Here is a 57,671-nt window from a genome sequence, read left to right on the forward strand (position 1 = left end):
CGCGCGGAGGCCGCACCCTCGCCTACCGCGGCGCTGGTTTCGGCGAGGATGGCGCGCACGTCGCGTGCTGCCGCTGCGGCGCGCTCTGCCAGGCGGCGGATTTCGGTGGCGACCACCGCAAAGCCGCGCCCGGCATCGCCGGCATGCGCCGCTTCGATGCTGGCATTGATCGACAGGATATTGGTCTGGAACGCCACCGAGTCGATGACTTCGATGACCTCGCCGGCGCGCGCGGCCCGGCGCTCCACTTCGTGCATGGCCTGGCCCAGCGCGTGCGCCGCCGCCACGCCCTGCCGCGCACTGTCATCGGCACTGGCCGCCAGCGCGATCACCTGCCCCAGCTCGGCATTGACGTCGTGCAGGCTGGACGAGAGCCGTTCCACCGCCATGCGCGCGCCGTCCAGCGCTTCGGTCTGGGCTTGCGATTGGCGCACCATCTCGTCGTTTTCGGCTACCAGCGGCGGCACTTCAGCGGCGATCTGCACCGACAGCGCCACGGCCTGCCGGATCGCTTCGGCCAAATTGCCGAAGCCGGCCTGCAAACGGCGGCCCATCTCGGTTTCCGCCAACCCGGGCGGCAACAGCAGTTCGAGTTCGCAGCCGGCCAGCGCCTGCGCGGTGCGCTCAAGCACCGTGCGGTCTTCGTGCTCGGCCTGCAGGCGCGCCACCAACGGCTGCAATAGCGGCGAAATCGGCACCGGGCGGCTGCCATCGGCCAGACGGGTGGCTTCGCGCAGCAGGATTGCGGTTTCCACGTGCGGCAGCGACAGCATCCAGCCGCCGTGCGCGCGCTCGCGCACGTAGCGCACGCGCCGCGCCGGATCGTCGCCCGGTGCCGCCCAGACGCCCTCTTCGCCGACCAGATCGGTTGCGCTCAATCCCCACAGCACCGATGCCGGCGCGCCCTGCAACTCGCCGGCGGTCTTGCCCAGCACGTCCAGGCCGGCGCGGTTGCACGCCACCAGACAGGCCTCGGCCGAAAGCCGCAGCAGGGCCACCGGCGCGTCGGGAAGCTGGGCCGCCTGTATCTGCGACGGCGGGTCGGGCGATTGCATCGAGCTCATGGGGACTCCTAATCCATCGATAGCATTAGCGGCGCGCCGGGCCTGGAGTTGAGTCGCGCGCGGCACCGCGCCAGCCCGCTCAATATCCGGCGGCCTGCCCATCCTTGCGGCTTTCCGAAGCGCCGTAATACACCCCGCTGGCAGGATCGCGGGCTATCGCCTGATAGCCGCCATATGGGCCGTCGGCAAAGATCACCCGATGGCCCTTGCGCATCAAGGCACGGATGGTGTCGTAGGAGAAGCCGGTCTCCAGATTGACCTCGCCACCATCGCTCATCGCCGTGGCCTGGCCGGTCGGCTCGGTGGAGCCTTCATGCTGGATACGTGGCGCGTCGCCGGCTTCCTGCAGATTCATGTGGAAGTCCACCAGGTTCATCACGATCTGCACATGGCCCTGCGGCTGCATCGCACCGCCCATCACGCCGAAGCTCAGCCACGGCTTGCCGTCCTTGGTGACGAAGGCCGGGATGATGGTCTGGAACGGCCGCTTGCCCGGCGCGTAGCCGTTGGGGTGATCCTTCTTCAGCACGAACATCTCGCCGCGGTCCTGCAGGATGAAGCCCAGCCCCGGCGGCGCCATGCCGCTGCCCATGCCGCGGTAGTTGGACTGGATCAGTGACACCATCATGCCGTCGGCATCGGCCACGGTCATGTAGATGGTGTCGCCCTCTTCCAGTTGCTTGGGTGTGCCCGGCTGTACTTCCTTGAGCGCCTTGTCCATGGAGATCAGCGCGCGGCGCTGGGCGGCGTAGTCCTTGGACACCAGCCTGGCCAGCGGTGCGGGCTGGAAGGCCGGGTCGGCGTAGAAGCGCGCACGGTCGGCAAACGCCAGCTTCTTGGCCTCGGTGAACAGGTGCACATGCTCGGCCGAGCCGAACGGGATCTTGGAAAAATCGTAGCCTTCCAGGATGTTGAGCATCTGCAGTGCGGCGATGCCCTGGCTGTTGGGCGGCAGTTCCCAGACGTCGTAGCCGCGATAGTTGGTGCTGACCGGCTCCACCCACTCGCCTTGATGGCTGGCCATGTCTTCGTAGCTCAGGTAGCCGCCATTGGCCTTGAAGTAGGCACCGATGGTGCGCGCGATCTCGCCCTTGTAGAACGCATCGCGGCCGCCGTCGGCGATCTGCTGCAGGGTGTTGGCCAGGTTCGCGTTCTTCCACAGCTCGCCCTTGCGCGGGGCGTGGCCGTCGATGGTGAACTGCTCCTTGAAGCCGGGGTATTGCGACAGGCGCGGTACCGAACGGTCCCAGTAATAGGCAATGGTTTCAGCCACCGGATGGCCTTCGTGCGCGTAGCGGATGGCCGGCGCCAGGTTCTGCGCCATCAGCTTGCGCCCGAAGCGCTCATGCAGCGCGAACCAGCCGTCGACTGCGCCCGGCACCGAGACCGGCAGCGGGCCGGTGGGCGGAATGTCCTTCAGGCCACGACGCTGGAACTCGGCCAGGGTCAGCGACTTGGGCGAGCGGCCCGAACCGTTGTAGCCGTAAAGTTTGCTGGTCTTGGGGTCCCACACGATCGCGAACAGATCCCCGCCCACCCCGTTGCCGGTGGGCTCCATCAGGCCCAGCGCCGCATTGGCCGCGATCGCCGCGTCGACCGCCGAGCCGCCGTTCTTCATCACGTCCAGGGCGATCTGGGTCGCCAGCGGTTGCGAGGTCGCGGCCATGGTATGCGGCGCAATGACTTCCGAGCGGGTGGCGAAGGGCTGCCCGGTGATCCGGTCGGCGGCGCCGAGAGGCGGCGCGAGTAGGGCCAGGGCAGACACCAGCAAGACAGGTACGCGACGCATGATCAACAGCTCCCCATGACACGACGGATGAAGCACTCACCATACCAGCGGCCTCTGTCGCGGCGCTCGTTCGATGCCATCGCGCACGGAAAAGCCGCGCAGTTGGTGATGTCCGTTGGCGATTCCGGCGCGCGGGCGATCCGGTTTCAGCCGCAACCATGCTGCTGTCATGCGGCCTGGCGCACCGCCAGCCGTATGATTGCGGATGTTTCAGCCGCAAGGGTTGACACCCCACCGCCGGCGGTGGTTATCTCAGGCCCATGCCGCACCGCCATACCACCTCGAACGCTCCGATGTCCGCGCCCTTCGGCGTGCCGGCAGCGTCGTTTCTCGTGCTCGTACTTATTACCTCGCCAACCGGTGCGGGACGAGACTTCGTGTAGGCAACAGACACACAAGGCTTCGATCAGACCCCGCACCGGCAACGGCGCGGGGTTTCGCGTTTCAGGGATCACCAAAAGTTTCGAATGACATGAACGACATCACCACCATCGCCAGAACGTCTTCCAGCAATGCCCGCACCGGCGCTGCTGTCTGCGCCTGCATGTGCGGCGGCGTTGCTCATCCCCGCTTTGCTCAGCCGGCCAGTGTCTGCACTGCCGGCTGATCTCTTTCCACTGCCAACCCCGCAAGGACACCTTCATGAGCAACGACATCCAACCGAAAATCGCGATCATCGGCTACGGCAGCCAGGGCCGCGCGCATGCGCTGAACCTGCGCGATTCCGGCTTCGACGTCACCGTCGGCCTGCGTGCCGGTGGCCCGACCGAATCCAAGGCGCAGGCCGACGGCTTCACCGTCGTGACCCCGGCCGAAGCGGTCAAGAGCGCCGACCTGGTCGCCATCCTGACCCCGGACATGGTGCAGAAGAAGCTCTATGAAGAGGTCATCGCCCCGAACATGAAACAGGGCGCCTGCCTGTTGTTCGCGCATGGCCTGAACGTGCATTTCGACATGATCAAACCGCGCGCCGATCTGGACGTGGTGCTGGTCGCGCCCAAGGGCCCGGGCGCGCTAGTGCGTCGCGAATATGAGATCGGCCGCGGTGTGCCGTGCATCTATGCGGTGTATCAGGACACCAGCGGCAAGGCCGAGCAGTTCGCGCTGACCTATGCCGGCGGCCTGGGCGGCGCGCGCGCCAACATCATCAAGACCACCTTCAAGGAAGAGACCGAAACCGATCTGTTCGGCGAGCAGGCGGTGCTGTGCGGCGGCGCCTCGTCGCTGGTGCAGGCCGGTTTCGAAGTATTGGTGGAAGCCGGCTACCAGCCGGAAATCGCGTACTACGAAGTGCTGCACGAATTGAAGTTGATCGTGGACCTGTTCTACGAAGGCGGCATCACCCGCATGCTGGAATTCGTCTCCGAAACCGCACAATACGGCGACTATGTCAGCGGCCCGCGCGTGATCGACGCCAGCACCAAGGCGCGCATGAAGGACGTGCTGACCGACATCCAGAACGGTACCTTCACGAAGAACTGGGTGGCCGAGTACGAAGCCGGCCTGCCGAACTACAGCAAGTTCAAGCAGGCCGATCTGGAGCACCCGATCGAAGAAGTGGGCAAGAAGCTGCGCGCCAAGATGGTGTGGCTCAACGGCGAACAGCAGGCCGCCGCCGCACCTGCGAATCAACAGGCGGCGTAACGCCGCCGCCTCCCCCACCGCTTAACACCGAAGGTCCGCAACGCATGAACACCTCCGCACACAGCACGCCCCGCAACGGCGCGCGCTGGCTGACGCAGGCCCTGGAAGCCGAAGGCGTGGAAACGCTGTTCGGCTATCCGGGCGGCACCATCATGCCGTTCTACGACGCCCTGGTGGATTCCAGGCTCAAGCACATCCTGGTCCGCCACGAGCAGGGCGCCGCACTCGCCGCCAACGGCTATGCACGTGCCAGTGGCCGGGTCGGCGTGTGCGTGGCCACCTCCGGCCCGGGCGCGTCCAACCTGGTCACCGGCATTGCCGACGCCATGCTCGATTCGGTGCCGATGGTGTGCCTGACCGGCCAGGTCGCCACGCCGTTGCTGGGCACCGACGCGTTCCAGGAACTGGACGTGTTCGGCATGACCATGCCGATCGTCAAGCACAGCTTCCTGGTGCGGCGTGTGGAGGATCTTCCGGAGATGGTGCGCGAGGCATTTCGCATTGCGCGCGAGGGTCGCCCGGGCCCGGTGTTGATCGATCTGCCCAAGGACGTGCAGATTGCCGATGCGTCGCACCTGCCTGAGCACGTGCCAGCGGCCGTGTTGCCGCCGCCGGCACCGGCGGACGCGAAACTGGCCGACGCGCTGGCGGCGATCGCCGGTGCCGAGCGCCCGGTGGTGTATGGCGGTGGCGGGATCGCATTGGCCGGCGCAGTGGACGCATTCCGGCGCTTTGTCGAAGCCACCGGCATCCCGACCGCGCTCACCTTGCGCGGCCTGGGCGCGTTGCCGCATGCGCATCCGGATTACCTGGGCATGCTGGGCATGCACGGCACCCGTGCGGCCAATATGGCCATCCAGGAATGCGACCTGCTGGTGGTGGTGGGCGCACGGTTCGACGACCGTGCCACCGGCAAGCTGAGCGAGTTCGCCCCGTTCGCGCGTGTCATCCATCTGGATGCCGACGCATATGAAATCTCCAAGCTGCGCACCGCCGATATCGCGGTGCCCGGCGATGTGGCAACGAGTCTGAAAGCACTGAGTGCGGCACGTGGCAACTGCCAGGCCTGGCGCACGCGCTGTTTTGCCAACCGCGAAAAATTCGGCGCGCGCTACGACGCGCCCGGCACCGATATCTATGCGCCGGCGCTGCTGAAGCGCCTGAGCGAAGTGGCGCCGGCCGACACCATCATCGCCTGCGATGTCGGCCAGCATCAGATGTGGGTGGCCCAGCATTGCCGCTTCAACGATCCGCGTAATCACCTCACCAGCGGCGCGCTGGGCACCATGGGCTTCGGCCTGCCGGCAGCGATGGGCGCGCAGTTCGCCTGCCCCGACCGCACCGTGGTGCTGGTCTCCGGCGATGGCAGTTTCATGATGAACGTGCAGGAACTGGTGACCATCGCGCGCTGCAAGCTGCCGGTGAAGATCGTGCTGCTGGATAACAGTTCGCTGGGCATGGTGCGGCAGTGGCAGGAACTGTTCTTCGCCGAGCGCTACAGCGAGATCGATCTGTCCGACAACCCGGATTTCGCGGCCCTGGCGCAGGTGTTCGGCATCCCGGCCAAGCGCATCATCGCGCGTGGCGACGTGGATGCCGCGCTGGCCGACCTGCTGGCGCAACCGGGCCCAGGCCTGCTGCATGTGGCCATCGATGCGCGTGCCAACGTGTGGCCGCTGGTGCCGCCCAACAACGCCAACAGCACCATGCTGGACAGCAACCCCGCACACGCGACCAAGGAGACGACGCATGCGTTACCGGCTTGATCTGGTGCTGAAGTCGGCCGAAGGCGCACTGGTGCGGGTGATCGGCATGACCGAGCGCCGCGGGTTCCGCCCGTATGCCATCCAGGGTGCTGCGGCGCCGGACGATGCCGGCCGCTGGCATCTGCAACTGGACGTGGACAGCAGCCGTCCACCGGAGACGCTGCGCCTGCAACTGGAAAAGGTCTACGACTGCGAATCGGTCAGCATCACCACGTTGGAATCGGTCGAGGCCGCTGCATGAGCACCCAGGCTCCGCGCATGCAGACCTCGCGTGACCACCAGACCGCTGTCCGGAGGTGTCTTCTTCCGGATCGGCCGCGCGTGTGCCGCAATGCCTGATTCCGGCCGCCCCACCACGCAGGAGCCCGACGTAGGCGACGTGGCCGTCAGCGTGGCCGACGTGCTGGCTGCACAGGCGCGCCTGCGCAAGTACCTCTCGCCCACGCCACTGCATTACGCCGAACGCTTCGGCGTGTGGTTGAAGCTGGAAAACCTGCAGCGCACCGGTTCCTACAAGGTGCGCGGCGCATTGAATGCCTTGCTGGCCGGACTGGAGCGCGGCGACGAACGTCCGGTGATCTGCGCCTCGGCCGGCAATCACGCGCAGGGTGTCGCATGGTCGGCCTATCGGCTGGGTGTGCAGGCCATCACGGTGATGCCGCACGGCGCGCCGCAGACCAAGATCGCCGGCGTGGCGCACTGGGGCGCCACCGTGCGCCAGCATGGCAACAGTTACGACGAGGCCTTCGCCTTTGCCCGCGAGCTGGCCGACCAGAATGGCTATCGCTTCCTGTCCGCCTTCGACGACCCGGACGTGATCGCCGGCCAGGGCACGGTCGGGATCGAGCTGGCGGCGCATGCGCCGGACGTGGTGATCGTGCCGATCGGCGGTGGTGGGCTGGCCTCCGGTATTGCGTTGGCGCTCAAGTCGCAGGGCGTGCGCGTGGTCGGCGCACAGGTCGAAGGCGTGGACTCGATGGCGCGCGCCGTGCGCGGCGACCTGCGCGAAATCGCCCCCGTGCCCACGCTGGCCGATGGCGTCAAGGTCAAGATTCCCGGCTTTCTCACCCGCCGCCTGTGCTCGAGCCTGCTCGACGACGTGGTGATCGTGCGCGAGGCCGAATTACGCGAAACCCTGGTGCGCCTGGCACTGGAAGAACACGTGATTGCCGAAGGCGCCGGTGCCCTGGCCCTGGCCGCTGGTCGCCGTGTGGCAGGCAAACGCAAATGTGCGGTGGTCTCTGGCGGTAATATCGACGCAACCGTGTTGGCCACACTCTTGTCCGAGGTGCGGCCGCGTCCGCCACGCAAACCGCGTCGTCGCAACACCGAGCGGCTTCGCAACGAACGCAGCGTCAAGCCACCCAACCAACCACCCGCTCTTTCCCGCCCATCCGCAGTCGCTTCAACGCCTGTCACCGCCATCGCCGTAGAGGAGTCTTCCTGGTGAACACGAACGTATCCAACCAGACCCCGCGTATCCGAATTTTCGACACCACCCTGCGCGACGGCGAGCAATCCCCCGGCTGCAGCATGACGCCCCAGCAGAAGCTGGTCATGGCGCGCGCGCTGGACGAACTCGGCGTGGACATCATCGAAACCGGTTTCCCGGCCAGCTCGCAGTCGGACCGCGAAGCGGTGGCGATGATCAGCCGCGAGCTGCGTCGCCCGACGCTGGCCGTGTTGTCGCGCTGCCTGCAAACCGACATCGAAACCTCGGCCAAGGCGCTGGAAGCGGCTGCCAATCCGCGGCTGCATGTCTTCCTGTCGACCAGCCCGTTGCACCGTGAGCACAAGCTGCGGATGAGCCGCGAGCAGGTGCTGGAATCGGTACACAAGCACGTGACATTGGCGCGCAGCTATATCAACGATGTGGAGTTTTCTGCCGAAGACGCCACACGCACCGAGGAAGATTTCCTGATCGAGGTCACCCGCGTGGCGATCGCGGCCGGCGCCACCACGATCAACCTGCCCGACACCGTGGGCTTCACGACACCGGAAGAAATCCGCGGCATGTTCTCGCGCCTGATCGCCAGCGTCGACGCTGCCGACAACGTGATCTTCAGCGCGCACTGCCACAACGACCTGGGTCTGGCCGTGGCCAATTCGCTGGCCGCCATCGAAGGCGGCGCACGCCAGGTCGAATGCACCATCAACGGTATCGGCGAGCGTGCAGGCAACTGCGCGCTGGAAGAAATCACCATGGCACTGAAGGTGCGCGGTGCGTTCTACAACATCGATACCGACATCAATACCCCGCGCATCGTCTCCACCTCGCAGTTGCTGCAGCGCCTGGTCGGCATGCCGGTACAGCGCAACAAGGCGGTGGTGGGCGGCAACGCGTTCGCGCACGAATCGGGCATCCACCAGCACGGCATGCTGCGCCATCGCGGCACCTACGAAATCATGCGCCCGGAAGACGTGGGCTGGGAGTCGTCGCAGATGGTGCTGGGCCGCCACAGCGGCCGCGCCGCGGTGGAACAGCGCCTGCGTGCACTGGGTTACTTGCTGGAAGAAGAAGAAGTCAAGCTGGTGTTCGAGCAGTTCAAGGCGCTGTGCGAGAAGCAGCGCGTGGTCACCGACGCCGACCTGCAGGCGATGATGCAGGACGCCACCGTGCAGGAAGGCTACCGCCTGGCGTCGATGACCATCAGCGATGTGGGCAGCCGTGCGAACGCCTTGGTGGAATTGTCCGACCCGGAAGGCAACCGCGTGGCCGAGACGGCGCAGGGCAACGGGCCGGTGGATGCACTCTTCGGGGCCTTGGCTTCGGCGACCGGCGTGAAGCTGGAGCTGGACAGCTACCAGGTGCACAGCGTGGGCATCGGCGCGGATGCGCGTGGTGAAGCCAGCCTGAGCGTGCGCCACGACGGCGTGGAATACGAAGGCACCGGCACCAGCAAGGACATCATCGAAGCCAGCGCCCTGGCGTGGCTGGATGTGGCCAACCGCCTGCTGCGCCAGCGCGAGCGCGGCGTGATCGCCGGCAAGACCGCGGCGGTGGCGTAACACTGCTCATTTCGCTAGACGATGCAAACCTGACGGCCGGCGGAGTGATCTGCTGGCCGTTTTGGTTTTGGTGTTCCAACTTTCTTGCAAGTGCGTCGGGCTGCTGCGGGCGCGTGCACTCGTACCGACACAGAACAACCTCGCACACGAGATCTGCCGGTTTTGTGCGAATGCTTCGGTCTGCTGCGGGCGCTTGCACGTGTACCGGCGTGGGACACGCCGCAAGTACGTCCATGTAGGCTCCGTGGCGGCATCCATGCCGCCAAGGGTCCCGCGACGGTGGGCGGGCAAGGACCAGTGGAGATGGTCGGTGCGGATGGATCTCAACCAGGCGACCAGCGAACAGCAGGCTGGCAATGCGTTGACCTTCGCTCTTCGACAAAACCACCAACCAACTGTCTGGCGTGGTGTCCTCGCCGATTGCGGGACCGTGTGGCGGCATGGATGCCGCCACCGAGCCTCCAGGGACGGATTCACGGCGTGTCCCGACACCGGATGCGGCACCGCGCTGCCGACCAACTTCGCACCGATCAATCTTGCGCACAGCATCTAGAATTTCCATGCGAGTGCTTCGCTTGACTGATGTGATCACACATGGAGAGCCACCAAACGAAAGTGGCTATCGCCCTAAGAACGATAGCCACCAGCACAGCTACAACGCGTCGGAAGCCGGCGCTTTACAGCGCGGCCACCGCTGCATCGCCCATCGCCACGGTACCGACCTTGGTAGTGCCTTCCGACCAGATGTCGGCAGTGCGCAGGCCTTGATCGAGAACCTTGCCGACAGCCTGCTCGATGGCGTCCGCTGCAGCCGATTGCGCGAAGGTGTAGCGCAACATCATTGCCACCGACAGGATGGTGGCCAACGGATTGGCGATGCCCTTGCCTGCGATGTCCGGCGCGGAGCCATGACATGGCTCATACATGCCCTTGCTGTTGGCATCCAGTGAGGCTGACGGCAGCATGCCGATCGAGCCGGTGAGCATGGATGCCTGGTCGGACAGGATGTCGCCGAACATGTTGTCGGTCACGATCACGTCGAACTGTTTGGGCGCACGCACCAATTGCATGGCCGCGTTGTCCACGTACATGTGCGACAGCGCGATATCCGGGTAGTCCTTGGCGACTTCTTCGACCACTGCACGCCAGAGCTGGCTCGATGCCAGCACGTTGGCCTTGTCGACCGAGCACAGCTTCTTGCCGCGCAAGCGCGCCATCTCGAAGCCGGCCTTGGCGATGCGGCGGATCTCGCTTTCGCTGTACGGCAAGGTGTCGTAGGCCTGGCGCTCGCCGTTATCCAGCGTGCGCGTGCCGCGCGGCTGACCGAAATAGATGCCGCCGGTGAGCTCGCGCAGGATCAACAGATCCAGCCCGGACACCACCTCCGGCTTGAGCGTGGACGCATCGGCCAATTGCGGATACAGCAACGCCGGGCGCAGGTTGGCGAACAGGCCAAGTTGGGAGCGGATCTTGAGCAGGCCGCGCTCCGGCCGCAGCGACGGGTCGATGGTGTCCCACTGCGGGCCACCGACGGCGCCCAGCAGCACCGCATCGGCAGCGCGCGCGCGCTCCAGTGTTTCATCGGCCAGCGGGCTGCCGTACTTGTCGTAGGCCGCGCCACCCAGTTCGTCGTACACCAGGGTGAAGCCCAAGCCGTGTTGCGCATCGATGCGCGTCAGCACCTTGACCGCTTCGGCCATGATTTCCGGGCCGATACCGTCGCCGGGAAGAATCAGAATCTGCTTGCTCATGCAATCCTCGTGGAAGGGCGCTACCGCACCCGTTTTTCATTGTGCTGCGGCGTTCACGACGCAAGCATTACTGCAACGCGCCGAACAACCACGGTTGGCGTGCGCGATGACCTTGCTCGAAGCGACCGATGGCATCGGCGTCCTGCAAGGTCAGACCGATGTCGTCCAGCCCGTTGAGCAGGCAGTGCTTGCGGAAGGCATCGATGTCGAAACCGTATTCCACGCCATCGGGACGGCGCACACGTTGTGCGGCCAGATCCACGGTGAGCTGATAGCCCTCGGTGGCCAGGCATTGCTCGAACAAGGCATCCACTTCCGCTTCCGCCAGCACGATCGGCAGCAGGCCGTTCTTGAAGCTGTTGTTGAAGAAGATGTCGGCGAAGCTGGGCGCGATCACGGCGCGAAAACCGTACTCGTCCAGTGCCCACGGCGCATGCTCGCGCGAGGAGCCGCAGCCGAAGTTCTCGCGTGCCAGCAGCACGCTGGCGCCCTGATAGCGCGGGAAATTGAGCACGAACTCCGGATTGAGCGGGCGCTGGCTGTTGTCGCGGCCGGGCTCGCCGATATCCAGGTACCGCCATTCGTCGAACAGGTTCGGCCCGAAGCCGGTGCGCTTGATCGACTTGAGGAACTGCTTGGGAATGATCTGGTCGGTGTCGACGTTGGCGCGATCCAGGGGCGCGACCAGTCCGGTGTGTTGGGTGAAAGGAGTCATTGGAGTGCCGGGAATGGGGAATGGGGAGTTGGGAATAGGCAGAGCAGGAAGCGGGCTTTGGCGATTCCCTATTCCCGATTCTCGATTCCCTGCAAGCCACGCACATCGACAAAGTGTCCGCTCACCGCCGCGGCAGCGGCCATCGCCGGGCTGACCAGATGCGTGCGTCCACCGACGCCCTGGCGGCCTTCGAAGTTGCGGTTGGAGGTGGAGGCGCAATGTTCGCCGCTGCCGAGCTTGTCCGGGTTCATGGCCAGGCACATCGAGCAGCCTGGCTCGCGCCACTCGAAACCGGCGTCCAGAAACACCTTGTCCAGGCCTTCTGCTTCGGCTTGTGCCTTGACCAGGCCCGAGCCTGGCACCACCAGCGCCTGCTTGATGGTGGAAGCGACCTTGCGGCCCTTGGCCACTGCGGCGGCGGCGCGCAGGTCTTCGATGCGCGAGTTGGTGCATGAGCCGATAAACACGCGATCCAGGCGGATCTCGGTGATCGGCTGATTTGCACGCAAGCCCATGTATTTCAGCGCGCGCTCGATCGAGTCGCGCCTGGTCGGGTCCTGCTCGGCGGCCGGGTCCGGCACCTGCTGATCCACCGCCAGCACCATTTCCGGCGAGGTGCCCCAGCTGACCTGCGGCTTGATGTCGTCGGCGCGCAGTTCCACCACGGTGTCGAAGTGCGCGTCCGGATCGGAGACCAGCGTGCTCCACAACGCGACAGCCGCATCCCAATCGGCGCCCTTGGGCGCGAACGGGCGGCCCTTGACGTAGGCAATGGTTTTTTCGTCCACCGCCACCATGCCCACGCGCGCGCCGGCTTCGATGGACATGTTGCAGATGGTCATGCGCCCTTCCATCGACAGGTCGCGGATCGCGCTGCCGGCAAATTCCAGTGCATGGCCGTTGCCTCCGGCGGTGCCGATCTTGCCGATCACCGCCAGCACGATGTCCTTGGCGGTCACGCCGAACGGCAGCGTGCCTTCCACGCGCACCTGCATGTTCTTCATCTTCTTGGCGATCAGGCACTGCGTGGCCAGCACATGCTCGACCTCGGAGGTGCCGATGCCGTGCGCCAGCGCACCGAACGCGCCATGCGTGGAGGTGTGCGAATCGCCGCAGACCACGGTCATGCCCGGCAGCGTGGCGCCCTGCTCCGGGCCGACCACGTGCACGATGCCCTGGCGCGCATCGTTCATCTTGAACTCGAGGATGCCGAAGTCGTCGCAGTTCTCGTCCAGGGTCTGCACCTGCAGGCGCGAGACTTCATCGGAAATCGACTCCAGCCCACCCTGGCGCTCGGCACGTGTGGTCGGCACGTTGTGGTCGGGCGTGGCGATGTTTGCGTCGATGCGCCATGGCGTGCGCCCGGCCAGACGCAGGCCTTCAAAGGCCTGCGGCGAGGTCACCTCGTGCAGGATGTGGCGGTCGATGTAGATCAGCGAGGAGCCGTCGTCACGACGGGCGACCTCATGCAGTTCCCACAGCTTGTCGTACAGCGTCTTGGCAGTCATCGCGGCAATCCGGGTGGCGAATGGTGGGTGCGCCCACCTGGCTGAGATCGATGCTAGGAGCTTGCCTTGGATAACGCAAATTCATATTGTTTATTCAACAAATGAATTTCAGGAATGCCAGTGGATCTCGCGAGCCTCAACGCATTCGTGGCCATTGCCCAGAGCGGCAGCTTCTCGGCGGCCGGCGAGGCGCTGCACCTCACCCAACCGGCGGTGAGCAAGCGCATCGCCTTGCTGGAGGGCCAGTTGTCGGCGCGGTTGTTCGATCGCCTGGGCCGCCAGGTGGTGCTGACCGAGGCCGGGCAGGCCCTGTTGCCACGCGCGCAACGCATACTTGCCGAACTGGAGGACACCCGCCGCGTGCTCGAGCACCTCGGGGCCTCGGTTGGCGGGCGCCTGAGCCTGGCCACCAGCCACCACGTGGGCCTGCACCGCCTGCCGGCGTTGCTGCGTCGCTTCGCTGCGCAGCACCCGCAGGCCGCGCTGGACATCCAGTTTCTGGATTCGGAACTGGCATATGCGGCGGTGCTACGCGGCGAGGTCGAACTGGCTGTGACCACCCTGGCACCGGACACGCGGGCGCCGCTGCGCGCGCGGCCGATCTGGCACGACCGTCTGCAGTTCGTGGTGGCGCCCGACCATCCATTGGCCGCCCTGCGGGAGGTGACGCTGGAACACGTGGTCGCGCATCCGGCAGTGCTGCCGGACCCCGGCACATTCACCCATCGCATCGTCGCCGGGCTGTTTGCCGAGCGGGGCCTGGCGCCACACCTGCGCATGACCACCAATTATCTGGAGACGATCAAGATGCTGGTGTCGGTCGGGCTGGCCTGGAGCGTGTTGCCCGAACGCATGATCGACCATCAGATCGTCGCGCTGCCGCTGGCCGATGTGACGCTGTCGCGCGAGCTGGGCTGCGTGACGCACGGCGGGCGTACCTTGTCACGTGCGGCGCAGGCGTTTGTGGCGTTGTTGAACGCACAGGCAGACCAGACGTGATGCGGTCCCTGGAGTGCATGGTGCACGACATGCTCCGCACGCATCCGCACCCACATGCCAGCACTGCTGCGCCGCTGGTCCGCACAGTGTCACAAGGATAAAGACATTAGCTGAGCGCTCACGCATCGCACGCAAAACAGGCGCACCCAGCCACCGCTGTTCTGCGCTGCTACACCCGGCAGACAACGTAATACGCCAGCACGAGGTCAGTGGTCGACCAGCCGATCACGCCCCTGCCGCTTGGCCTGGTACAGGCGACGGTCTGCCAATGCCAGCAGTTCGCGCCGGGTCGGCGCTTCGTGGCTCATCGCCATGCCCATGCTCGCGGTGCACTGCACGCTGGTGCCGTGCGCATCCACTTCGATCGCCGCCAGGCGTTGCCGCATGCGCTCGAACAGCGCGCGTGCCTGCACCGCGTCCAGCCCGGTGGCGGCCAGAAGGAACTCTTCGCCGCCATGGCGCGCGGCGAAACACTGCGCCTGATCCTGGGCGCTCAAGGCATCGCCCAGCGCGCTCAACACCGCGTCACCGACGTCATGGCCGTACGCGTCGTTGATGTGCTTGAAGTGGTCGATGTCCATCAGCGCCAGCGCCAGTGCCGGGCCACCGCTGCGTGCAGCGTCGAACCACTGCTGCAGCACACGCTCGGCTTCGCGCCGGTTGGGCAATGCAGTGAGCACGTCATGGCTGGCGCGATATTCCAGTTGCTGCATCAGGGCTTCACGCTCCGCGCTGGCCTGCTGCAGCGCCAGATTCTTCTCGCGCAGTTCGCGTGTGCGCCGGTCGATCACGGTATTGAGCTGGCGCTGGCTTCGCCGGTAGCTGGCCGTACGCCACAGGTAAAACCCGTAAATCAGGCTGGCCAGCGCAAGGACGCCCAGCGCGATCACCTCGCCACGGCGCCACCACGGCGGGGCCAGTGCGATGACCAGACTGGATTCGCCAAGGAGCGTGGTCTGTCGCCAGTCCACTGGCAGCGACATCGCCTGCACACGGAAACGGAAGCGGCCCGGCGGCAGGTTGGTGTACACCGCCTCGGTGGCCGTGTCGGCGTCCACCCATTCCGGGTCGAAGCCTTCCAGGCGATAGCGGTAACGCACCTTGTCGGGCCCGCGGAAATTCAGCCCGGCATAGCCGATGGCGATGCGCCGCGTCTCGGCGCCAAAGCGATGCGGGCCGCTCACCGGCTGCACCATGCCATCGACCAGCAAGCGCTCGAACACGATGGGCACGCGGTGACCTTGCAAGGTGCCGACGCGCGCCGGATCGATCACGCCCAGGCCGGCGGCGGTGGGAAACAGCAATTGCCCGGACAAGGTCAGCCAACCGGCCGGTGAACTGCTGCCGTTGCCCTGGTTCCCGGGCATGCCGTCGCTGCGGTCCACCACCTCCACACTCAACTGCTCGCGGGTGCCGGCATCGATCTGGTCAAAGTCGCTGCGCGCGATGCGGAACACGCCGTGATTGCTGGACAGCCACAGGTAGCCGCGGCCATCGTCGATCACGCGGAACACCTTGTCGCGCGGCAGGCCTACGCGGTGGTCGTAGACGCGGAACTGCTCGCCATGCAGGCGCAGCAGGCCGCGGTCGCTGGCGATCCACAGATCGCCGCCGGCGTCACGCAGGAAGTCGAAGGCGTTCTGCCCAGGGAAATCCTGCTCGCCCAGCCACGCACGCGTGCTGCCACCCGGCGACAGACCGGTCATGCCGCGATCGGTCCCGATCCAGATGATGCCCTGCGCATCGCGGTACAGCGCCTGCACCGAACCGTCAGGCACCCCGTCGGCCGCGGTGTAACGGCGCGCCTTGCCATGCCGCCAGCGCACCAGTCCGCCGGTGGTGCCGATCCACAGATCCTCGCCATCGGGCAATACCGCCCGCACCGACAGCGAGGGCAACCCATCGTCCGCACCGATGCGTACCAAGACCCTGCCCTGCGCGTCCAGCCGCAGCACGCCCTGGCTGTAGGTGCCGGCCCAGACCCCGCCGTCGCCGGCATCGGCCAGCGACAGCACCGATTGCTCCAGGATCCGGCCACCTTCGGACGGCAACAGCGACACCCGGCTGATCTGATCGTTGCGCCAGCGGTCCAGGCCGACCGCACTGCCAACCCACACAGTGCCATCGCGGGTCTGCAACACGGTGCGCACGTAATCCGAGGCCAGCCCGTCGTCCTGGGTGACGCCGTGCGCGGCGCCTTCGGCAATCCGGAACAGGCCATGGGTGCTGCCGACCCAGATCAGGCCCTCGGCATCTTCCAGCAATGCCGGGCTGGCGACACCGGAGATCTGCACCTGCTCGTCGGGCACCCCGGCGCTACGATGCACCAGCAGCGTGCCGCTGGGCATGCTCATCCACAGATGCCCGGGCCGATCCAGCAACAGCGCATCCACCCGCTGGCCCTGGCGAAACCGTTGCAGTCCGCCGGCGCGGCCCCACCACCACACGCCATCGTCGCCGGCGACCAGCAGGCCACCCTGGCGATCGCTGGCCAGCCGCCGGACCGGCACGGCCTGCATGCCATGCGCCTTGCCCCAGGCTTCTGCTGCACCGCCGGTGCGCGGCAGCCGGTACAAGCCGACTTCGGTGCCCACCCACAGTTCGCCGGTGTCGTCGGCCGACAGCGCGGTGATGCGCGCGTGCGGCAACCCGGCCTGGCGGCCGACATCGACCAGGCGCCCATCCGGCTCGATCCGGTACAGCGTCTGCGGCGTGCCCACCCATAACGCGCCATCGGCACGACGCAGCAACGCGCTGACCGCCAGATGCCGCGCGGAGGCATCGCCCAATTGCTGCCACTTGCCATCCTGGTAACGGTAGACCCCGTCGAAGGCGGTCCCGAACAACATGCCGCCGGTGCTGTCGCGCAACACCACGAACACGCCCCCCAGTTCCACGCCCGGGGTGTTCTGGCGGTCGTAGACGGTGAAGTCGCGACCGTTGAACCGCGCCACGCCTTCCCAGGTGCCGAGCCAGATCAGTCCGTCCTCGCCCTGGGCTACCGCATGCACCAGGTTGTGCGGCAGGCCGTCGTCCATGTTCCAGCGCGTGACGGTGTGATAGGCGGTGTGGTCGAGCTCCTGCGCGCCAGCCAGCGGCAACCCGAGCGTCGCGCAGCACAGCACGATCCACAGCCACAGCAGCGCCGCCCGCAGCACACCTGTGCTGCGAACGCAGCCTGCATGCGTCTGCGCCCCGACCCTGTCCACGCTTCCGTCCCCTCGTCCGTGCCTGCTGGCCCGCCTGCCGGTATGCACTGACAGGCCTGCGGCAAATCTATCACCGGGGTTTTCGGCCCGCCCTAGGTGGATTCCCCACAGCTGCCGGGACCACCATGACACCGGGAGGCATTCGGCCGGGACGGTGATGGCCCATCACTATTTCAGCGGCAACGGGCGCGCGGGGTGTGGGCATCTGCCGCCCGCTTCCACGCGGTGCAGACCTGTGGGTCTGCGACGCGCGCGCTGATGCATTCAGGCCACCGAGTATAAATATAGAACCCGATGGTCTAGTATTGGCGGCATGTCCAGCTCGCCCCCCCTCAAGTCCAAGGCCAAGAGCAACGGCCCTGGGCGTCCCAAGGATCTTGGGAAACGCGCCGCCATCCTGGGCGCTGCGCGCACCATGTTCATGGAGCAAGGCTATGCCGGGGTCAGCATGGATGGGATCGCCGCACAGGCCGGCGTCTCCAAGCTGACCGTCTACAGCCATTTTGGCGACAAGGAGAGCCTGTTTTCCGAGGCGATCCGCGCGCAATGCCAGCACATGATGCCGGACGACCTGTTCGACCATGCCCCCGAGGGTGCATTGCGCGACCAGTTGATCGAGATCGCGCATGCGTTCTTCGCCATGGTCAGTACCGACTCGGCCATTTCCACCCACCGCATGATGATGGCGCCCGGCACCGGCGACGTGCATGTGCGCGAGATGTTCTGGGACGCCGGCCCCAAGCGGACCCAGCAGGCGCTGGCGGATTTCCTGTCCGCACGGGTGGCCGATGGCCAGCTGGAGATCACCGACCTGGCCCGCGCGGCGTCGCAATTCTTCTGCCTGCTCAAGGGCGAGTTGTACGCCTTGATGATGTGCGGCCTGCACGGCCAGCCCACCCGTGCGCAGGTGGACGAGCACATCGAATCCAGCGTGGACTTCTTTTTGAGGGCTTATGCACCCCGCTGACCGCCCCCGGCCTTTGGTGGCGATGACTTCCGGCACTGCGCCGGTGGTCCATGCGCGGCGATGCTAGATGCGCCAGTTGCCCCGCGCACCGGTAAAATGTCCGCCCCACCGCGTTGGATAACCGCACCATGACGATCGATTTCACCCAGGCCCGCGAAAAGATGGTCGAGCAGCAGATCCGGCCGTGGGACGTGCTGGACCTGCGCGTGCTCGACGTGCTGGCGCGCATGCCGCGCGAGGCCTTCGTGCCGGAGGCTTACAAGACCCTGGCCTATGTCGATGTGGAGATTCCGCTGTCGGCCGGCCACAAGATGATGAAGCCGGTGGTCGAAGGCCGCATGTTGCAGGCGCTGGATCTGCAGCCGGGCGAAGACGTGCTGGAAGTGGGCACCGGTAGCGGCTTTGCCACCGCCTGCCTGGCGGCGCTCGCGCGCGAGGTCGTCAGCCTGGAAATCGACCCCGCGCTGGCCAGCGCCGCGCGCGCCAATCTGGACGCAACCGGCCTGGGCAGCAATGTCCGGATCGACACCGCCGATGTGTTCGGCTGGCAGAGCGAGCGCCGTTTCGATGCCATCTGCGTGACCGGCGCAGTCGACACCCTCCCCGTCCAGTGGCTGCAGTGGTTGCGCCCGAACGGCCGGCTGTTTGTCGTGCGCGGTCACGAACCGGTGATGGAAGCGGTCCTGGTCCGTGGCGATGTCAACGCCCCGCGCATCGAATCGTTGTTCGAAACCGACCTCGCCTATCTCCAGGGCGCCGCACCCACGCCCCGATTCCAATTCTGATTCCCAAGGAAGCTTCCCCGATGATTCGCCGATCCCTCGTTCTGGCCCTGGCCGCCGCCCTGTCTCCCATGGCTGCGCACGCCACCGACCTGCTGCAGGTCTACGAAATGGCCCGCAACGGCGATCCGCAGCTGGCCGTGGCCGAGTCCACGCGCCTGGTCAATCGGGAAGGCCAGGTACAGGCGCGCGCGGCATTGTTGCCGCAGCTGGACGGCACTGCCGGATTCACCCAGGCGCATCGCGAATTGGAAGGGGTTGACGGTCGTTCGACGACCAAGCAGCGGCAGTACGCGATCCAGGGCAGCCAGACCATCTTCAACTGGGCCCAGTTCGCCAACCTGCGTGCCCAGCGCGAAATCGCCAAGGCAGCCGATTTCACGCTGGCATCGGCAAACAACGATTTGATCACCCGTACGTCGGCGGCGTACTTCCAGGTGCTGGTGGGCATCGAATCGCTCGCGGCAGCAGAGACCAACGAAGCAGCCGCCAAGAAGCAGTTCGACTACGCGGACAAGCGTCTGGAGGTTGGCCTGGCGCCGATCACCGACGTGCACGAAGCCCGTGCCCAGTACGACCAGGCGCGCGCGGACACCATCAACGCACGCAATACGCTGAAGGATTACTACCAGGCGCTGACCGAACTCACCGGCCAGCCGGTGGTGGGCTTGCGTGCGCTGCCGGAAGATTTCCGCCCGGAAGTCCCGGCGGCCTACAGCAATGTCGATCAACTGGTATCCACCGCCATTGCCGATAACCCTGCATTGAAGGCACAGCAGCTGCAGGTCAGCGCGGCCGAAGCGCAGGTCAACGCCGCGCGTGCCGGGCATTACCCGACCCTGAATCTCGGCGCCAATATCGGCCGCAGCAACAGTTGGGGTGGCCAAGGAACGGTGGATCAGGCAGCTGGCAACTTCACCACCAACGGCCGCGACATTGATACCGATTCGATCGGCGTGACCTTGTCGATCCCGATCTTCGCTGGCGGCGCAACCCAGTCGGCCGTACGCCAGGCGCTGTCACGTCGTGACATCCAGCAGGACACCTACGAGCAGCAGAAGCGCGCGCTGGACCGCAATACGCGCAACGCCTATCAAACCGTGGTTGCCGGTATCAGCGAAGTGGAAGCGCGCCGCCTGGCCGTGGTCTCCGCACAGGCGGCCTATGACGCCTCGCAGGTCGGTCTGGAAGTCGGCACCCGTACAGTGCTGGACGTGGTGCAGAACCAGCGCACGCTGTTCCAGGCACAGCTGAACTACGCGCAGTCGCGCTACACCTTCCTGCAGAACCGGCTGTTGCTGGGCCAGGCCATCGGCAAGCTCGATATCACCGATCTGCAGGACGTCAACCGTCTGTTGTCGCAGGATGCCGAGTCCAGGCTGCAGGGCAGTGGCTCGCTGCAGTAAGACGAACCACAGGTAACGCGAAAGGCGGGCCCAGGCCCGCCTTTTTTGTACGCGCCAGGCAATTGCATGTGCGCTTTTCGTGGCGGCTGCTGCAAGTACGATTAGTGCGGTAAAGCGGTCGTTACGACGCTCGATGCGATGCGTTGGATAAAACCAGGCCCGCGTCAGTCACCGTTGCACGCTCTCACTGGTGAACGCAACGACCGCTGCAATCTGGCAGCTGGCGTCGGCAGGACCGCGGCACGTGGTGCACGCAGGCACATGCGGATCAACAAGCCTCACGCAGCAGCGCCGTCGTTCACCACCGGCGGCAGATCCGGCGCAATGTGCAGCAGCGTGCGCGCGACGGCGCCCTTGCCATTGGCGACCAAGGCCAGGCCAGCGGCGGCCATTGCGTCACGCTGTGCAGGATCGCCCAACAAGCGGGCAAGGTCGTTGTACACGCACTCGGCGTCCTCGCAGATGGCCACCGCATCGGCTTCGCGCATGCGCCGCGAGATTTCGGAAAAATTATGCAGATGCGGGCCGGTAACCGCTGGCGTGCCGACTGCCGCCGGCTCCAGCAGGTTGTGGCCGCCGATCGGCTGCAGGCTGCCGCCGACGAAGGCCACCTGCGCGCAGGCATAAAAACTCATCAGCTCGCCCAGGGTATCGATGACAAACACCTTGTCGCGCGCGTGTGGCCATTGCTGGGTCTTGCGCGTGGACACGGTCCAGCCACGTTCGCGCGCCAGCGCCTCGACCTTGGGAAAGCGCTCCGGATGGCGCGGCGCCCACAGCAGCAACAGGTCGGGCCATTGCAGCAGTAGCCGCGCATGGATATCGGCCACCGCCGCCTCTTCGCCTTCGTGGGTACTGGCGGCAATCCACACCGGGCGGGTGGCCGGCACATGCGCGCGAAACTGCGCGACCAGCGCCTGCAACTGCGTCGGCGCGGCGATATCGAACTTGAGATTGCCCAATGCCACCACCTGGTCCGGACGCGCGCCAAGGGTGATGAAACGCTCCGCATCGTCCTGCGACTGTGCCGCCACGCAGGTCACCGTGCGCAGCGCGCGGCTGATCAACGGGGCCAGCACGCGATAACCGCGCAACGACCGCGCCGAGAGCCGCGCATTGAGGATGTACAACGGAATCTTGCGGTCGCGACAGCCGAACAGCATGTTCGGCCACAACTCGGTTTCCAGGATCAGCGCCAGCCGTGGCCGGAAATGCTCCAGAAACCGGCCCACGCTACCGGGCACATCGTAAGGCAGATACACATGATCGACCGCATCGCCCCACACGGCACGCACGCGCTCGGAGCCGGTGGGCGTGATGGTGGTGATGACCCAGCGGATGTCCGGCCGCTGCGCACGCAAGGCATTGACCAGTGGCGCAGCGGCGTTGACCTCGCCCACCGACACCGCGTGCACCCAGACCCGTGGACGGCCACAGGCATGCGTGTACGAGGCATAGCGCTCATTCCAGCGGTTGAAATACTCGCGCACGCGAAAGCCGCGCCACACCAGGTGGTACACCGTGACCGGCAACAACAGGTAGAGCAGCGCCGAGTACAGCCCGCGCAACAGCCATTCGATCGGGTCTTTCCGCATGCGTGCAGGATACGGGAGCGTCCGCAGGTGCGCATGTGCACGATCCCTTAGAATTGCCGCATGTCAGAAACCGCCAACGTCGCCGTCCGCCCGTCCCTGCGCAATCCCAGGCACTGGCCCATGTACCTGGGCCTGGCCGTCATGGTGCTGGCCGGGCGCCTGCCCTGGACGCTGCAACGCGCGTTGGGCCGCGGCGTGGGCTGGATCGCGATGCGCGCGGCGGGCACGCGGCGACGCGCTGCCGAGGTCAACCTCAAGCTGTGTTTCCCCGAGCAGGACGATGCCTGGCGGGCACGACTGCTGCGCGACAGCTTCGATGCGCTGGGCGTGGGCCTGTTCGAGTTCGCGCGCGCCTGGTGGGGCAGCATCGACGCCATCCGCCCGGGGGTGCAGATCGAAGGCCTGGAACATCTGCAGCGGCTACAGGAGCAGAAGCGTGGCGTGCTGCTGGTGTCCGGGCATTTCATGACGCTGGAGATGTGCGGGCGCCTGTTGTGCGACCACGTGCCGCTGGCCGGCATGTACCGCAGGCACCGCAACCCGGTGTTCGAATGGGCGGTCAAGCGCGGGCGGTTGCGCTATGCCACGCACATGTTCGCCAACGAGGACCTGCGCGCCACCATCAAGCATCTCAAGCGCGGCGGTTTTCTGTGGTACGCGCCGGACCAGGACATGCGCGGCAAGGACACCGTGTTCGTGCCGTTTTTCGGGCATCCGGCCTCCACCATCACCGCCACCCATCAGCTGGCGCGGCTGACCGGTTGCGCAGTGGTGCCCTACTTCCATCGCCGCGAAGGCGGCCGCTACCTCCTCAAGATCGCACCGCCGCTGGCAGGCATCCCGTCCGAGGACGTGATCGCCGATACCACGCAGGTCAATGCGGCGATCGAGGACATGGTGCGTGAGGCGCCGGACCAATACCTGTGGATCCATCGCCGCTTCAAGCGCCAACCGGGCGGCCGCAGCGCGTTCTACCAGTGACGCCCGCGGCCCCGCAGCGTGCTGCAGGTGCAGGTGATCGATCGGCCGGCGTCGCTAGCGCGGCGGTGCCTGCTCCGCGTCGTCGTTGAGCAGCGCACCCGCATACAGGCCCGCCAGCATCAGGCTCAGCCCGCCCCAGAAGCTGGAATAGAACGCCAGGTGGGTATTGAGCGGGAATACGGTGGCCACCAGCGCAATCATCGCCGGCCGGGCCTGCTCACGCGCGCCCACGCTGGAATAGCGCCACGCACGCCACGCCTGCGCCGCCCCGGCCAGCCACAGCAGCAGGCCGATCACCCCGGTTTCGGCCAGGATTTCCAGCACGATCTGGTGCGCATGGAAGGCCGGGCCATCGCCCCAGGCCGGTGGCTGCGACGGTGCCGGATTGCAGGCCGGATACGCCTGCCGGAACCCGCGCGCGCCGACGCCGTTGAAGGGATGCTCGCGAATCATGCACAGCGCGGCGCCCCAGATCTGGCCACGCCCGGACAACGCGTGGTCCACGCCCTGCTCGCCGTTGCCGAATGCCAGTGCCGTGCGCTGCAGACGCTCGCGTGCCTGCGGCGCCACCGCCACCACGGCCCCGCCCAGCAGCACGCCGGCCACGGCCACCACCACCAGACGGCGGCCGCCCAGCAATTGCCAGCCCGAGAGCAGCACGATCACGCCGTAGGTGATCCACGACGCGCGCGAACCCGCCAGCACCAGCACCACGCCGACGGCTGCCGCCGCGCCCGCCCAGGCCCAGCGATTGCGCCGCCCCAGCGCCAGCAGCAGAAACGGCGACAGGCTGGCCAGGGTCTGCCCGAACTTGAGATTGCACGGCCCCAGCACGCCGCTGAGGCGGTCCACCAGCGCCAGCTCCTGCGGCGTGCACAGCCCGTGACCGCTGATCAGCTGCTTGAGTTCATCCAGCGCGAAGAACAACGGGCTGCTGCCGAAGGCAGCCTGCAACAACGCATCCAGCGTCCATACCGCGCCGATCACCGCCAGGCCTGTGAAGGTCCGGCGGCGGCGCTGCGCATTGGCCACCGCAATTGCGCACAGCCACATGAAAGGCAGATAGCGCAGGTCGGTGGCCGACTTGCGCAGCGCCCGCCCGGCATCCACCGCATCCAGCGCCGACAGCATCTGCGGCAGCCAATAGGCAAAGAAGAGCACGCTGGTCAGCGCCCAGGCGGCGCCGCTGAGCAGGCCGGTGCCGCCACGGAAGCGGGCATGCGCCAGGCGGTAGGCCGCGAACAACGCGCCCAGCGACAGCACCGTTTCGGCCAGCCCGGGCGTGGGCCACAGGGCGACGAACAGGATCACCCACAGCGGCGCCCAGCGCCCGACGTCGGGCGTCAAGACAGGCGCTTGCGCGATGGGCTCAGCGGCGGAGTTCGTCATAGACCTTCAAGGTGGCCGATTGCATGGCCTGCAACGTATAGGGAAGCACCGCCGGCGGCGCGGGCGGGCGCTGCAGGAGCCCGAGCGCCCGCGCGTGCAGCGCGGCGGTATCAAAGGCCGGCACCGCGCCGGCAGGCTGCAGCTCGGTGAGCAATTCGCCAACGCCGCCATGCGCCCACCCCAGGACCGGGCGGCCCACCGCCAACGCTTCGACGACAGTGCGGCCGAAGGCCTCGGGCTTGCGCGAGAGCTGCAACACCAGATCGCTGGCGGCGTAGGCCTCGGCAATGCGCGCAGTGGGTTCGGTGAAGGCAACCGCCGCAGCCACACCCAGGCGCGCGGCCTCGGCTTCCAGCTCGCGTACATAGGCTTCGCGCCCGGGCTCGCGCGCGCCCGGCAGCCATAGCCAGGCCGGCACGCCGGACGCGCGCAGCGCGGCCAGCAGTTGCAGGCCGTCGGCATGGCCCTTCAGACGGGTGCCACGCCCGGGCAGCAGCAGCAACGATGCGTCGGCCGGCAGGCCGGGCAGCAGTGTCTGCGCCCAGGCGCGTGCGCGCCGGTCGGCCCCGAGGCGGCGCGGAAACTGCGCGATATCCACACCGCGCGGGATGATGCGCACGCGCGCCGGGTCGGTCTGCGGGTAATGCGCGCGGACGTAGTCATTCACGGTCTGCGAGACGCAGATGACCCGCTCGCCATAGGTCATGACCGCGCTGTAGCGGCTGGGCGAATTGAGCCCGTGCACGGTGGTGACAAAGCGTGGCCGGGTCGCGGCCGGCATCCCGCGTAGCGCATACCAGCCCAGCCAGGCCGGCAGGCGCGACCGCGCATGGACGATGTCGGCACCGAGCTCGGCAAACAACCGGCGCAGGCCGACCACATGCCGCAGGGTCAGCAACGACTTGCGGCCGATATCCAGGGTGAGATGCTCGCCACCGGCATCCAGCAACGGCTGCACCAGGCGCCCGCCGGCCGATACCACCACCGCACGATGCCCGGCGCGCACCAGCGCCGCGGCAATTTCCAGGGTGGAGCGCTCGACGCCGCCGGACTGCAGCGCCGGCAGCAATTGCACCACGGTCAGGCGGTGCATCCGGCCAGGATCAGTCGGCGAGCACGAACAACGCGCCGCAGTACGGGCACTTGGCTTCGCCGTTGGGTTCGTCTTCGATCGGCAGGTACACGCGCGGATGCGAGTTCCACAGCGCCATCTGCGGCGTCGGGCAGCTCAGCGGCAGGTCTGCCCGCTGCACGGTGTAGCGCGTTTCGGCATTGGCGGGCGCGGTGGCGGTCTGGCTCATGGCGGTGCAGTCGGGAAACGAAGACAGAGCGCGGATTCTAGCAGCCTGCCCGCACCCGCAGGGTGGCGCGGTGGCCGATGCTGTGCCCTACCGGCATGCGGTGTGCTCGGCGGCCCGCGGCAGGCCTGGGGTGGAAACGGCGTGTTGCCGCGGGCAGACGCGGTGCCCGGGCGCCTGAAGCGCCGCACCATGTCACCTGAGCGGCATGAGCGATGCATGGAATGATGTCGATTGACGCGCATCGATGATCTGCAGCACGACGTCGCTTGATGTGCGTACTGCCTTCTGCAGTGACGCAACGCCATGGCTGGTGACTACGCGGCCTTGCCTGCCATGCGCATCATGCGCTTCGCCTTGCGCTGCGAGATGGTCAGCCGAGTCGATCAGCGGCGTGGCAGCTTCCGCTTCGCAAGCCGCTGAGTACCAAACGCCGGTCAAGACACACGGTGACACCTGCGCGGCCCCGATCGGATCTGCCCGCGGTGCCTCCTCCACACGCGCGCCGCGCACCGGGCCAGGCAGTGCACAGCTCGCTTGCGTGCCTTGCGTGTTTTGTCCACGATCGGCCAGCACCGGCGCTGCGGCGACCACGCCGGCAGGACCTGGTTGGATCGCCACGCGCAGGTCCGAGCGCTGCAACTCGGCGCTGCGGCTCCGCGCAACACTGCGCGCCCTCGGACGCCCCCAGGAGAAATCGGCACGTGAGTCTGTCTGTCGTTGTGCGGCACTTGCCGTTGGTTGCGGCGCTGGCCGTCGCCCCGCTGCCTGCAGGGGCCGCCACCGGCTTTGCAAGCTCGTTCGAGCAGGGCCAGCCCGTGCCCGCCGCGGCAAGTGCTGGCGGGGTGCAGATTGCGCTCGGCAATGGTCCTGCCGCGCCCTCTGCGGCCAGGCCAGGTGCCGGGTACAGCGGCGCACGCGCGTTGCGCTACGACAGCAGCGGTGCCGGTGGCCGACGTGTGTTGTTTGCCACCGATCTTGCAATCGATGCGCAGACCACGCTGTCGTGGATGGTGCTGCCGGAAAGCGTCGGCAGCGATCATGTGGCATCGACGTATGTGTCGCTGGATCTGGTGTTGGACGACGGCACGCGGTTGTCCGACACCCTGGCGCGTGACCAGCATGGCGTGGCCGTGGGAGCGCGTGCGCAGGGGCTGTCGAAGACGCTGTACCCCCAGCAGTGGGCACGCAAGCAGGTGCGGCTCGGCGAGGTGGCTGGTTTGCGGGGGCGCCGCGTGCGTGCGATCGAGCTGGATCTCGCACCACCTGCTGGCGCAACCGCTGCCGGCTGGATCGACGACGTGGCCATTGCCGATGTGCCCGAGATCGCGCCGGCGCGGCCGTCGGATCGGGTGGTGACCACGCGCGGGACGCACTCCAACGGCACGTTTTCGCGTGGCAATAATTTCCCGGCAACGGCGGTGCCGCATGGCTTCAACTTCTGGACACCGGTGACCGATGCCGGGACGCTGACCTGGCTGTACCGGTGGAACGAGCACAACGATGCGGACAACCGGCCGCGCCTGCAGGCGCTGTCGCTCAGCCATCAACCCAGCCCCTGGATGGGCGACCGGCAGACCTTTCAGGTGATGCCTTCGCTCACTGCCGGGGTGCCGGAAGCCGATCGCGGCAAACGCGCGCTTGCGTTCTCGCATGCCAACGAGGTAGCGCGCCCTTACCGCTATGCGGTGCAGTTCGATAACGGCCTGCATGCCCAGATCGCACCGACCGATCATGCGGCGCTGTTCCGCTTTCGCTTCCCGGCGCGAGGCGATGCCAATCTGCTGTTCGACAACGTGGATGCACGCGGCGGGTTGCGCCTGGATGCGGCAACCCAGACGCTGGCTGGTTACACCGATGTGCGCAGCGGGCTGTCCACCGGGGCGACGCGCATGTATGTGTATGCCACCTTCGATCGCCCGTGGAAGGACAGCGGCCGCATCGACACCGGCCGGTCCACCGGTTGGATCAAGTTCGATGCCGGCAGCGCGCGGCAGGTGCAGATGCGCATCGCCACCTCGCTGATATCGCTCGACCAGGCCAGGCACAACCTGGCGCTGGAAATCGCTCCGCAGGCCAGTATCGAGCAGGTCGCCGCGCGTGCGCGCGATGCCTGGGATGCGTTGCTCGGCCGTTTCGAGGTTGCCGATGCGACGGACGATCAGGCCACCACGCTGTATTCCAACCTGTATCGGCTGCACCTGTACCCGAACTCGGCACACGAAAACGTCGGCAGCGCCGACGCGCCCGATTGGCGCTACGCCAGCCAGAACAGTTGGTCGGACGACAACATCGATGGCAGCGCGGTGCGCAGCTTTGCGCCGATCCGCGATGGCCGGGTCTACGTCAACAACGGGCTGTGGGATACCTTTCGCACCGCATGGCCGGCGTATGCGCTGTTTGCACCCGACCAGGCCGGAACATTGGTACAGGGGTTCATCGAGCAGGCGCGCGCCGGGGGATGGATTGCGCGCTGGTCTTCGCCCGGCTACGCCGACCTGATGGTGGGCACAAGCTCGGACGTGGCGTTTGCCGATGCCTGGCTCAAGGGCGTGCGCGGCTTCGACCCGGCCGAGGCGTACGCTGCGGCGCTGAAGAACGCCACCGTGGTGCCGCCGGATCGGCATGTGGGCCGCAAGGGCATGGCGCGCTCGACCTTCCGCGGCTATGCCGACACCGACACGCACGAAGGCATGTCGTGGTCGATGGAAGGCGCGCTCAACGACTTCGGTATCGCCAACATGGCCGATGCCTTGTCCAGGCAGGCAACCACCGCACACGAGCGTGAGCGCTATGCAACCGAAGCGGTGTACTTCCGTCATCGCGCGGCCGGCTATGCGGCACTGTTCGACCCCTCCGTGGGTTTCTTCCAGGGCCGCACGGCAGATGGTGAGTGGCGGGTGGATGCCGCGCATTACGACCCCCGCGTGTGGGGCCACGATTACACCGAATCCAGCGGCTGGACCTTTGCGTTCACCGCACCGCACGATGGCCAGGGACTGGCCGCGCTCTACGGTGGCCGTGATGCCCTGGCGGCAAAGCTGGACCGCTTCTTTGCCACGCCCGAAACCGGCGAAGCCGCATTTTCCGGGTCCTACGGTGGCGTGATCCACGAAATGACCGAGGCACGCGACGTGCGCATGGGCATGTATGCGCACAGCAACCAGCCGGCGCACCACATCCCGTGGATGTACCTGTATGCCGGGCAGCCGTGGAAAACACAGCAGCTGACGCGCGAGATCCTGGCGCGCCTGTACCTGGGCAGCGAGATCGGCCAGGGCTATGCGGGCGACGAAGACAACGGCGAAATGTCGGCGTGGTACCTGTTCGCATCGCTGGGGCTGTATCCGCTACGCATGGGCGCGCCGGAGTACGTGATCGGCTCGCCGCTGTTCAAGCATGCCAGCGTGCGGTTGCCCAATGGCGGGACGCTGGTAGTCAATGCACCGCAGAATTCGCCGCAGAATGTGTATGTGCAATCGCTCACGCTCAACGGTAAGCCGTGGCGCAAGACGTGGGTGACACATGCGGACATTGCCAACGGTGCGAGGCTGGACTTCGAGATGGGGCCGTCACCGTCGCGCTGGGGCAGGGAGCCGGAGGCTGCGCCACCGTCGCTGACGCCAGCCGGGCACCGCCCTGCTCCGTTGCATGACCTGCTGGGCGCCAACGCACGCGTGACGTCGGCCGATGGCCGCGCGCTGGCGGCATTGCATGACGATGATGCCGGCAGCGCGAGCGCGGTGTCGCCGGCCACGTTGCTGACGTTGAGCGATCTTGATCGCGGTGAAGCCACGCTTTACACCTTGACCAGCGGCAACGCCGCGATTGCGTCGGCCGGCTGGACGCTGGAAGCACGCACTGCAGAAGGCACGTGGCGCGTCGTCGATGCGCGCCGCGAGGAGCGTTTTCAATGGCCGCTGCAAACGCGTCCGTTCCGGATCGCGACGCCCGGTTCGTATGCGGAGTATCGGCTGCGTTGGACGGCGCCCGCGCGTGCGCAGGTGGCGGAAATCGAGTTACTGGGTGCAGTGCCGGATGGGCGCTGAGGCCTGAGGTCTTGAACGTGATCGGTTGGGATGACGACGATGCACGACGCCTAGCGCCTGTGTCGCTCTCCATCGTTTTGGGTGGTCGACGCTGAGTCGATACCAAGGGTAAGGCGGTACCCTCACCCCAACCCCTCTCCCGCGGGGAGAGGGGCTTTTGAGTCGTTGCTGCGGACTGGGCGCTGAGTTGTGGGCGCCCCGCAACACCATGTCGTACGCGAGACTTCTTGGCCGTTGTCTTGCCGACCGAGCGCTTACCACTTCAACTCAAGCAACGCTCGGTCAACCAAGTCTTTGACTCAGTCGTTGCCTTTCTCGGTTGCCGCCTTTTCCGCGTCGCGCTGCCTGCGGATCTGTGCATCCACTGCGGCGATCGCGGTCATGTTCATCACCCGGCGCGAGGTGGCGCTGGTGGTGAGGATGTGCACGGGCTTGGAGATACCCATCAGGATCGGGCCGATCGCCACGCCGTCGGTGAACACGCGCACCAGGTTGTAGGCGATGTTGGCCGCTTCCAGATTCGGCAGCACGAACAGGTTGGCGCGGCCCTTGAGCGTGCTGTTGGGCATGATCTGCTTGCGCAGCGCTTCGTCCCAGGCGGTGTCGCCCTGCATTTCGCCGTCGATGTTGAGCTCGGGCTTGCGCTTGAGCAGGGCCTCGCGCACCTGGCGCATCTTCAACGCATCGCGCGAGTCGTGGCTACCGAAGTTGGAATGCGACAGCAGCGCGATATTGGGCTCGATACCGAACAATTTGAGGCGATACGCCGCCTGCAGCGTCGCTTCGACCACTTGCTCCACGGTGGGGTCTTCCTGCACATGCGTGTCCAGGAAGAAGAACACGCCCAGCTGGTTGATCACCCCGGTCATCGCCGAGGTGGAGCTCACGCGCGGTTCCAGCGGGATCACGCTGCGTGCATAGCCCAGCTTCTTGTGGAAGCGGCCAACCACGCCGGACAGCATCGCGTCGGCTTCGCCGCGTGCCACCATCACCGCGGCGATCAGGGTCGGACGCGAGCGCATCAACTCCTTGGCGGCCGTGACGGTCACGCCGCGACGCTCGGTGAGCGCGTGGTAGTACTGCCAGTATTCGTTGAAGCGGGGGTCGTCGAGGATGTTGGTGATCTCGAAGTCCACACCGGCGGTCAGGCGCAGGCCCATGCGTTCGATGCGCGCTTCGATGACGTCCGGGCGGCCGATCAGGATCGGGAAGGCCAGGCCTTCGTCGACCACGTTCTGCACCGCGCGCAGCACCACTTCTTCTTCGCCTTCGGCATACACCACGCGCTGCTTGTCGGCGCGGGCGCGGTCGTAGACCGGCTTCATCATCAGGCTGGTGCGGTAGACGAACTGGCCCAGCTTGTCGCGATAGGCTTCCATGTCGGTGATCGGGCGCGTGGCCACACCCGAGTCCATCGCCGCCTGCGCCACGGCAGACGACAGCTCCACCAGCAGGCGCGGGTCCAGCGGACGCGGAATCAGGTATTCCGGACCGAAGCTCGGCGTTTCACCGCCATAGGCTGCGCCCAGGTCGGAGGCCTCGCGCCGCGCCATCGCCGCGATCGCCTTGACGCAGGCGATCTTCATTTCCTCGTTGATGCCGGTGGCGCCCACGTCCAGCGCGCCGCGGAACAGGTACGGGAAACACAGTACGTTGTTGATCTGGTTCGGGTAGTCCGAGCGGCCGGTGCCGATGATGCAGTCCGGGCGCACCGCCTTGGCCGCCTCCGGGGTGATCTCCGGGTTGGGGTTGGCCAGCGCGAAGATCACCGGCTGGCGGGCCATGCTGGCGACCATCTCCGGCTTGAGGATGCCGGCCGCCGACAGGCCCAGGAAGATGTCCGCGCCTTCGACGATCTCGGCCAGGGTGCGCTTGTCGGTGTCGCGCGCGTAGCGCTGCTTGTCCGGGTCCAGGTCGGTGCGTCCGGTGTGGATCACGCCGTCGCGGTCCAGCGCCAGGATGTTCTCCGGCTTCAGGCCCAGCGACACCAGCATGTTCACGCAGGAAATGCCGGCCGCGCCCATGCCGGTGGTGGCCAGCTTGACCTCTTCGATCTTCTTGCCGGTGACCACCAGCGCGTTGAGCACGGCGGCGCCGACGATGATCGCGGTGCCGTGCTGGTCGTCATGGAACACCGGGATGTTCATGCGCTCGCGCAGCTTGCGCTCGACGATGAAGCACTCCGGCGCCTTGATGTCTTCCAGGTTGATGCCGCCGAAGGTGGGCTCCAGGCTGGCGATGATGTCCACCAGCTTGTCCGGGTCGTTCTCGTTGATTTCGATATCGAACACGTCGATGCCGGCGAACTTCTGGAACAGCACGCCCTTGCCTTCCATCACCGGCTTGGACGCCAGCGGGCCGATATTGCCCAGGCCCAGCACCGCGGTGCCGTTGGTGATGACCGCCACCAGATTGCCGCGCGCGGTGAGCTCGCTGGCCTGGGTGGGTTCTTCGACGATCGCCTCGCAGGCAAAGGCCACGCCCGGCGAATACGCCAGCGACAGATCGCGCTGGGTCAGCATCGGCTTGGTCGCGGTGACCTTGATCTTGCCGGCCGGCTGCTGGCGGTGATAGTCGAGGGCGGCCTGTTTGAAGTCGTCGGTGGACATCGGCTGTGTGGGTCTCGAAGGCGCAGGAGGGCTGAATTCTACCCCCCTGCCTGAACAAGGGCCTGTCGCGCAGCTGTCAGCGCGGCAGGGAGATTCATGCTGCAGCGCGGCGTGCGGCGCAGCCGGGGTGCAGCGCAGAGCGGCTAACTCAATGTAAAACGGCCCTGTACCCCGCCGGACATGCCGACGGAGAACAGGGCCGTAGGAAGCATCAGCGCGCGCTGATCGGGGCGACGACGTCGGTCGAGCCCACCGGGGCCTGCAGCGGCGGCGAGCCGCCGTCCAGCACCAGCTTGAGCTGGTCGCGGTTCAGCGCATTTTCCCAGCGCGACACCACCACGGTGGCCACTGCGTTGCCGATGAAATTGGTCAGCGAGCGGCACTCGCTCATGAAGCGGTCCACGCCCAGGATCAGTGCCATGCCGGCCACCGGCACGTCCGGCACCACCGACAGCGTGGCGGCCAGGGTGATGAAGCCGGCGCCGGTCACGCCGGCCGCGCCCTTGGAGCTGAGCATCGCCACCGCCAGCAGGGTGATCTGCTGCCCCAGGGTCAGGTCCACGTTGGTGGCCTGGGCGATGAACAGCGCCGCCAGGGTCATGTAGATGTTGGTGCCATCCAGATTGAACGAGTAGCCGGTCGGTACCACCAGGCCCACCACCGACTTCTCGCAGCCGGCCTTTTCCATCTTTTCCATCAGCGAGGGCAGCGCCGACTCCGACGAGGAGGTCCCCAGCACCAGCAGCAGTTCGGCCTTGAGATAGCGGATCAGCTTGAGCACCGAAAAGCCGCACAGACGGCAGACGATGCCCAGGATCACCAGTACGAAGAACAGCGAGGTCAGGTAAAACGAACCCACCAGCCAGGCCAGGTTGACCAGCGATTCCACGCCGTACTTGCCGATGGTGAAGGCGATCGCCCCGAACGCGCCGATGGGGGCGGCCTTCATCAGGATGTGCACCAGGCGGAACACCGGGGCGGTCAGCGCTTCCAGGAAGCTCAGCACCGGACGGCCGCGCTCGCCCACCAGGGCCAGCGCAATGCCGAACAACACCGCCACGAACAGCACCTGCAGGATGTTGCCATCGACGAAGGCGCTGATCAGTGTCGCCGGGATGATGTCCATCAAAAAGCCGACCAGGCTCAGCTCGTGCGACTTCTGCACGTAGGTGTTGACCGCGCTCTGATCCAGCTCGGCCGGGTTGATGTTCATGCCGGCGCCGGGCTGCACCACGTGCGCCACGATCATGCCCACGATCAACGCCAGCGTGGAGAAGAACAGGAAGTAGGTCATCGCCTTGGCGAACACCCGGCCCACCGTCTTGAGATGGGTCATGCCGGCAATGCCGGTGACGATGGTCAGGAAGATCACCGGGGCGATGATCATCTTCACCAGCTTGATGAAGGCGTCGCCCAGCGGCTTGAGGCTTTCGGCGAAGGCCGGTTCGAAATGGCCGAGCAGGGCGCCGAGGACGATGGCCACCACGACCTGGAAGTACAGCTGGCGGTAGAAGGGCACGGACGCCGGCAACGGGCCGGCAGGCTTGCTGATGTGCATGGCACCACTCCGAGGGAACTGGAGGGTGCCTGAGCAGGCACCCGGTGCGGGCATTCTGGCCGCACGTCACAGCCCGGGCCGATAACCCATTGGTACTACGGATGCGCCGCAGCGCCGCGGGCGCCTGCCCGGTGCCGCGCGGCATGCGTTGCAACCCCGCGCCAGACAAGGACTTTCTGCACGACCTGCCGCGCCGGCGGGGCGCGCGTGCACACCGCGGGCACCCATCTGCAGCACTGTCCGTCGGGCGACCCTGGTCTTACACTTCAGCCGCGCCGCCGCAGGCCGTTAATTGCGTTTAACGCAGACACCGATGTTTCTGTGCAGTCGCCGTCCGGAACCTGCGCGCTTGCTGAAGCTGTTCACCGCGATCGCCATGGCAGGACGCCCGGCCCCTTTCCTAGCCGAAGACCATTCCTATGCGCCTCAACCTGCTTGTCCTGGCGTTGGCTCTCGCCATCGTCCCCGCCGCTGCCACTGCAGCCACCTCGATCGAAAACTGGCCGACCAAATACACCTTCGGTGATGGCACCGAGCTGGGTCTGACCGGCAACTACGCCTACGACGACAACAACTTCTCCGGCGACGACCGCCTGGAAGACCGCACCGACTTCCGTCGCAAGGAATTCGGCGCCACCATCAAGAAGAAGGGCGTCTACGACGCCATGGTGTACTTCGACTTCGAGGCCAAGCTGTGGCTGGACGTGTTCTACCGCTTCGAGACCAAGGCGCTGCTGGGCCAGGACTATGGCCGCGTGCGCCTGGGCTACATGAAGGTGCCGGTGGGCCTGGAAGCGGTGCAGAGCTCGCGTGCGGGTAGCTTCATGGAACTGGGCCTGCCGGTGCAGGCGGTGTTCCAGGGCCGCCGGACCGGCGTGGAATGGACGCTGGAGCGTCAGCAGTACCTGCTGCAGGCCGGCGCTTACGGCGGCAAGGACCTGCAGGGCGACAACCCGGGCACCACCCAGGCCGTGCATGCGGCGTGGACCCCGGTCAAGGCCGAAGGCGACGTGCTGCACCTGGGCATCGCCGGCTCGATCGAGAACCCGCGTGGCTTCAGCGACGGCCGCGGCGTGTCGTTCAGCCCGCGCGTACGTCTGCGCGCGCGCCCAGAAGCCGGCCTGACCGACGTGCGTCTGATCGACACCGGCACCATCCTGGATGTGGACCACGTGATCCGCAGCGGCGTGGAAGCGGTGTGGATCCATGGCCCGTTCTCGTTGCAGAGCGAAGCGCTGCGTGCCGAAGTGGCGCGTAACGCCGGCCAGCCGCACTTCATCGCCCAGGGCCAATACGTGTACGGCACCTGGTCGCTGACCGGCGAGTCGCGCAGCTATGCCGGCGGCGTGCCGGGCAACCTCAAGCCGGCGCACGACTACGGCGCGGTGGAGCTGACCGCCCGCTACAGCCGCCTGAACCTGGAAGACAACAACGTGCACGGCGGCCGCCAGCACGACACCACCATCGGCGCCAACTGGTACCTCACCAGCCACTTCAAGTTCCAGGCCAACTACAGCTGGGTGGATTCTTCGCGCAACGGCGTGCATGAGACCCCGCACGTGATGGAACTGCGCGCGCAGGTGCAGTTCTAAGCAGCGCCGGGGCGCTGCGAGGCGCCGGCCATTCGCTCCGGCGCCAACTGCAGCGGAGTCATTGCCGGGCAGCGGTTCGCCGGTGCATTGCCGGCATCGCGTAGCGCAATCGGTGTTCGACACGGCCGCATCCGCTCACGGGTGCGGCCGTTGTCGTTTGGGCGCCTGTGCATCGCGCGCTGAGGCGATGGCTGCGCGATCCGGCGGCAGCCCCCCATACTTGCCGGCATGTATGCCTCGCAACGCCGCCGCCTGTTGCTCACCCTGGTCATCGTGCTGGGCGGCATGGTCGTGGCCATGCTGGCGGCCGGGCACTTCGTCGAACAGAGCGCCCTGCGCGAGGAAAGCGCCACCGTGCGCCGGCAACTGGGCCTGTATGCGCAGGCGCTGCAGCAGCGCATCGACCGCTACCGCACCCTGCCGCAGATCCTGGCGCTGGACCCGGAGCTGCGCGCGGCCGTCTCCGGCCCGCTGTCCGCCGCGCAGGTGGATCAGCTCAACCGCAAGCTCGAACGCGCCAACAACGTCACCCGCTCGTCCACGCTGACGCTGATCGACCGCGGCGGCATTGCGCTGGCGGCCAGCAACTGGCGTGCGGCGCGCAGCAATGTCGGCGTGGATTACGCCTTCCGCCCGTATTACCAGCAGGCGCTGGCGACCGGCAGCGGCAGCTTTTACGGCATCGGCATGACCACCAGCGAGCCGGGCTATTTCCTGTCGCAGGCCATCGTCGATTCGGCTGGCCAGGTGCAGGGCGTGGTGGTGATCAAGATCGCGCTGGCCGCACTGGAGCGCGAATGGCTGCAGACGCCGGATATCGTGCTGGCCTCCGATGCCCACGGCGTGGTGTTTCTGGCCAGCCGCGCGCGCTGGCGCTACCGCATGCTGGCACCGCTGACCCCACGCGACCGCAACGAATTGCAGAGCACCCGCCAGTACGCCAACCAGGGCCTGCTGCCGCTGCGGCGCCGGCTGATCGAGCAGACCGGCAATGGCGGCGTGCTGGCCGATGTGCTCGACCCGCCGCTGGGCGCGCCGGTGTTGTGGCAGACGCAGCAGGTACCGGAAAGCGGCTGGCGCCTGCATCTGCTGCACGACACCCGCGCCAGCGCCGCCGCCGGGCGCGCCGCCGCCATTGCGGCCGCAGGCGCCTGGCTGGCGCTGGCGTTGCTGTGGTTGTTCGTGCAGCAGCGCCGCCGCCTGTCGGCACTGCGTCAGCGCAGCCGGCACGAGCTGGAAACCCTGTTGCAACAACATGCCGAAGAACTGCGCACCGCGCAGGACGGCGTAGTCGCCGCCGCGCAGCAGTCCAATGCCGGCCTGAGCCGCAGCCTGGAACATCTGCCGCAAGGCGTGGTGGTCATCGACGAGGCGCTCAATCTGGTGGCGTGGAATTCGCGCTATGTGGAGCTGTTCCGGTTCCCGCCGGAGCTGCTCAAGATCGGCCGGCCGATCGAAGACCTGTTTCGCTTCAATGCGCGTCGCGGGCTGTTGGGGCCCGGGCCGATCGAAGCGGCGATCGAGCGGCGGCTCAATCACCTGCGCAGCGGCAAGCCGCATATGCGCGAAAGCGAGAAGGAAGACGGCACGGTGCTGGAGATCCGCGGCAACCCGTTGCCCGATGGCGGATTTGTCACCAGCTACGCCGACATCACCAGCTACAAGAACGCCGCACGCGAACTGCGCTCGCTGGCCGATGCGCTGGAGCACCGCGTGGAAGAGCGCACCCGCGATCTGGCCGCCGCCAAGCGCGAGGCCGAAAGCGCCAACCGCTACAAGACGCGGTTTGTGGCCTCGGCCGTGCACGACCTGCTGCAGCCGCTCAATGCCGCGCGCATGTTCGTGTCGGTGCTGCGCGGGCAGGTGCGCGAGCCCGGCAGCGCGCGCGTGGTGGACAACATCGATGGCGCCCTTGCCGCACAGGACGCCATCCTCAACAGCCTGCTGGACATCTCGCGCCTGGAGGCCGGCAGCCTGAACACGCAGGTACGCGACTTCGCCCTCGCGCCCCTGCTGGAAACCCTGGCACGCGAGTTCGGCATCCTGGCCGAAGACCGTGGCCTGGTGCTGGACTGGGTGCCCACCTCGGCGGTGGTGCTGAGCGACGAGAACCTGCTGCGCCGCATCCTGCAGAACTTTCTGTCAAACGCGATCCGCTACACGCCGCGTGGGCGCGTGCTGATCGGCTGCCGTCGCCGTGGCGGCTGGTTGCGCATCGAAGTGCACGACCAAGGCCCGGGCATTGCCGAGGCGTTGCAGCAGGAAATCTTCGAGGAATTCCGCCGCCTGGACGACGGGGTTGCCAACGACCGCGGTGCCGGCCTGGGCCTGGCCATCGTCGAGCGCATCGGCCGCCTGCTCGGCCACCGGATCGGGCTACGCTCCACCCTCGGCAGCGGCAGCGTGTTTTCGGTCAGCGTGCCGCTGGGCGACCGCGCCGCCATCGCCGCCGGGTTGCCGCCGCCCTCACCCACGGCCGAACACGGCAACGACCCCATCCTGCACGGCTGCCGCGTGTGGTGCGTGGACGATGACCCGCGCGTGTGCGAGGCCACCCGTGCCCTGCTGGAGCGCTGGGAATGCCGCGTGGATTTTGCCGGCGGCCCGGATGACGCGCTTGCCACTGCCAGCGCCGACGACGCGCCTGAGCTGGTGTTGCTGGACGTACGCATGGGTGGGCATTACGGCCCCATGCTGTTGCCGCAACTGGTGGAGCGCTGGCAACGCGAGCCACGCATCATCCTGATCACCGCAGAGCCGGACCCGGCATTGCGCGAGCATGCGCAGGAATTGGGATGGGGGTTTCTTTCCAAGCCGGTGCGCCCGCCCGCGCTACGCGCGCTCATGACGCAGATGCTGTTGCGCCGCGGGTGAAGCCGCGTGCCACGTCCCGACCGATGTCGCGTCGCGCGCCTGCGTTGATTCCGTGTGCAAATGTCGGCTTTTTTACTGTGTAAATCGCGACATTATCTCGGTGTTTCTCATAATTGCTATGCGGGGCTTCCTGTCGCCTGTTGCGCTACAGTGGCAACGGAGCGCGCGCTTTCTCAGCGAATAAACACGCAGACGATTGCGACACCGTGCAACGCCTTTGCAGTGTTGCTGGTTTAGATTCCACGCTTGCGCGTTGGTCGATTTCCTCCCCCCGGACGATGGAGTCACCATGTTCAGACACACGTCACTGCTAGCGGCCTCGTTGCTGTCTGCAGGCTGCGCGGCGAGCCTGCCCGCACAGGCGGCCACGCCTGCGGCGACCGTGCAGCCCGTCGGGCCGATCCGTGCGGACCTGAACCCTTACACGGTGCAACGCTTGAATACGGTGCTGGATCAGGTTTCCGGGCACCGCGGCCTGAGCGCGGGGCATCTGATCAAGCGCATTTCCGCCCTCTTTCTCGACACGCCTTACCAGGCCAACATGCTGCAGGGCTCGGCGACGACGCCGGAAAAGCTGATCATCGATTTCACCGGTCTGGATTGCTTCACCTATCTGGATTACGTCGAAGCCGCGCGCAGGGCGTCTTCGCAGCAGGATTTCGTCGATCGGCTGGTGCTCACCCGCTATGTCGATGGCATCGTCGGCTTTCCCTATCGCAAGCATTTCTTTTCCGACTGGGTCGCCCGCCCCTACGAGCTGGCCGACGACATCACCGCCACGCTCAGCCCTGCTGCAGTCAGCGTGGACAAGGCGCTGAATCTCAAGGCCGATGGCAGCAACTACCTGCCCGGGTTGCCGATCGTGCAGCGGACCATCACCTACATCCCGGCCGCTGCCGTGGACAGCAACGTCGTGCGCCAGCTGCGCACCGGCGACTACGTCGGCAGATACTCGCCCGCGGCCGGGCTGGATGTCAGCCATGTCGGCATCTTCCTGATGACCGACGCCGGCCCGGTGCTGCGCAATGCGTCCTCGCGGCCGGAAAACAACAAGGTGGTGGACTCACCATTCCTGGAGTACGTCGCCAGGACCGCCGGCATCGTGGTCTACCGGCCCAAGCCCTGACGTCGCCACGCGCGCAGAGCGCTGTCATACCCGTTGGCTTGCGTGGTTATTGCGACGGCCGTTGTAGGAGCGGACCTGGCCGCGAGGGCTCGCCCGTCACCGGGAAAGGCCCTCGCGACCAAGGTCGCTCCTACAGGAGCAAGGGCAGCCTGGGATTACGCGGCCGTTGTAGGAGCGGACCTGGCCGCGAGGGCTTGCCCGTTACGGGGAAGGCCCTCGCGACCAGGGTCGCTCCTACAGGAGCAGGACAGCTTGGGCTTCTGTACTTGCGTCTGTACTTGCGTCCGCGCCTGCGTCCGCTTGAACCTCGCCTCCTGACCTCAACACGCACCCAGCCACGTCGCTGGGTCACGCAATCAACGTGGCGGCACGGTCGGGACCGTGGATCCGGACGATCAGGCAAGACTCCCGGATAACCGGGCTCACGCTGGTCGCACTGCCAGCGGCAAAGTGCATCGCATGACGCACAACGCCACTGCCGGGAGACACCCCATGACACAGACACATTCGCTGGATCGCTATCGCCTGCTCGGCCGCTCGGGGCTGCGCGTGTCGCCGCTCGCGCTGGGCACCATGACCTTTGGCGAGGCGTGGGGCTGGGGCGCGGATGCGGGCGAAGCCAGGCGCATCTTCGATGCCTACGCAGACCGCGGCGGCAACTTCATCGACACCGCAGTGAACTACACCAACGGCGGCTCCGAACGCATCCTCGGCGAGTTGATCAAGGGCCGCCGCGAACGCTTCGTGCTTGCCACCAAATTCACCATGGCGCGCGACGCGAGCAACATCAATTCCGGCGGCAATCATCGCCTGAACCTGATCCGCTCGGTCGAAACCAGCCTGCGTCAGCTCGACACCGATCGCATCGACCTGCTGTACCTGCACGCCTGGGACTTCACCACCTCGCCGGAGGAAGTCATGCGCGGGCTGGACCATCTGGTACAGGCGGGCAAGGTGCTCTACATCGGCATCTGCAACACGCCCGCATGGCGGGTGGCGCAGCTGCAGACGCTGGCCGACCTGCGTGGCTGGTCGCCGCTGGTGGCGCTGCAGATCGAATACAGCCTGGTCGAGCGCAGCGTCGAACACGAGTTGATGCCGATGGCGCGCGAACTCGGCCTGGGCGTGTTGCCGTGGTCGCCGCTGGGCGGCGGCATCCTGACCGGCAAATACAGCCGCGCGGACCTGTCCGACGATAATTCGGCAGACGTGTCGAGCAGCCGCAAGGGCGTGATCGCCTCGACCGGGCATCTCAATGCGCGCTCGCTGGACATCGCCGATGCGGTCGGTGCGGTCGCCGCTGAAGTGGGCGCTTCCCGCTCGCAGGTGGCATTGGCCTGGACCTTGCGCCACCCGGCGGTGGTCTCGCCGGTGATGGGCGCACGTAGCTTGCAGCAGGCCGAAAACAACTTCGGTGCGTTGGACATCGTGCTCAGCGACGACCAGCTTGCGCGCCTGGATAACGTCAGCGCCTTGCCGCCGATCTTCCCCGAACGCTTCATCGGCAGGCCGATGGCGCAGCAGTTGATCTACGGCACCCATCCGCTGCAGCTGCGCAGCTGATCGCCACGGAGCAGCCATGACCAGACCTTCAGCCATCGCGGCGGCAGCGCTGCTTGTCGCCGCAACGTTCGCAGGCAACGCCGGTGCCATGTCGAAGGACGCTGCATCCGCAGAGGTTTGCGCGGAGCGGCCGGTACACGTGTGCAACAAGCGCATCGTCGAAGCGGCGTTTGCGCAGTGGCAGGCCGGCGGCAGCGACCTCTTTCAAACGCTGCTGTCGCCCGAGGTGGTGTGGACCATCGAAGGCTCCGGCCCAAGCGCAGGCAGCTTACGCGGCCGCGATGTGTTGATCGCCACCGCAGTCCGCCCGCTGGCCGAGCGCCTGGCCTCGCCACTGCGCCCGGTGCAGCAACGCATCTGGGCCGATGGCGAGCATGTCATCGTGCAGTGGGAAGGCGTGGCCACGCTGCGCGACGGCGGCAGCTATCGCAATCGTTACGCATGGATCATGCGGATGCGCGATGGCAAGGCTGTCGAGGTCAATGCATTCCTGGACCTGCCCGCCTACGACGCCGTGCTGCAGCGCGGTCAACGCCAGATGCAACGCAGGGCCAGCCCATGAGCGACATGCCGATGAAAGCCGCCATTGCGGTGGCGCTTGGCGCCGGTTCTGCGCTCGCCTGCCCGTCGGTGGCGGCCGCGCAGCCGACCAAGGCCACCAGCACATCGCCACAGCAATCAGGACACACCATGCAAGCGCACCCGTATATCGGCATGTGGGTCACCGGCGACGGACGGATCCGGCAGGAATTACTGCCGAACGGCCGCTACGACGAGGCCCGCGGCACACGCCAGAGCGCCTACCAGGGCCGCTACGAAATCACCGGCACTCACATCGACTACTGGGACGACACCGGGTTCACCGCCGATGGCCAGTTCGTCACCGACGACGAGCTGCATCACGGCGGCATTGTGCTCTATCGGCAGCCGCCAGCGTAGAGCGACCAGCACAACGGCTGCGCAGTCGTCAGGCAGGCGCGGCCGGTGCTCGGTGCGGCATGGACCACGCGTACAGTGCGGCCCTGCGCGCGCCTTGCATGGCCAGCTGACGCTTGCTCGCTACGGTGTTGCAGCCGCACTTGATGGGCGGGCGCACTGGCTGCGTGCGCGGTGCGCCATGTGTGGTGTGGCTGCAGGCCGCAACCCGCAGCGCACGCGCAATCAACCCTCGCCTTCTGGCTCCAATGACTTGACCAGCACTGCCGCCTGCGTGCGGCTATAGCAATCGAGCTTTTTCAGGATCGCGGTGACATGCACCTTGACGGTGTTTTCGGCCAGGCCCAGTTCGTGCGCGATCTGCTTGTTGAGCAGGCCATCGGCCAGGCTCAGCAGCACGCGAAATTGCTGCGGGGTGAGCTGGGCGAGTTTGGCGGCCAGCTGCGCATCGGCTTCCGAGCGCTCGGCGGTCATCGGCGGAAACCAGGTGCCGCCGTCCAGCACGCTGGCCACCGCCGTGCCGATCGATTCGGCCGGAGTGGATTTGGGAATGAAGCCGGCCGCGCCGAACTGCTGGGCACGCCGGATCACCCGCGGATGATCGTTGGACGAGATCACCACCACCGGGATGTCCGGGTGCTCGCCACGCACATGCAGCAGCGCCGAAAAGCCGCGTGCGCCGGGCATGGCCAGGTCCAGCAGCACCAGCTCGGCCTGCGGGTGCGAGCGCAGCATCGCGCTCAACGTGGCGGCGCTGGACGCTTCCACGACCTGCGCCTGCGGCAGGGTCTGCTGCAACACATGGATCACCGCCGCACGGAACAGCGGGTGGTCGTCGGCGACGAGAATGGTGAGATCGGCCATGCGCCAAGTCTGGCACATGGCCGCCGCCGCTGCCTTGCCTTGCCTAACGCGGCGGATGCGTGCTCGCACGCCAGGCGTCCAGAAACTGGCGGCGCTTGAGCTTGTCCAGATACACCAGCAGGCCGGGGCCGAGCGGAATCGGCCGGAACGGTGGTTGCGCCGAGCCGCCGCGACCGCCGGCGGCCGGCAGGATCGGCATCAGGCGCGCCTCGCGCGAGAGCACCTGCTGGCCGCGTGGCGACAGCAGATAGTCGAGGAACCTGCGTGCTTCCGGCGCATGCGGCGCGGTCTTGGGGATCACCGCGGTGCGCAAGGCCACTAGCGTGTAGTCCTGCGGCTGCACGATGCCCAGCGGGGCACCGGCATCGATGCGGGTCTGCGCGTAGGAGCCGAGCACGTTGTAGGCCAGCAGCAGGTCGCCACGGCTGACGCGGTCGAGCAAGGTGCCGGTGCGTTCTTCCAGCCTGACCTGGTTGGCCCCCAACGCGGCCAGCAACGCCCCGGCAATGCTGCCCACCTGCCCGTCCTGGGTGGCGAACAGATACCCCACCCCGCTGCGTTCCACATCGTAAGTGCCCACCTTGCCGCGTAACGGCGCATCGGGTGCACGCAACAAAGCCAGCAACTGCCGCCGGGTCCGCGGCACCCGCGCCGCGTCGAGCTTGCGGGTGTTGTAGACGATGGCCACCGGCTCGTAACTGATCCCGAACACCTCGTGCCGCCACTGCGCCCAGGCAGGCAATGCCTCGGTCTGCGCCGAGCGGTGGGCGAGCGCATGGCCGTCGTTCACCAGCTTGGTCTGCAGGTCCATGCTGGCGCTGATCAGCATGTCGGCGGTCGAGGTGCCGGCGCCGGGCTGCAGATAGTGCGCGTAGATGTCCCAGGCGATCACGTCTTCGTAGATCACCTCGGTGCCGGGATGCAGCCGCTGGTAGTCCTGGATGACCGCGCCGAATACTTCCAGATCGGTGGAACCCTGTACGCGCAGCTGCGCATGCACCCGCCCCTGCGCGGGGAAGCGCCGCACATCGCCTGGCGCCGCGCACGCGATCCCCGGCACCAGCAACAAGACGATGAGCCACAGCACACGCATCACGCCGTTCCTCCAGGAAAATGCAACGAAGCGATCAACCCGCCGCCGATGCGGTTGGCCAGATCGATACGCCCGCCATGCGCTTCCACCACGCGCTTGACGATGGCAAGCCCCAGCCCCGCGCCGCCGGCCGGCGCATCGGGCCCACGCACGAAGCGCTCGAATACGCGCTCGGCCTCCGCGGCCGGGATACCCGGGCCGTGGTCGGCAATGGTGAGCACGTGATGGCTGCCGTCGCTGGTCAGCGCCACCTGCAGCGGCGCGCCGGCGCCATATTTGCAGGCGTTGTCGATCAGGTTCTTGAGCGCTTCGCGCAGCAGCAGCGCATCGCCGCGCAACAACGCCGGTTGCGGGTCGATGGCCAGTTGCACGCGTGGTGCGCCCTCGCTGCGCGGCAGCGCTTCGTGCAGGGCCTGGTGCAGCACCTCGGCCAGATCCACGGTGGCAAAGCGCTGCAGGTTTGCACGGTGAATCACGCTGGCATCGCTGAGCAACTGATTGAGCAGCCGGCTCATGTGGCTGGCGTTGCGCTCGATCGCCACCAGGCTGCGTTGCATCTCGCGCGGGTCGTCGTCGTCCATGGCCAGCTGCGCCTGCGCGCGCAATGCGGCCAGCGGCGTGCGCATCTGGTGCGCGGCTTCGGCCATGAAGGCGCGCAGAGTTTCGTTGCTGGACGACAGCCGTGCCATGAAGCGGTTGAGCGCGGCCACCATCAACTGCATTTCCTGCGGTGCCGGCACGGTGAGCGGCTTCAGCTCCGACGGTTCACGCCGCGAGAGGTCACGTTCGATCCGTTGCAGCGGCCGCAGTGCGCGATACACGCCCAGCCACACCAGCCCCAGCGCCAGCAGCGACAACACCCCGATCGCCACCAGGGCATTGAGCACCACATCGCGTGCCACCGCATCGCGTGCGCGCCGGGTCTGGCCCACCTGCACGCGCACTTCGCCCTGCCCGGAGGCCGAGGCCACGCGGTGCATCACCACCGCAAAGCGCACCGGCTCACCGCTGTAGAGGGCATCGAACAGCACCGGGCGCTCATCGCCGGGCGCACGTGCCGGCGACGGCAGGGTGTCTTCACCGGTGATGGTGCGGCCCTGCGCGTCGAACACGCGGTAGAACACACGGTCTTCCGGCGCCATGCCGAGCAGGTCGAGCGAGGCATACGGCAGGTCCACCTGCCAGTCGCCGCCGACCAACGCCACGCTGTCGACGATGGACAGCGCCGAAGACACCAGCAGATGATCGTAAGACCGGTTGGCCGCGCGCTCGCCGTAATCGCGTGCCGCAAAGAACAGCACCACTGCGCCCAGCAGCGACAGGCTGCCCAGGTACAGCAGCAAGGTGCGCCGGATCGACGGCGCTACCGGCAGCGGCTCAGCCATCGATGGCCGGCTCTGCGGGCGCATGCGGGTCGGCTTCCTCGAGCTTGTAACCGGCGCCGCGCACGGTGACGATGCGCAACGGCGCACCGGCCAGCTTGCGCCGCAGCCGGCCGACATACAGCTCGATCGCATTCGGCCCGGCGTCGTCGTCGAAGCCGAACAGGCCGTTGCCGATCTCGTCCTTGCCCACCACGTGGCCCAGCCGCCCGATCAATATCTCCAGCAGGCGGTATTCGCGGTTGGGCAGGTCGATCGGGGCACCGTCAAGTGCCACCGTGTGCGCCGCGTTGTCGAACACGAAGCCGCCGATCTGCACCACCTCGCTGGCCTGGCCACGATTGCGGCGCAGCAGCACGCGGCAGCGTGCTTCGAACTCGCGAAAATCGAACGGCTTGCCCAGGTAGTCGTCCGCACCGACGTCCAGCGCCTGCACGCGGTCTTCGATGCCATCGCGCGCGGTCAGCATCAGCACCGGCGTGGTGTCGCCGCGCTCGCGCATCCCGGCCAGCACCCGCAGCCCGTCGAGCTTGGGCAAACCGATATCCAGCACCACCAGATCGAAACTCTGATAGCGCAACACGCTCGCCGCCGCCAACCCATCGGCCTGCCAATCCACCGCATGCCCGCTCCGGCGCATGCGCCGCACGATGGCATCGGCGAGATCGGCATTGTCTTCGACTAGCAGCAGGCGCATGAATGGGGAATCGGGAATGGGGAATCGGAACGGCAATGGCGCGCGGCCGGAAGGTAACAGGCCTCGCGGACAAAAGCTCCTCCGCGTCGGCAATTCCGCTGTCGAGATCCCGCTCTTGCGATTCCCCATTCCCCATTCCCCATTCCCCATTCGCGTGTACTGACAGGTCCATGACAGCTTCACCGGACTAGGCTGCTGCCAACGCGCCGCGGCGGTTGTGCGGTGCATCGCTGAACGTGATTCACACATGTACCTGGGAGGGTCTGTGAGCAACGACACCTTGCGCCTGCGTGCGTTCACCGCCTGTGCGGCGCTCTGCCTGGCACCGGCGGTGCATGCGGCCGATGGCGAAGGCCCGGTCACTGCGGAAGTGGGCGGGCGTATCCACTGGGACTTCACCGTGTTCGACAACGATGATCGCGGCACGCCCGAGCGCAACGACACCCAGTTCCGCCGCGCGTGGCTGGACGTGGCGGGCAAGTTCTACGGCTTCAACTACAAGGCCGAGGCGGAATTTGCCGGCCTGCAGTACGAGCCGGGTAGCCGCGGCATCCTGGCGCGCGATGTCTATATCGCCAAGAAGTTTTCTGCCGGTACGCTGACTGTGGGCCAGTTCAAGCAGTACTTCTCGCTCGATGACCGCACCGGCTCCAATTACGGCCCGTTCCTGGAGCGCGGCTATGCCTCCACCACGCTGGCGCCGATCTACCGCAAGGCGATTTCCTGGCAGGCCAACCGCCCGGATGCCACCTGGTCCACGGCGTTGTACAGCCTGGAAAGCATCGATAATTCCGCCACCAAGGGCGGTGCGCTCGGCACCCGGCTGACCTTTGCGCCGGAGATGGGCGAAGCGCGCCTGCGCCACCTGGGCATCTCGCTGGCGCACGAGCGTTATTCGCACCCGGGCAGCGCTGGCGCAGCACCGCTGCTGATCCGGCCACGCCCCGAAAACGATCTGGCCAACAACAGCCGCATCACCCTGGCGCGTTTTGCCGACGGCCGCGATACCGACTTCGACAAATGGTCGCTGGAATATGCCGAAGTCATGGGCCCGTGGTCGTGGCAGAGTGAATTCAGCGGCGGCCTGCTCGACGATGGCAGCCAGCATGCCAAGGTGTTGGCGAGCTACGGGCTGGTCAGCTGGTTCGTCACCGGCGAATCGCGCGGCTACGACCGCAAGACCGGCCGCTTCAGCCGCATCGCCACGCCCAACCGCCCCAGCGGCGCGTTCGAGCTGGCGCTGCGTTACGACTACATGCGCGGCGACCAGCATCTGGATGGGCAGCCCAACTTCATCGATGCCAGCACGCAGTCGTGGACGCTGGGCGGCAACTGGTACTTCAAGCCCAACCTGCGCGTGATGCTCAATGTCATCGACAGCCGCAACCGCGACCGCACCATGAATGCGGTGGTCGATCACACGCTGGCGGTCACCGGCCGCTTCCAGTACGACTTCTGATGCGGTGCGCACCCGCACCTTGCAGTGAGGTGAGCGCCTTGCGTGCCGTCGCTACCCGTGTGCAGCGCGGTCCTCGCAAGACGCTGCATCGTTGCAATGCGCGTGTGCTTGTACCACCGGTGGTTCCCACATCACCGCATCACCAGCACTGCGCGTCCTGTGCAGCGCTGCGCTTCGCCCTCCCCCTGCTGTACGCCTCAAAGGATTTGCCCGCATGCTGACCGCGCTCGGTTTCGGAATGGTGATCACCTTCATGTACCTGATCATGAGCAAGCGGCTGTCGCCGCTGGTGGCTCTGATCACGGTGCCGATCGTGTTCGCGTTGCTGGGCGGCTTCGGCACCGGCATCAACGACATGATGCTCGAAGGCATCAAGAAGATCGCGCCCACCGGCGTGATGCTGATGTTTGCCATTCTCTACTTCGGGGTGATGATCGATGCCGGGTTGTTCGACCCGCTGGTCGGCCGCATCCTGCGCCTGGTCAAGGGCGACCCGCTGAAGATCGTGATGGGTACGGCGATCCTGGCGATGCTGATCTCGCTCGACGGCGACGGCTCCACCACCTACATGATCACCGTCTCGGCGATGTTGCCGCTGTACCAGCGCCTGGGCATGAACGCGCTCAACCTCACCTGCGTGACCATTCTGGCCAGCGGCGTGATGAACCTGACCCCCTGGGGCGGCCCCACCGCGCGCGCCGCCACTGCCTTGCATGTGGATCCGGCCGATGTGTTCGTGCCGCTGGTACCGGCCATGCTGCTGGCGATTGCCGGCATCCTGACGCTGGCGTGGTACCTGGGCATGCGCGAGCGTCGCCGCCTGGGGGTGGTACGGCTGCCGGCCGACGGCAACTGGCTGGACACCAGCATCCCCGAAGACAACGACGCATTGCCGCGCGTGGAAGATACTGAAGACATGAAGCGGCCCAAGCTGCTGTGGGTGAACCTGATCCTGACCCTGGCGCTGATGGGTGCGCTGGTGGTGGGCGTGCTGCCGATGCCGGTGTTGTTCATGATCGGCTTTGCGCTGGCGCTGATGATCAACTACCCGAACCTGGCCGAACAGCGCCGCCGCCTGGTCAACCATGCCGGCAACGTGCTGTCGGTGGTGTCGCTGATTTTCGCCGCGGGCATCTTCACCGGCATCCTGTCCAACACCGGCATGGTGGAGGCGATGTCGCGCAGTTTCCTGGCGGTGATCCCCGATAGCTGGGGCCCGTATCTGGCGGTGATCACTGCGATCGTCAGCATGCCGTTTACGTTTTTCATGTCCAACGACGCGTTCTATTTCGGCGTGCTGCCGATCCTGTCCGAAGCGGCCGGCCACTACGGCATCACCCCGGTGGAAATGGCCCGCGCCTCGCTCGCCGGCCAGCCGGTGCATCTGCTCAGCCCGCTGGTGCCATCGACCTATCTGCTGGTCGGCCTGGCCAAGGTCGACTTTGCCGACCACCAACGCTTCACGCTGAAGTGGGCGGTGCTGATCTCGCTGTTGATGCTTGGCGGCGGGTTGGTGTTTGGCTTGTTTCCGTTGGCGCGCTGATTGGCGCGGGGAATGGGGAGTGGGGAATCGGGAATCGTAAGAGCGGCGCCGTGCGGTCGTTTCGATTCTTGACTTCCACGTACAAAGACAGAAACCGCAAAAGTGGCTCCTGCTCTACCGATTCCCCATTCCCGATTCCCCACTCCCAAACTCCGAAGGAGTTACATCAATGACTCTCCGCATCGCATACGTCACCAGTGGCATGGGCAGTGTGGGCACCGCGATCTGCCAGAAGCTGGCGCGCAGCGGGCACACCGTGGTTGCCGGTTGCGGGCCCAATTCGCCGCGCAAGTCGGCCTGGTTGCGCGAACAGCGCGAACAGGGCTTCGACTTCGTGGCCTCCGAGGGCAACGCCGCCGACTGGGAGTCCACCGTGGCCGCGTTTGCCAAGGTCAAGGCCGAAGTCGGCGAGATCGATGTGCTGGTCAACAACGCCGGCGGCAGCCGCGACACCTTGTTCCGGCAGATGACCCGCGACGACTGGAACGCGGTGATCGCCAGCAACCTGCATTCGTTGTTCAACATTACCAAGCAGGTGGTCGATGGCATGACGTCGCGCGGCTGGGGGCGCATCGTCAACATCGGTTCGGTCAGCGCGCACAAGGGCCAGATCGGGCAGATCAATTTCGCCACCGCCAAGGCGGCCATGCATGGCTTCAGCCGCGCCCTGGCGCAAGAAGTCGCCTCGCGCGGGGTGACCGTCAACACCATCTCGCCCGGCTACATCGCCAGCGCATCCATCAGCAGCTTTCCGCCGGACGTACTCGACCGCCTGGCCACCTCGGTGCCAGTGCGCCGGTTGGGCAAGCCGGCCGAAGTGGCGGGGCTGTGCGCGTGGCTGGCCTCCGACGAGGCCGCCTACGTGACCGGCGCCGACTACGCGGTCAATGGCGGCCTCTACATGGGCTGATGGCCGCCGCCGCATGCCACTGCCGGCATCTCTTCGGTACCTCGGGCACAGGCCACGGCGACGCAGCCGTCGTGTCCGCCTGCCATGCACGTCGACCGATCGAGTGCAAACGCTAGGACATGGGTGCGCGATGACGTAGCGCATCCGCGCACAAGCGGCCGCCACTACGCGAACAACCCGCCTCTAGTGCGAACTGATTACACTCTGGCTTTTCCGCAGTGCGCTGCCATGGCCAAACCTTCAGAACGCACCACGCACAATGCCCGCCCGCAGATGGCCGACATCGCCCGCATGGCCGGCGTCTCCGAGTCCACCGTGTCGCGTGCATTGGCCGGCAGCCCGGTGGTGGCCGAGCGCACCCGCGCCTACATCAAGCAGATTGCCGCCGATGCCGGCTATCAGGTCGACCCGGTCGCGCGCAGCCTGCGCGCCAAACGCTCCAACACGGTGAGCGTGGCAGTGCCGATGATGCATGCGCTGGATCAGCCGCTGTCCGATCCGTTTCTGATGACCATGCTGGCGCTGCTGGCCGAAGAACTCACCGGCCGTGGCTACAGCATGCTGCTGTCCAAGCTGGACCGGCACCAGGACGGCTGGGTGGAGCAGCTGGCGCGCGGCAACCGCTCCGATGGCGTGATCGTGCTCGGGCAAAGCTCCGAGCACGCCGCACTGGACGAGGCCGCACGCGACGGCCTGCCGATGGCGGTCTGGGGCAGCCGCATCGACGGGCAGGCCTACATCAGCGTAGGCAGCGACAATTTCCAGGGCGGCGCATTGGCCACCGAACATCTGATCGCCAGCGGCCGCCAGCGCATCGCCTTTCTCGGCGACGACCAGCTGCCGGAAGTGGCACCGCGCTTTGCCGGCTACCGCCACGCGCTGGAGCAGCACGGGCTGGAATTCGACACCCGCCTGCATGCGCGCAGCCATTTCGTCAGCGAAGACGCCTACCGGCTGACCCGCGCCATGCTCAAGAAGACCGACCCGCCGGATGGCCTGTTTGCCGCCTCCGACGTGATTGCCGTGGGCGCCATCCGCGCCCTGGTCGAAGCCGGCCACCGCGTGCCGCAGGACATTTCGCTGGTGGGCTTCGACGATATTCCGCTGGCGGCCTACAGCCAGCCACCGTTGACCACGGTGCGGCAGGACCTGGGCCTGGCCGCACGATTGCTGGTAGACCGGCTGCTGGCGCTGATTGCCGGCGAAGCCGTGCAATCGGTTGAAATGCCGGTGAAGCTGGTGGTGCGCGAGTCGGCGTGAAGCGGGGATTCGGGATTCGGGATTAGGGATTCGGAATTAGGGATTCGGAATTAGGGATTCGGAATTAGGGATTAGGGATTCGGAATTGCGGATTCGGATTGCCGATTCGGAGATACCAGCCGGCAGCCCGCTTCCTTCTCCCGCCTGCGGGAGAAGGTGCCCGAAGGGCGGATGAGGGGGGCAGCCGGCAATGTCAGCTAGGTATTCCTAAGAATCTGCCAGGATCACTTTCGGCTTGCGGACGCGCACGCACAGCATCGCTACTGCGGCGGCCAGCATCAGTGCGCCGGCAAGCTTGATCACGTTGCGCGGGTCGCCGTGCAGCAGGCGCTCGTAATACAGCGGCAAGGTGACGATCTGAATCAGCATCGGCAGCACGATGAACAGGTTGAACAAGCCCATGTACACGCCGGTACGCTCGGGCGGAATGCTGTCGGCCAGCATCAGGTACGGGTTGCCCATCATGCTGGCCCAGGCAAGACCAATGCCGATCATCGGCAGCAGCAACAACCAGCGGTTTTCGATGCCCGGCAACAGCCACATGCCGGCGCCCGCCGCCAGCAGGCACGCGGCATGCGTGTACTTCGGGCCGAAGCGGCGTACCACCGGCACCATCGCAAATGCAGCCAGAAACGCGATGAAATTGTAGAAGCCGCCGATCTGCCCGTTGACCAGCCCCGCCTCGCGGAACCCGTGCGAGGTGGCGTCGGTGGTGCCGAACAACGTGGTCGACAACGACAGCACGATGTATTGCCAGTAGCAGAAGATCGCGTACCACTGGAACAGCATCACCGGGGCCAGCTGGCGCATGGTCGGCGGCATGTCGCGCAACGCACCGCCGATCTCGCGTATCGCCGCGCCCAGGCCGGCGCCGCGCTGGCGCATGCGCGCGATCTCTGCGGGCGCAATCGCCGGCTCGCGCACGCTGCGAGCGGTGAGCAGGATGGAGGCGGCCGAAAATCCCGCGCCGATCACGAACGCAGCGATGGTGACGTACGGAATATGGTGGGCGTTGGCGGCATCCTGGTTCATGCCCATCCACACCAGCAACGGCGGCGTGAGGTAGGCCAGCGTCTGCGCCAGACCGGTGAAGGCGCTTTGGGTCAGATAACCCAGCGGCCGCTGCGGTGGCGCCAGCACATCGCTGACCAGTGCACGGTACGGCTCCATCGCCACGTTGTTGGCCGCATCCAGGATCCACAGCAGGCACACCGCCATCCACAGCGCGGTACTGAACGGCATCGCCAGCAGGCACAGGCTGCACACCAGCGCGCCCAGGACCATGTACGGCATGCGCCGGCCCCAGCGGGTGACCGAGCGGTCACTCCATGCCCCCACGAACGGCTGCAGCACCAGCCCGGTGATCGGCCCGGCCAGCCACAGGTAAGGCAGGCTGGCGTGGTCGGCGCCCAGGTAGTTGTAGATCGGGCTCATGTTGCTCTGCTGCAAGCCGAAGCTGTATTGCACGCCGAAGAAGCCGGCGTTGAGCGCCAGGATGCGCGCGAAGGAAAGCGGAGGAGCGGTCGACGACATGCAGGGCCCTGGGCATCGGTGCGGCTCCCAGCGGCCGCAGCGCACTGTACCCTGCCGCCTTTGCAATCGATTGTAACGCTGCGCCGCAGCACGCTGGTCCTTTGCCTTAAGGGCGGCCGGGCAGCCACCCGAATGCTGCAATGCACGATTGCAATCGATTGTATTGACGCGTATTACTGCGCTCGCACTGCAGGCCGCACGGCCATTCCCTGGGAGGGGACGATGCAGGCGTCGGCACACCACCACCTGTGAGAGAGAGAATCGCGATGTCCACCTTGCACACCCTGCGCCTGCATGCCCTGGCCTGCGCGGTCGTTTCCTGCCTGTGCGCGCCCGCCGCGCTGGCCCAGGACGCCGCTGCCGCACCCGCCACTCCGCCGGCCGCCGACAGCGCCGCGGTCAATCTGGATTCGGTGTTCGTGACCGGCACTTCCACCGCCACCACCAAGCTGAAATCCAGCGTCTCGGTCAGCACCGTCGGTGCCGAGGCCATCGAACAATCGGCGCCGCGCAGCACCGCCGAAATCTTCCGCAACATCCCCGGCATCCGCTCCGAGTCCAGCGGTGGCGAAGGTAATGCCAACATCGCCGTGCGCGGCCTTCCCGTCGCATCGGGCGGCGCCAAGTTCCTGCAGTTGCAGGAAGACGGCCTGCCGGTGATGGAGTTCGGCGATATCGCCTTCGGCAATGCCGACATCTTCCTGCGCTCGGATTTCACCCTGGACCGCATCGAGGCCATCCGCGGCGGCTCGGCGTCCACGTTCACCAGCAACGCGCCCGGCGGCATCATCAACTTCATCAGCAAGACCGGTGATACCGAAGGCGGCAGCGTCGGCGTCAGCCGCGGCCTGGACTACGACAACACCCGCATCGACTTCAATTACGGCACGCCGTTCGCCGAGCAATGGCAGTTCAACATCGGCGGCTTCTTCCGCCAGGGCGATGGCGTGCGCGATGCCGGCTACACCACCGACAAGGGCGGCCAGATCAAGGCCAACCTCACCCGTCTGTTCGACAACGGCTATGTGCGCCTGTACGGCAAATACCTCAACGACCGCGCCGCCGGCTATCTGCCGGTGCCCACCTCCGTGCGTGGCCGCGACGGCTCGCCGGACTTGGGTGGCTTCCCCGGCTTCGACCCCGGCAACGACACCTTGTACAGCCGCAATTTCCGCAGCGATGTCGGCCTGGACGGCAACAACCGGCCGCGCCGCACCGACCTGGGCGACGGCATGCACCCAATCTCGCGCACCATCGGCGCCGAAGCCTGGTTCGACCTGGGCAACGGCTGGAACCTGAGCGAGAAATTCCGTATCGCCGACAACAGCGGCCGCTTCGTCAGCCCGTTCCCGGCCGAAGTCACCGATGCGGCCACGCTGGCGGCTTCCATCGGCGGTGCCGGTGCGCAGCTGGTGCAGGCCAGCGGCGCCGATGCCGGCCAGGCCTATACCGGCAACGCCATCCGCACGCATCTGTTCAATGTCGCCATCAACGACCTGGGCAATGTCACCAACGATCTGAGCGTTTCGCGCGAGTTCGGCGGCGACGGCCGCACGCTCAACCTGCGCGCCGGCTATTACAGCTCGCGCCAGACCATCGACATGGACTGGACCTGGAACTCCTACGTGCAGAGCCTGGGCCGCGATTCGCGCCTGCTCAACGTAGTCGACGCTACCGGCGTGTCGCGCTCGCAGAACGGCCTGTACGCCTACGGCACCCCGTTCTGGGGCGACTGCTGCATCACCCGCAGCTACGACGTGCGTTACGACGTCAACGCACCGTACGTGGCGCTTACCTTCGACAGTGGCAAGTTCAGTGTCGACGGCAGCCTGCGCTACGACATGGGCGACGCGCGCGGTACCTACAACGGCACTGCCATCGCGCAGAACCTGGACGTCAACGGCGACGGCGTGATCCAGCCGGTGGAGCAGCGCGTGGCCACGGTCGACACCGCCAACTCCCGCCCGGTGGACTACGACTGGAATTACCTGTCGTACTCGCTGGGCGGCAATTACCTGATCACCGACGACCTGGGCGCCTTCGCGCGCATCAGCCGCGGCGCACGCGCCAACGCAGACCGGTTGTTGTTCGGCGTGGTGCGCGACGACGGCTCGGTGTCGTCCGATGAGGGCGTCAACGTGGTGCGCCAGGCCGAAGCCGGCCTGAAGTGGCGCCGTGATGGCTTGAGCCTGTTCGCCACTGCGTTCTCCGCGCGCACCCAGGAACAGAACTTCGAAGTCACCAGCCAGCGCTTCTTCAACCGCAGTTACGAAGCGCACGGCGTGGAGCTGGAAGCCAGCTACCGCTACGAGGGCTTCACCGTCAACGGCGGCCTGACCTGGACCGATGCAGAAATCTCCCGCGACCAGATCACCCCGGAAAACACCGGCAATGTGCCGCGCCGGCAGGCCGATGTGGTGTGGCAGTTGACGCCCAGCTACCGCGGCGACGGCTACCAGTTCGGCGTGAACCTGATCGGCACCACCGATGCCTACACCCAGGATTCCAACCAGTTGAAGATGCCCGGCTATACGCAGGTGAACCTGTTCGGCGACTACCGCGTGACCGATGCGCTCACCGTGGCGCTCAACGTCAACAACCTGTTCAACACCTTCGGCCTGACCGAAGCCGAGGAGGCCAGCATTCCGGCCAACGGCATCATCCGCGCGCGCTCGATTGCCGGCCGCACCACCAGCATCAGCCTGCGTTACGACTTTTAAGGACCCCACGCCGGGCCCAGGCCCGGCGTCTGCCGATGAGCACCTCCCCCATCCGTTTGACCACCGCGCGCGCAGCGTTCGCTGCGCCGTTGGATGCATCGCGTGCCGACACACTGTTGGCGCGCTTCGATGCGCATGCACCCCGCCTGCTGGATGCACTGCAGACGCTGTACGGCGAACGCGGCGACTTCTCGACCTGGTTGACGTCCTGGCTGGGCGCGCTCGGCAACAGCGCGCAACAGCGGCCGGCGGCATTGCAACAGCTCGATGCCACACGCCAGCCGGGCTGGTTCGGCGAACAGCACATGCTGGGCTACAGCGCCTACGCGGACCGCTTTGCCGGCACGCTGCAGGGCGTGGCAGAACGCGTGCCGTACCTGCAGGAACTGGGCGTGCGGTACCTGCACCTGCTGCCGTTCCTGCGTGCACGCGCCGGCGACAATGACGGCGGCTTTGCGGTCAGCGATTACGGCCAGGTGGAACCACGCCTGGGCAACAACGACGACCTGGTCGCACTCACCACCCGCCTGCGCGAAGCCGACATCAGCCTGTGCGCCGACTTCGTGCTCAACCACACCGCCGACGATCACGCCTGGGCCCAGGCCGCACGCGCGGGCGATGCACGCTATCTCGACTACTACCATCACTTCGCCGACCGCTCCCTGCCCGACCAGTACGAACGCACGCTGGGGCAAGTGTTCCCGCATACCGCGCCGGGCAACTTCACCTGGGTGGACGACACCGCGCAATGGATGTGGACCACGTTCTATCCCTACCAATGGGATTTGAACTGGAGCAACCCGGCCGTGTTCGGCGACATGGCGCTGGCCATGCTGCAGCTGGCCAATCTGGGCGTGGAAGCGTTCCGCCTGGATTCCACTGCGTACCTGTGGAAGCGCACCGGCACCGACTGCATGAACCAGCCCGAGGCGCACACCTTGCTGGTGGCGTTGCGCGCGGTGACCGACATCGTGGCGCCGGCGGTCGCAATGAAGGCCGAGGCGATCGTGCCGATGACGCAACTGCCGCCGTACTTCGGCAGCGGCATGGATCAGGGCCACGAATGTCATCTGGCCTACCACAGCACGCTGATGGCAGCCGGGTGGTCGGCACTGGCATTGCAACGCGGCGACATCCTGCACAACGTCATCGCGCACAGCCCGCCATTGCCGGCCAATTGTGCATGGCTGAGCTATGTGCGCTGCCACGACGACATCGGCTGGAACGTGCTGCAGCACGAAGCGGCCGGCAACGCGACGCAGCCGCCGTTTTCGCTGCGCGATGTCGCGCGCTTTTATGCCAATCAAGTACCGGGCAGCTACGCACGCGGCGAAAGCTTTCAAAGCAGCGGCGATGGCGTGCACGGCACCAACGGCATGGCCGCTGCATTGGCTGGCATCCAGGCGGCGCAAGACGCAGACGATGCGGCGGCGTTGACGATCGCGGTGAACCGGCTGGTGCTGCTGTACGCAGTTGCGCTTGCGATGCCGGGCGTGCCGCTGATCTACATGGGCGACGAATTGGCACTGGTCAACGACATCGGTTACCGCACGGATGCCGAGCGCCAGCACGAAGGCCGCTGGCTGCATCGGCCGGCGATGGATTGGCAGGCCGCCGCGCAACGCCACGATACAGATAGCTTGAGCGGTGCGGTCTACCGCCGCCTGCGTGGGTTGATCCAGCAGCGTGCCGCACTTCCCGCATTGGCTGCCGATCAGACGCTTGGCAGCGTTGCGCTGGGCAATCCGCAACTGTTTGCGTTGACGCGTGGCGACAGCTTTGTGGCCGTGCATAATTTCGGCGAGCAGCCGATTGCGGTTGAGCTTGCGGCGATCGACGGTGGCGGCTGGACGCTGCTGGAAACCGGCGGCGATGTGGACGTTGCAACCCAGAGCGATAACGTGTCGCTTTTGCTCCCGGCGTATGGAGTGCGTTGGTTGCAGCGTGGGGCCTGAGCGAGCGGGCGGTGGTGCGTAGCGGCTTGCCGCGTTACAAGCGAACCGTACCTTCCTCCGCTCCGCTCCGCGCCCC

Annotated in this window: 42 protein-coding genes and 1 other RNA gene (1 of these 43 only partly in view); 25 read left to right on the forward strand and 18 right to left on the reverse strand. The window is 66.5% G+C overall.

What is annotated here, in order from left to right:
• Positions 1-1,064, reverse strand: partial view of a methyl-accepting chemotaxis protein gene (locus XnspCFBP7698_RS07520; RefSeq protein ID WP_047696935.1) — the 5' portion only. It extends 775 nt beyond the left edge of the window; the window shows 1,064 of its 1,839 coding nt (coding positions 1-1,064); its start codon is at positions 1,062-1,064; its stop codon lies off the left edge, out of view.
• 79 nt (positions 1,065-1,143) lie between these two features.
• Positions 1,144-2,853, reverse strand: coding sequence for a gamma-glutamyltransferase (gene ggt, locus XnspCFBP7698_RS07525; protein WP_104581403.1), 1,710 nt, complete (start codon positions 2,851-2,853; stop codon positions 1,144-1,146).
• A gap of 472 nt (positions 2,854-3,325) precedes the next feature.
• Here ggt and XnspCFBP7698_RS21840 point away from each other — a divergent pair, with 472 nt between their 5' ends.
• The 6 genes from XnspCFBP7698_RS21840 to XnspCFBP7698_RS07550 all read left to right on the forward strand — a co-directional run bounded on the left by XnspCFBP7698_RS21840 (position 3,326) and on the right by XnspCFBP7698_RS07550 (position 9,272).
• Positions 3,326-3,460 (forward strand): hypothetical protein, encoded by a 135-nt coding sequence (locus tag XnspCFBP7698_RS21840; RefSeq protein WP_255404432.1) that lies wholly within the window; start codon positions 3,326-3,328, stop codon positions 3,458-3,460.
• A 35-nt stretch (positions 3,461-3,495) separates the two neighbouring features.
• Positions 3,496-4,497: a ketol-acid reductoisomerase gene (gene ilvC / locus XnspCFBP7698_RS07530; RefSeq protein ID WP_047696937.1), complete on the forward strand. Its 1,002-nt coding sequence runs from the start codon at positions 3,496-3,498 to the stop codon at positions 4,495-4,497.
• Between the two features lie 44 nt (positions 4,498-4,541).
• Positions 4,542-6,263, forward strand: a complete 1,722-nt coding sequence (gene ilvG, locus XnspCFBP7698_RS07535) for an acetolactate synthase 2 catalytic subunit (RefSeq protein WP_104581375.1) — start codon at positions 4,542-4,544, stop codon at positions 6,261-6,263.
• Positions 6,247-6,504 carry an ACT domain-containing protein gene (locus tag XnspCFBP7698_RS07540; protein WP_047696941.1) on the forward strand — a complete coding sequence of 86 codons (258 nt, stop codon included), beginning with the start codon at positions 6,247-6,249 and terminating at the stop codon, positions 6,502-6,504. Before ilvG ends, XnspCFBP7698_RS07540 begins: the two co-directional genes overlap by 17 nt.
• A gap of 90 nt (positions 6,505-6,594) precedes the next feature.
• Positions 6,595-7,713, forward strand: coding sequence for a threonine dehydratase (locus XnspCFBP7698_RS07545; RefSeq protein ID WP_039407264.1), 1,119 nt, complete (start codon positions 6,595-6,597; stop codon positions 7,711-7,713).
• Positions 7,710-9,272: a 2-isopropylmalate synthase gene (locus XnspCFBP7698_RS07550; RefSeq protein ID WP_104581376.1), complete on the forward strand. Its 1,563-nt coding sequence runs from the start codon at positions 7,710-7,712 to the stop codon at positions 9,270-9,272. Before XnspCFBP7698_RS07545 ends, XnspCFBP7698_RS07550 begins: the two co-directional genes overlap by 4 nt.
• Before the next feature lie 677 nt (positions 9,273-9,949).
• On the opposite strand, the gene leuB is transcribed toward XnspCFBP7698_RS07550, so the two are convergent.
• The 3 genes from leuB to leuC form a co-directional block, all read right to left on the reverse strand.
• Positions 9,950-11,023, reverse strand: a complete 1,074-nt coding sequence (leuB, locus tag XnspCFBP7698_RS07560; protein ID WP_104581378.1) for a 3-isopropylmalate dehydrogenase — start codon at positions 11,021-11,023, stop codon at positions 9,950-9,952.
• 67 nt (positions 11,024-11,090) lie between these two features.
• Positions 11,091-11,738, reverse strand: coding sequence for a 3-isopropylmalate dehydratase small subunit (leuD, locus tag XnspCFBP7698_RS07565; RefSeq protein ID WP_039406294.1), 648 nt, complete (start codon positions 11,736-11,738; stop codon positions 11,091-11,093).
• 68 nt (positions 11,739-11,806) lie between these two features.
• Complete coding sequence (gene leuC / locus XnspCFBP7698_RS07570) at positions 11,807-13,246, reverse strand: 3-isopropylmalate dehydratase large subunit (protein WP_104581379.1); 1,440 nt, start codon at positions 13,244-13,246, stop codon at positions 11,807-11,809.
• Between the two features lie 120 nt (positions 13,247-13,366).
• Between leuC and XnspCFBP7698_RS07575 the strand changes: the two genes are divergently transcribed.
• Positions 13,367-14,245 (forward strand): LysR family transcriptional regulator, encoded by an 879-nt coding sequence (locus tag XnspCFBP7698_RS07575; RefSeq protein WP_047696994.1) that lies wholly within the window; start codon positions 13,367-13,369, stop codon positions 14,243-14,245.
• 206 nt (positions 14,246-14,451) lie between these two features.
• On the opposite strand, the gene XnspCFBP7698_RS07580 is transcribed toward XnspCFBP7698_RS07575, so the two are convergent.
• Positions 14,452-17,454, reverse strand: a complete 3,003-nt coding sequence (locus tag XnspCFBP7698_RS07580; protein WP_104581380.1) for a ligand-binding sensor domain-containing diguanylate cyclase — start codon at positions 17,452-17,454, stop codon at positions 14,452-14,454.
• Positions 17,455-17,767: 313 nt separating this feature from the next.
• Here XnspCFBP7698_RS07580 and XnspCFBP7698_RS07585 point away from each other — a divergent pair, with 313 nt between their 5' ends.
• The 3 genes from XnspCFBP7698_RS07585 to XnspCFBP7698_RS07595 all read left to right on the forward strand — a co-directional run bounded on the left by XnspCFBP7698_RS07585 (position 17,768) and on the right by XnspCFBP7698_RS07595 (position 20,609).
• A complete protein-coding gene (locus tag XnspCFBP7698_RS07585) occupies positions 17,768-18,421 on the forward strand; it encodes a TetR/AcrR family transcriptional regulator (protein WP_047696950.1) in 654 nt (217 codons plus the stop codon).
• A 128-nt stretch (positions 18,422-18,549) separates the two neighbouring features.
• Positions 18,550-19,206 (forward strand): protein-L-isoaspartate O-methyltransferase, encoded by a 657-nt coding sequence (locus tag XnspCFBP7698_RS07590; RefSeq protein ID WP_047696996.1) that lies wholly within the window; start codon positions 18,550-18,552, stop codon positions 19,204-19,206.
• A 20-nt stretch (positions 19,207-19,226) separates the two neighbouring features.
• Positions 19,227-20,609: a TolC family outer membrane protein gene (locus XnspCFBP7698_RS07595; RefSeq protein ID WP_039406284.1), complete on the forward strand. Its 1,383-nt coding sequence runs from the start codon at positions 19,227-19,229 to the stop codon at positions 20,607-20,609.
• Positions 20,610-20,887: 278 nt separating this feature from the next.
• Here the strand turns inward: XnspCFBP7698_RS07595 and waaA are convergent, their stop codons facing one another.
• A complete protein-coding gene (gene waaA, locus XnspCFBP7698_RS07600; RefSeq protein ID WP_047696954.1) occupies positions 20,888-22,204 on the reverse strand; it encodes a lipid IV(A) 3-deoxy-D-manno-octulosonic acid transferase in 1,317 nt (438 codons plus the stop codon).
• A gap of 60 nt (positions 22,205-22,264) precedes the next feature.
• Between waaA and XnspCFBP7698_RS07605 the strand changes: the two genes are divergently transcribed.
• Complete coding sequence (locus XnspCFBP7698_RS07605) at positions 22,265-23,185, forward strand: LpxL/LpxP family Kdo(2)-lipid IV(A) lauroyl/palmitoleoyl acyltransferase (RefSeq protein ID WP_047696956.1); 921 nt, start codon at positions 22,265-22,267, stop codon at positions 23,183-23,185.
• Between the two features lie 54 nt (positions 23,186-23,239).
• Here the strand turns inward: XnspCFBP7698_RS07605 and XnspCFBP7698_RS07610 are convergent, their stop codons facing one another.
• From XnspCFBP7698_RS07610 to XnspCFBP7698_RS07625, 4 genes are all read right to left on the reverse strand, one after another.
• Positions 23,240-24,574, reverse strand: coding sequence for an O-antigen ligase (locus tag XnspCFBP7698_RS07610; protein ID WP_047696958.1), 1,335 nt, complete (start codon positions 24,572-24,574; stop codon positions 23,240-23,242).
• On the reverse strand, positions 24,555-25,667 hold the full coding sequence (locus XnspCFBP7698_RS07615; protein WP_047696959.1) for a glycosyltransferase: 1,113 nt from the start codon (positions 25,665-25,667) through the stop codon (positions 24,555-24,557). Before XnspCFBP7698_RS07615 ends, XnspCFBP7698_RS07610 begins: the two co-directional genes overlap by 20 nt.
• A gap of 10 nt (positions 25,668-25,677) precedes the next feature.
• Positions 25,678-25,875 (reverse strand): zinc-finger domain-containing protein, encoded by a 198-nt coding sequence (locus XnspCFBP7698_RS07620; protein ID WP_039406274.1) that lies wholly within the window; start codon positions 25,873-25,875, stop codon positions 25,678-25,680.
• Between the two features lie 192 nt (positions 25,876-26,067).
• Complete coding sequence (locus XnspCFBP7698_RS07625; RefSeq protein ID WP_139015267.1) at positions 26,068-26,493, reverse strand: hypothetical protein; 426 nt, start codon at positions 26,491-26,493, stop codon at positions 26,068-26,070.
• Between the two features lie 83 nt (positions 26,494-26,576).
• Here XnspCFBP7698_RS07625 and XnspCFBP7698_RS07630 point away from each other — a divergent pair, with 83 nt between their 5' ends.
• The gene (locus XnspCFBP7698_RS07630) at positions 26,577-29,921 is read left to right on the forward strand and encodes a GH92 family glycosyl hydrolase (protein ID WP_047696962.1); all 3,345 of its coding nucleotides are present in this window, start codon (positions 26,577-26,579) and stop codon (positions 29,919-29,921) included.
• 299 nt (positions 29,922-30,220) lie between these two features.
• Here the strand turns inward: XnspCFBP7698_RS07630 and XnspCFBP7698_RS07635 are convergent, their stop codons facing one another.
• Together XnspCFBP7698_RS07635 and XnspCFBP7698_RS07640 are read right to left on the reverse strand one after the other, a co-directional pair.
• Complete coding sequence (locus tag XnspCFBP7698_RS07635) at positions 30,221-32,530, reverse strand: NADP-dependent malic enzyme (RefSeq protein ID WP_104581381.1); 2,310 nt, start codon at positions 32,528-32,530, stop codon at positions 30,221-30,223.
• A gap of 211 nt (positions 32,531-32,741) precedes the next feature.
• Positions 32,742-34,088, reverse strand: coding sequence for a dicarboxylate/amino acid:cation symporter (locus tag XnspCFBP7698_RS07640; protein ID WP_104581382.1), 1,347 nt, complete (start codon positions 34,086-34,088; stop codon positions 32,742-32,744).
• A 419-nt stretch (positions 34,089-34,507) separates the two neighbouring features.
• On the opposite strand from XnspCFBP7698_RS07640, the gene XnspCFBP7698_RS07645 reads away from it, so the two are divergent.
• The 7 genes from XnspCFBP7698_RS07645 (at position 34,508) to XnspCFBP7698_RS07675 (ending at position 42,318) form a co-directional block, all read left to right on the forward strand.
• The gene (locus XnspCFBP7698_RS07645) at positions 34,508-35,680 is read left to right on the forward strand and encodes an OprO/OprP family phosphate-selective porin (protein ID WP_047696965.1); all 1,173 of its coding nucleotides are present in this window, start codon (positions 34,508-34,510) and stop codon (positions 35,678-35,680) included.
• Positions 35,681-35,908: 228 nt separating this feature from the next.
• The gene (locus XnspCFBP7698_RS07650; RefSeq protein ID WP_104581383.1) at positions 35,909-38,554 is read left to right on the forward strand and encodes a PAS-domain containing protein; all 2,646 of its coding nucleotides are present in this window, start codon (positions 35,909-35,911) and stop codon (positions 38,552-38,554) included.
• A gap of 289 nt (positions 38,555-38,843) precedes the next feature.
• The gene (locus XnspCFBP7698_RS07655; RefSeq protein WP_104581384.1) at positions 38,844-39,680 is read left to right on the forward strand and encodes a DUF1460 domain-containing protein; all 837 of its coding nucleotides are present in this window, start codon (positions 38,844-38,846) and stop codon (positions 39,678-39,680) included.
• 492 nt (positions 39,681-40,172) lie between these two features.
• Positions 40,173-41,243, forward strand: coding sequence for an aldo/keto reductase (locus XnspCFBP7698_RS07660; protein ID WP_104581385.1), 1,071 nt, complete (start codon positions 40,173-40,175; stop codon positions 41,241-41,243).
• 16 nt (positions 41,244-41,259) lie between these two features.
• On the forward strand, positions 41,260-41,805 hold the full coding sequence (locus XnspCFBP7698_RS07665) for a nuclear transport factor 2 family protein (protein WP_104581386.1): 546 nt from the start codon (positions 41,260-41,262) through the stop codon (positions 41,803-41,805).
• Positions 41,806-41,816: 11 nt separating this feature from the next.
• Positions 41,817-42,182, forward strand: coding sequence for an Atu4866 domain-containing protein (locus tag XnspCFBP7698_RS07670; protein ID WP_104581404.1), 366 nt, complete (start codon positions 41,817-41,819; stop codon positions 42,180-42,182).
• Positions 42,183-42,241: 59 nt separating this feature from the next.
• Positions 42,242-42,318: non-coding RNA, sX9 sRNA (locus XnspCFBP7698_RS07675), on the forward strand.
• 86 nt (positions 42,319-42,404) lie between these two features.
• On the opposite strand, the gene XnspCFBP7698_RS07680 is transcribed toward XnspCFBP7698_RS07675, so the two are convergent.
• Genes XnspCFBP7698_RS07680 through XnspCFBP7698_RS07695 form a run of 4 tightly spaced genes read right to left on the reverse strand, consistent with a single transcriptional unit; the run spans position 42,405 to position 46,215 of the window.
• Entirely contained in the window at positions 42,405-43,043 is a 639-nt protein-coding gene (locus tag XnspCFBP7698_RS07680; protein ID WP_047696977.1) for a response regulator transcription factor, read from the reverse strand.
• A gap of 43 nt (positions 43,044-43,086) precedes the next feature.
• Complete coding sequence (locus tag XnspCFBP7698_RS07685) at positions 43,087-44,136, reverse strand: ABC transporter substrate-binding protein (protein ID WP_104581387.1); 1,050 nt, start codon at positions 44,134-44,136, stop codon at positions 43,087-43,089.
• Complete coding sequence (locus XnspCFBP7698_RS07690; RefSeq protein ID WP_039406248.1) at positions 44,136-45,521, reverse strand: sensor histidine kinase; 1,386 nt, start codon at positions 45,519-45,521, stop codon at positions 44,136-44,138. Before XnspCFBP7698_RS07690 ends, XnspCFBP7698_RS07685 begins: the two co-directional genes overlap by 1 nt.
• Positions 45,514-46,215: a response regulator transcription factor gene (locus tag XnspCFBP7698_RS07695; RefSeq protein ID WP_104581388.1), complete on the reverse strand. Its 702-nt coding sequence runs from the start codon at positions 46,213-46,215 to the stop codon at positions 45,514-45,516. The genes XnspCFBP7698_RS07690 and XnspCFBP7698_RS07695 overlap by 8 nt, the downstream gene beginning before the upstream one ends.
• A 265-nt stretch (positions 46,216-46,480) precedes the next feature.
• On the opposite strand from XnspCFBP7698_RS07695, the gene XnspCFBP7698_RS07700 reads away from it, so the two are divergent.
• From XnspCFBP7698_RS07700 to XnspCFBP7698_RS07715, 4 genes are all read left to right on the forward strand, one after another.
• Positions 46,481-47,674 (forward strand): OprO/OprP family phosphate-selective porin, encoded by a 1,194-nt coding sequence (locus XnspCFBP7698_RS07700; RefSeq protein WP_039406244.1) that lies wholly within the window; start codon positions 46,481-46,483, stop codon positions 47,672-47,674.
• 214 nt (positions 47,675-47,888) lie between these two features.
• Positions 47,889-49,217 carry a CitMHS family transporter gene (locus XnspCFBP7698_RS07705; RefSeq protein WP_039406242.1) on the forward strand — a complete coding sequence of 443 codons (1,329 nt, stop codon included), beginning with the start codon at positions 47,889-47,891 and terminating at the stop codon, positions 49,215-49,217.
• Between the two features lie 169 nt (positions 49,218-49,386).
• Positions 49,387-50,127 (forward strand): acetoacetyl-CoA reductase, encoded by a 741-nt coding sequence (phbB, locus tag XnspCFBP7698_RS07710; RefSeq protein ID WP_039406241.1) that lies wholly within the window; start codon positions 49,387-49,389, stop codon positions 50,125-50,127.
• A 228-nt stretch (positions 50,128-50,355) separates the two neighbouring features.
• Complete coding sequence (locus XnspCFBP7698_RS07715; protein WP_104581389.1) at positions 50,356-51,387, forward strand: LacI family DNA-binding transcriptional regulator; 1,032 nt, start codon at positions 50,356-50,358, stop codon at positions 51,385-51,387.
• 207 nt (positions 51,388-51,594) lie between these two features.
• On the opposite strand, the gene XnspCFBP7698_RS07720 is transcribed toward XnspCFBP7698_RS07715, so the two are convergent.
• The gene (locus XnspCFBP7698_RS07720; RefSeq protein WP_104581390.1) at positions 51,595-52,920 is read right to left on the reverse strand and encodes an MFS transporter; all 1,326 of its coding nucleotides are present in this window, start codon (positions 52,918-52,920) and stop codon (positions 51,595-51,597) included.
• 266 nt (positions 52,921-53,186) lie between these two features.
• Here XnspCFBP7698_RS07720 and XnspCFBP7698_RS07725 point away from each other — a divergent pair, with 266 nt between their 5' ends.
• Both XnspCFBP7698_RS07725 and XnspCFBP7698_RS07730 read left to right on the forward strand, forming a co-directional pair.
• Positions 53,187-55,640 carry a TonB-dependent receptor gene (locus tag XnspCFBP7698_RS07725; protein ID WP_199680075.1) on the forward strand — a complete coding sequence of 818 codons (2,454 nt, stop codon included), beginning with the start codon at positions 53,187-53,189 and terminating at the stop codon, positions 55,638-55,640.
• Positions 55,641-55,675: 35 nt separating this feature from the next.
• Positions 55,676-57,595, forward strand: coding sequence for an alpha-amylase family protein (locus XnspCFBP7698_RS07730; protein ID WP_104581392.1), 1,920 nt, complete (start codon positions 55,676-55,678; stop codon positions 57,593-57,595).
• The last annotated feature ends 76 nt before the right edge of the window (positions 57,596-57,671 follow it).

The organism is Xanthomonas sp. CFBP 7698 (assembly GCF_003600855.1).
Taxonomy (GTDB): Bacteria; Pseudomonadota; Gammaproteobacteria; order Xanthomonadales; family Xanthomonadaceae; genus Xanthomonas; species Xanthomonas cannabis.

Bases quoted from the DNA above. Each gene is read 5' to 3' on its own strand.
- ggt (WP_104581403.1), bottom strand. From the start codon at position 2,853: ATGCGTCGCGTACCTGTCTTGCTGGTGTCTGCCCTGGCCCTACTCGCG.
- XnspCFBP7698_RS21840 (WP_255404432.1), top strand. From the start codon at position 3,326: ATGAACGACATCACCACCATCGCCAGAACGTCTTCCAGCAATGCCCGC.
- ilvC (WP_047696937.1), top strand. From the start codon at position 3,496: ATGAGCAACGACATCCAACCGAAAATCGCGATCATCGGCTACGGCAGC.
- ilvG (WP_104581375.1), top strand. From the start codon at position 4,542: ATGAACACCTCCGCACACAGCACGCCCCGCAACGGCGCGCGCTGGCTG.
- XnspCFBP7698_RS07540 (WP_047696941.1), top strand. From the start codon at position 6,247: ATGCGTTACCGGCTTGATCTGGTGCTGAAGTCGGCCGAAGGCGCACTG.
- XnspCFBP7698_RS07545 (WP_039407264.1), top strand. From the start codon at position 6,595: ATGCCTGATTCCGGCCGCCCCACCACGCAGGAGCCCGACGTAGGCGAC.
- leuB (WP_104581378.1), bottom strand. From the start codon at position 11,023: ATGAGCAAGCAGATTCTGATTCTTCCCGGCGACGGTATCGGCCCGGAA.
- leuD (WP_039406294.1), bottom strand. From the start codon at position 11,738: ATGACTCCTTTCACCCAACACACCGGACTGGTCGCGCCCCTGGATCGC.
- leuC (WP_104581379.1), bottom strand. From the start codon at position 13,246: ATGACTGCCAAGACGCTGTACGACAAGCTGTGGGAACTGCATGAGGTC.
- XnspCFBP7698_RS07585 (WP_047696950.1), top strand. From the start codon at position 17,768: ATGTCCAGCTCGCCCCCCCTCAAGTCCAAGGCCAAGAGCAACGGCCCT.
- XnspCFBP7698_RS07590 (WP_047696996.1), top strand. From the start codon at position 18,550: ATGACGATCGATTTCACCCAGGCCCGCGAAAAGATGGTCGAGCAGCAG.
- XnspCFBP7698_RS07595 (WP_039406284.1), top strand. From the start codon at position 19,227: ATGATTCGCCGATCCCTCGTTCTGGCCCTGGCCGCCGCCCTGTCTCCC.
- waaA (WP_047696954.1), bottom strand. From the start codon at position 22,204: ATGCGGAAAGACCCGATCGAATGGCTGTTGCGCGGGCTGTACTCGGCG.
- XnspCFBP7698_RS07605 (WP_047696956.1), top strand. From the start codon at position 22,265: ATGTCAGAAACCGCCAACGTCGCCGTCCGCCCGTCCCTGCGCAATCCC.
- XnspCFBP7698_RS07610 (WP_047696958.1), bottom strand. From the start codon at position 24,574: ATGACGAACTCCGCCGCTGAGCCCATCGCGCAAGCGCCTGTCTTGACG.
- XnspCFBP7698_RS07615 (WP_047696959.1), bottom strand. From the start codon at position 25,667: ATGCACCGCCTGACCGTGGTGCAATTGCTGCCGGCGCTGCAGTCCGGC.
- XnspCFBP7698_RS07620 (WP_039406274.1), bottom strand. From the start codon at position 25,875: ATGAGCCAGACCGCCACCGCGCCCGCCAATGCCGAAACGCGCTACACC.
- XnspCFBP7698_RS07635 (WP_104581381.1), bottom strand. From the start codon at position 32,530: ATGTCCACCGACGACTTCAAACAGGCCGCCCTCGACTATCACCGCCAG.
- XnspCFBP7698_RS07640 (WP_104581382.1), bottom strand. From the start codon at position 34,088: ATGCACATCAGCAAGCCTGCCGGCCCGTTGCCGGCGTCCGTGCCCTTC.
- XnspCFBP7698_RS07645 (WP_047696965.1), top strand. From the start codon at position 34,508: ATGCGCCTCAACCTGCTTGTCCTGGCGTTGGCTCTCGCCATCGTCCCC.
- XnspCFBP7698_RS07650 (WP_104581383.1), top strand. From the start codon at position 35,909: ATGTATGCCTCGCAACGCCGCCGCCTGTTGCTCACCCTGGTCATCGTG.
- XnspCFBP7698_RS07655 (WP_104581384.1), top strand. From the start codon at position 38,844: ATGTTCAGACACACGTCACTGCTAGCGGCCTCGTTGCTGTCTGCAGGC.
- XnspCFBP7698_RS07660 (WP_104581385.1), top strand. From the start codon at position 40,173: ATGACACAGACACATTCGCTGGATCGCTATCGCCTGCTCGGCCGCTCG.
- XnspCFBP7698_RS07665 (WP_104581386.1), top strand. From the start codon at position 41,260: ATGACCAGACCTTCAGCCATCGCGGCGGCAGCGCTGCTTGTCGCCGCA.
- XnspCFBP7698_RS07670 (WP_104581404.1), top strand. From the start codon at position 41,817: ATGAAAGCCGCCATTGCGGTGGCGCTTGGCGCCGGTTCTGCGCTCGCC.
- XnspCFBP7698_RS07680 (WP_047696977.1), bottom strand. From the start codon at position 43,043: ATGGCCGATCTCACCATTCTCGTCGCCGACGACCACCCGCTGTTCCGT.
- XnspCFBP7698_RS07685 (WP_104581387.1), bottom strand. From the start codon at position 44,136: ATGCGTGTGCTGTGGCTCATCGTCTTGTTGCTGGTGCCGGGGATCGCG.
- XnspCFBP7698_RS07690 (WP_039406248.1), bottom strand. From the start codon at position 45,521: ATGGCTGAGCCGCTGCCGGTAGCGCCGTCGATCCGGCGCACCTTGCTG.
- XnspCFBP7698_RS07695 (WP_104581388.1), bottom strand. From the start codon at position 46,215: ATGCGCCTGCTGCTAGTCGAAGACAATGCCGATCTCGCCGATGCCATC.
- XnspCFBP7698_RS07705 (WP_039406242.1), top strand. From the start codon at position 47,889: ATGCTGACCGCGCTCGGTTTCGGAATGGTGATCACCTTCATGTACCTG.
- phbB (WP_039406241.1), top strand. From the start codon at position 49,387: ATGACTCTCCGCATCGCATACGTCACCAGTGGCATGGGCAGTGTGGGC.
- XnspCFBP7698_RS07715 (WP_104581389.1), top strand. From the start codon at position 50,356: ATGGCCAAACCTTCAGAACGCACCACGCACAATGCCCGCCCGCAGATG.
- XnspCFBP7698_RS07720 (WP_104581390.1), bottom strand. From the start codon at position 52,920: ATGTCGTCGACCGCTCCTCCGCTTTCCTTCGCGCGCATCCTGGCGCTC.
- XnspCFBP7698_RS07725 (WP_199680075.1), top strand. From the start codon at position 53,187: ATGTCCACCTTGCACACCCTGCGCCTGCATGCCCTGGCCTGCGCGGTC.
- XnspCFBP7698_RS07730 (WP_104581392.1), top strand. From the start codon at position 55,676: ATGAGCACCTCCCCCATCCGTTTGACCACCGCGCGCGCAGCGTTCGCT.